This window comes from Streptomyces sp. NPDC002825 (assembly GCF_040295385.1).
Classification (GTDB): Bacteria; Actinomycetota; Actinomycetes; order Streptomycetales; family Streptomycetaceae; genus Streptomyces.
In genome coordinates this window covers 1-41,362 of the sequence record NZ_JBEOVH010000047.1, presented here as the reverse complement: position 1 = coordinate 41,362, position 41,362 = coordinate 1, and the positions used below count along the sequence as shown (strand labels likewise).

The following is a 41,362-nucleotide window of genomic DNA, read 5'->3' as shown; positions in this document are numbered from 1 at the left end:
GCCTGGACCCGCACCACCAGTGCACTGCGCACGGGGTGCGGGTCCAGGCACGTAAGCCTCTGGCGCCGGCAAGGGCGCCGTTCCGTGTGCCCACCCTCCCCCAAGCTCTCGGCTTCGCACGAGCAGGGGGGACCCCCACGCCCCGGTGGAACGCCTGCCCACAACGGGGGGGGGCACACCCCGGCGGAAGCGCGTCACCCACAACGGACGGGCGCGCGCCGCGCGGTTACAGTCCATCTATGAGCAAGCCCCGTTCCCTCGTCCTGCCGCCCCGCACCCGCGCCCGTCGGCTCGAGACCGTGCGGGGTTCGTTCGCCGTGCTCGACCTCGACGCCGTGGGGGCACGGCAGGGCACCGTGCTGTTGCTGCCCGGGTACACCGGCAGCAAGGAGGACTTCATCGAGCTCCTGCGGCCGCTGAGCGAGGCCGGCTACCGCGCCGTGGCCGTGGACGGGCGCGGGCAGAACGACACGCCGGGCCCCCGCGGCCGCGCCGCCTACCGCCGCAAGGCGCTCGCGCTCGACGCGGTGGCGCAGGCGGCGGCCCTCGGGGACGGCCCCGTGCACCTCGTCGGCCACTCGTTCGGCGGCCTGGTGGCCCGCGCGGCGGCCGCCCTCGCCCCGGCCGCCTTCCGTTCGCTCACCCTGCTCTCCTCCGGCCCCGGCCGCGTCGCCCGGCCGCAGCGGATCCGGGTGCGGGTGCTGCGCGCCGCGCTCGCGGTGCTGCCGAAGGAGCGGGTGTGGCAGGCCATGTGCTGGCTGGACAGCCGCGGCGAGGAGCCGGCGACGGGGGACACACCGGAGCTCTCGGGCTTCCTGCGGCGCCGCTGGATGCGTACCCGTATCGCCCAACTCGCGGGCGCCGGACGGCTCCTGCTGAGCCGTCAGGACGGTACGGAGGAGCTGGCCGGCCTGCCCATGCCGCTGCACTTCGCCTACGGCGCGGACGAGATGGTCTGGGCGCCGGCGGACCTCACGGTGGCGGCGGCCCGCACGGGCGCGCACCGCACGGTGATCGCGGGCGCCGGCCACTCCCCCAACGTCTCGCACCCCCGCGAGCTGACGGACCGCCTCACCGGCTTCTGGGAGCGGGCGGACGCGAAGGTCAGTACTGCGCCTTGAGGTGCTGCCAGAAACCGTCGCGCAGCGCCCTCCGCAGGGCCGCGTGGCCGCGCAGCGAGCGGCTGAGCAGGCGCTCCGCCTCGACGAGCAGTTCCTGGTCGACCGGCCCCGGCAGATAGGGCGCGCCCGGCAGGAGCTCGGCGAGCCGGTCCCGGCCCTGCTCGCCGAGCCAGGTCGCGGCGATCTGGGCGCCGACGAAGCGCACCTCCTCGCGGGAGGGCGGCGGCTCGCCCTCGTTCTCGTACGTGGTGACGGAACGGCGCGTGACGTACGGCCGGCAGAAGTCGAGCTCGAAGGTGCGCTGGCTGTCGACCTCCCAGAGCAGCGCCTCGGCCTGGTTGCGTCCCTCGGCGGCCTCGATGCCCCAGAGGTGGACGCGGGCTCCGTAGCCCTGCGCGGCCTCGACGGCCGAGACGAGGTCCTCGTCGCCGCCGACGAGGGCGGCGTCGCTGATGGCGCGGTGGCGGGCGAGGGACTCCAGGTCGCTGCGGATGAGGGAGTCGACGCCCTTCTGCTGGTTGTTGGCGTTGAGGTTGCCGAGGCGCACCTTGACGTCGGGGAGCTCGGCGATGGCCTGCTGCTCGGGGGTGTGGATCCGGCGGCGGGCCCCGTCGTACCAGTACACGCGGAGGAGCCGGCTGTCCGCGAAGATCGTGCGGGCCGTGTCGATGAAGGCCTCGATGAGGCCCTCGGCGTCGAGGTCGAAGGAGCGCCGGTCCTCGGTGCCCGCCACAAGCAACCCGGCCGCAGCATGGACGTAACCCGCGTCGACGAAGATGGCGTGTGTGGACGGGGTCTTGGCGACCTCGGCCAGCATCCGCCGCAGGAGCTCATTGGTGCGCTCCAGGCGGGCGTCCAAGGCATGCAGACGGGCTTCGGTCGTGGTCTCGGTCACCTGGGCGGTGGGGTCTGCGTCGTTCATACGGGGCTCATTGTCCGCCGCTCGGAGCCGGGCCGCCACACCCCCCTACCTGTAGGTAGTTAGCCATCCGAAAATTTTCCTTAGCGTAGGGAATGTTTGCAGGACGCAAGCCGTTGGATCCATACGTAACGCAGTTCTCCGCCCAGGAGGATCAACTCAGACGAAGGGAGAAGCCCATGCGCTTCGAAATCCTGCGACTCGACGACATCGACGGCACGCCCGTCGACTCCACCGTCGTGGACGCCGCCTCCGTCAATCGGATCGTGCAGCAGGCCGCCGCGATCGGCCAGCGCATCTGGATCCGCCCCGCCGAGACCTCGGCCTCGTAACAGGCCCGGTCCACACCACGCACCGCGCCCCCGCACGGACTTCGCAAGAGCGGAATCCGTACGGGGGCGCAGTGGTGTCCGGGGGCGTCCCGGGCGGCGGCTCAGGCGTTCTGGATCACCTGGGTGATGCCGTTGATGATCTGCTGCACCGCGATGGCGGAGAGCATCATGCCGGCGAGCCGGGTCACGAGGACGACGCCGCCGTCCTTGATGACGCGGATGATCAGCAGCGAGTACCGCATGGTCAGCCAGAGCACGACGTGCATGGCGGCGATGGCGGTCCAGACGGAGACCTGCGAGGCCACGCTGTCGGCGTTCTGCACGGCGAGGATGACGGAGACGATCGCACCGGGACCGGCGAGCAGCGGCATGCCGAGCGGGACGAGCGCGACGTTGACGTCCTTGGTCTGCTTGGGCTCGTCGGTCTTGCCGGTGAGCAGGTCGAGCGCGATGAGCAGCAGCAGGAGACCGCCCGCGATCATCAGGGCGGGGACGGAGACGTGCAGGTAGTCCAGGATCTGCTGGCCGAGCAGACCGAAGACGGTGATGACGCCGAAGGCGACGGCGACGGCCTGCCAGGCCATCCGGCGCTGCACCTTGGCGGGGCGGCCGGAGGTGAGGGCGAGGAAGATCGGGGTGATCCCGGGGGGATCCATGATGACGAAGAGGGTGAGGAACAGCGAGCCGAAGACGGCGACGTCGAACACGGTGGGGTGCCTTGCGGAGAGGTGGAACGGTGGGGTGTACCCCCGCGGTCGGAATGCAGGATTCCGCCGCCGGGGCGGGAGGAGCCGCCACGCGCACGGCGCGGAGCCGTACGCGGGCGGACCAGGAAGAGGAAGGGCCTGGGAGCGGAGACGAACCGGCCGGCACGCCCACGGGGGCGAACGGGACGCGGTGCGGCACGGACCGAGGGCGGGGGCCGACTCCGTCCGCCGGACCGGGGCGGTACGCCCGTGCCTGACGGACCGGGCCGCGCGCCCGTGCCTGGCGGACCGGGGCGGTGCGCCCGGACCGGCGGACCGGGGCGAGGCCCCCGACCGACGGACCTGGGCGGCAGACCCCTGACCGATGGACCGGGACCAGCGCCCCTGACCGACGGACCGGGCTCAGCACCCCTGACCGAAAGACCGAAGCGGCGCGCCCTGACCGGCGGACCGGAGCGGTGCACCCGGCCGAAGGACCGGACCACACACCCACCCCGACCGCCAGACCGGGTTCTGCACCCCCGACCGTCGGACCGAAGCCGCTAGGCGTGACCGGCAGACCAGGATCAGCACCCTGCCCGACCGGCCGAGATCAGCACCCCGGCCGCGGCCGGGGCCTGCGTCCCTGGCCGTCGGCCGCGAGGCGGCAACGCCCCGGCCGAGTCGTCGAGGTGGCGGGTGGCCCGCCGGGTCGGCTCCTCGAGACCGGCGTCCGGGCCGCGTGGCCCGGTCCGCCGAGTGGCCTCAGGTGGCGGGTCCGCCCGCGCCCGGGACCGGGAAGGCCCCTGCGGCGCGGCGGGTGATCTCGCCGTAGATCTCGGGGTCGGTGGTGTACTCGCCGAGCTGACAGGTCTTGCGGCTGCCGTGGTAGTCGCTGGAGCCCGTGGTCAGCAGACCGAGCTCCTTCGCGAGTCCCCGCAGCCGGGCCCGCGTCGCGTCGTCGTGGTCCATGTGGTCGACCTCGATGCCGTCGAGTCCGGCCTCGGCGAGCCGGGCTATCGAGGCCTCCGGCAGCACCTGGCCGCGCTTGACGGCGAGCGGGTGCGCGAAGACGGTGACGCCGCCGGCCGCCTTGACGAGGCGGATCGCGTCGACCGGGTCCAGCTCGTGCTTCTCGACGTACGCCCGGCCGCCGTCGGCGAGCCACTCGGGCGTGAACGCCCCGGACACGTCCGGTACGACTCCGAGCTCGACGAGCGCCTCCGCGACGTGCGGACGGCCGACGGAGCCGTCGCCGGCGATCCGGGCGACCTGGTCCCAGGTGACGGGGACGCCGAGCTCCTGGAGCTTGCCGACCATGCCGCGGGCGCGGGGCACCCGGTCGTCGCGGACGAGTTCGCGCTCGGCGAGGAGCGCCGGCTCCTCGGGGTCGAAGAGGTACGCGAGCATGTGCAGCCCGATGCCGTCCATCCGGCAGGAGAGCTCGGCCCCGGTGACGAGGGTGAGCCCCTCGGGCAGGGCGGCGATCGCCTCGGCGTGGCCGCGGGTGGTGTCGTGGTCCGTGAGCGCGACGACGTCGAGCCCGGCCGCGGCCGCGTTCCTGACGAGGTCGGCCGGGGAGTCCGTACCGTCGGAGGCCGTGGAGTGGGTGTGCAGATCGATGCGCACGACGCGGTACTCCAGGGCTCGGTAGGGAGGAAGGGACGCTCCAGCATAACGGGCGAATCGAACACGTCCGTACGGAACGTCACCAGGCGCACGACCCGAGGAGCCCCTCGGGCACGCCCGAAAAGTCCCGCCGTCCGCACGACGCCCGGCACGCGAGGCACGCCGCCCCCCGCGTACGAGCCTTCCGCCCTAGCCCAGCAGCCTCGGAGTGAGCGCGCCGCAGGGCAGCAGGTCGACCTCGGCGCCCGCTTCGCGCAGGTCCGTCAGGACCAGCTCGTCGTACATCAGGAGGCCGGACTGCTCGGGCCAGACGATCGCCCACAGCCACAGCCCGCGCGCCTCGCCCGCGAAGACCGCGCGGTCCTGGGGGGCACCGGTGACGTGCCAGAGCGGGGTGGGCCGCCCGGCGGCGAGCACCTTCGCCTGGGGCGGTTTGTCGATGGCCATGCCGGAGCCGGGGTCGAGGCCGTCGATGCCGGCGTACCGCGCGCCGAGTCCGACGCCGAGCTCCTCCGCGACCAGGAGCAGCTCGCCGATCCCTCCGAGCGGGCCGGGGCCCGAGCAGGCGACGGCCGTGGCGCGTCCGCCGCTGCGGTCGTCCCCGGCGTACGCGACTCCGGTGAAGAGCCAGCCGACGGGCAGGGGCCACGGCATCCACACCGGGACGTGGGACCGGTGCACCACGACCCCGAGGCCCTCGACGCTGGGCGGGATCACGGGCTGGAGCGGGTGCACGGAGCCGTGCACATCACACTGCCAGGAGTCGGCGAAGAGACCGGGCGCCCTGACCCTGCCACCGCACTTCGGACAACTGGGTTCGCCCCTCATAGGGCTCAACGGTCCTAGCTCTTCCGCTCCGCGTCAAGGAGGGCCGCACACGATCACCCGTCCGGCCGGGACGGTTCACCTGGGGCGCCCGACGCGGTCCCGGCGCCCCGCCCACTGATAGATGTATCTTACATTCATTAGTACGCCTAACTTATTCTGTGTATATCGCAACCATCTCCACGCGAAGGAGCGGTACACATGCAGGACGAACCCGGCGGCAGCATCCTGCGCCAGCCCCCGGCCGTCTGGGCCACCGCGGGCGCCTCCGTCGTGGCCTTCATGGGCATCGGACTCGTCGACCCGATCCTGCCCTCGATCGCCCAGGGCCTGCGGGCGACACCCAGCCAGGTGTCGCTGCTCTTCACCTCGTACTTCCTCATCACCGCCGTCGCGATGCTGGTGACCGGCTTCGTCTCCAGCCGCATCGGCGGCCGCAGGACTCTCCTCGCCGGCCTCGCGCTCGTCGTCGTCTTCGCCGCCCTCGCCGGCACGTCCGACACGGTCGGACAGCTCGTCGGCTTCCGGGCCGGCTGGGGCCTGGGCAACGCGCTCTTCGTCTCGACCTCGCTCGCCGTCATCGTCGGCGCCGCGGCCGGCGGCAGCGCGGCGGCGATCCTGCTGTACGAGTCGGCGCTCGGCCTCGGCATGGCCTGCGGGCCGCTCCTCGGCGCCGCCCTCGGCAACGCCAGCTGGCGCTACCCCTTCTTCGGCACGGCCGCGCTGATGGCGATCGGCTTCCTCTGCATCACGGTCTTCCTCGGGGAACAGCCGAAGCCGGCGCGGAAGACCTCACTGCTCGACCCGATCCGGGCGCTGGGCCACGGCGGCCTGGCCTCGGCCGCGGCCGCCGCGTTCTTCTACAACTACGCGTTCTTCACCGTGCTCGCCTTCACCCCGTTCGTGCTGAACACGACGCCGTACAAGTCCGGCGCGGTGTTCTTCGCCTGGGGCGTGCTGCTCGCCGTCTTCTCGGTGCTCGTCGCACCCCGCCTCCAGCGGCGCTTCGGCTCGCTCACGGTGCTCGGCGGCTCGCTGGTGCTGCTCGCGGCGGACGTGGTGGTGCTCGGCTACGGGAGCCACACCACGGCGGTCGTCTGCACGGTCCTGTCGGGCGCGTTCATCGGCGTCGACAACACCGTCTTCACCGAGCTGGCCCTGGGCGTCTCGGACGCCCCGCGCCCGGTCGCGAGCGCGGGCTACAACTTCGTCCGCTGGTTCGCCGCGGCCGCCGCCCCGTACCTCGCCCCGAAGATCGAGGAGTGGAGCGACGTCCACATGCCCTTCGCGGTGGCCGGCGCGGCCGCCGTCATCGGCGCCCTGATCGTCCGGGTCCGCCGCGCCTCCCTCACCCACGAGGTCCGGGAACTCGCCCCGAAGCACGCCACGGAGGACGGCGTCGGCGTCTTCGCGAGCTGAGCGCCGAAGGCCTCAGTCCAGATTCACGGACCTGCGCAGCGGATCGCGCAGGTCCGTCCCCTGCGCCAGCCAGCGCTCCTCCAGGGCCTGCGCCCCGTGCACCCGCTTCCACGCCGCCTCGTTCGAGGTCATCGGAAGCAGGGGCAGGAAGCGGACCGGGTCCATGGGCTCGTCGAGCTCCAGGTCCTCCACCAGACCGCCCGACTCGGCGACCAGCACCGAGCTGAACGGGGCGCCGGGCCAGAGCGGGTCGCCGACGTCCAGCGAGGCGCCAGGGGCCACGACCACGCCCTCGACCTGCGGGGTCGCCGCGAGGACCGCGAGCGGGCGCAGCACCTTGTCGGTGTCGGCGAGACCGCCCCGTACCGTCAGGACGAGCTCGGCGCGCGGGCCCTTCACCGGGTCGGCGAGCGCGGAGGTCGGATCGGCCATCGGCTGCGCGGACATCCCGAGGGTCGCGTACCGCACGAGGTCGCCGTCGACGAAGCGCAGCACCTCGATCCGGTCCGTGCCGAGGAAGGTCACCGCGGCCCGCGCGTCCGGTTCGCCGAGCGCCGTCCGCAGCCGGGCCTCGACCAGTGCAAGAACTTCTCCCATGCGGGGAGCATAGATCGCGTATGGAACGGGCAAAGGAAGGGATTGACCCTCTGTCGGCTGATAGTGTTGGCCACTGGTCGGGATTCCCGACTGCTCGTCACACGTCATCCCCGACAGGGGACCGGCCGGAGGAGGTGGGACTGCGATGGACCGAAGTCGATCGGGCAGTACCAGCCGCTCTTCCGCCGCTCCGCACCCCCGCCAGGTGCGCTTCCACCGGTGACGTCCGGGTCCGGCACGGATCCGCCCCTCCGGCATCTCGCACGACGGAAGAGCAATTTTCGCCTTTTTCCTGTCTGTAGCGACCGCCGTCTCCGCGCTCCTTCGGTGCCGCCCGCTTTGTGGACGACGTACCTCTCCGTCCCCATTCCGGGCTGTGCCATGCTCCGCGCCGACGGCCGATCCGTGAAGGAGCACAGCCGTGTCGATGATCCGTGACCTCACCGCCGCCGTCCGCCCGAGCTTCCGCCACAGCCTGCGCAAGACCCCGACGACGTACACCTCGTACGACCCCACCCGCGACCACTCGGCCTCCAGCGCCGTGGTCGACTGCGCCGTCTACCGCGACGGGCGCCGGATCGACGACCGCGAGTGCCTCACGCCGCGCGGCGCGATGCGCCAGGTACGGGAGAGCGGCGGCTTCGCCTGGATCGGGCTGCACGAGCCGACCGAGGCCGAATTCGCCGGTATCGCCGCCGAGTTCGGGCTGCACCCGCTCGCCGTCGAGGACGCCGTCCACGCCCACCAGCGGCCCAAGCTGGAGCGGTACGACGACACGCTCTTCACCGTCTTCAAGACCATCCACTACGTCGAGCACGCCGAACTCACCGCGACCAGCGAGGTCGTCGAGACCGGCGAGGTCATGTGCTTCACCGGCCCGGACTTCGTCATCACCGTCCGGCACGGCGGCCAGGGCTCCCTGCGCAACCTCCGCCACCGCCTCCAGGGCGAGCCGGAGCTCCTCGCCAAGGGCCCCTCGGCCGTCCTGCACGCCATCGCCGACCACGTCGTCGACGGCTACATCGCGGTCGCCGACGCCGTCGAACTGGACATCGACCAGCTGGAGATCGACGTCTTCTCGCCGGCCGCGAAGGGCTCCACGCGCGGCACGGACACCGGCCGGATCTACCAGCTCAAGCGCGAGGTACTGGAGTTCAAGCGGGCCGTCACGCCGCTGCTCCGCCCGATGCAGCTGCTGTCCGAGCGGCCTATGCGGCTCGTCGACCCCGACATCCAGAAGTACTTCCGGGACGTCGCCGACCACCTCGCCCGCGTCCAGGAGCAGGTCGTCGGCTTCGACGAGCTCCTCAACTCGATCCTCCAGGCGAACCTGGCGCAGGCGACCGTCGCGCAGAACGAGGACATGCGCAAGATCACCTCGTGGGCGGCGATCGTCGCCGTCCCCACGGCGGTCTGCGGCGTGTACGGCATGAACTTCACGTACATGCCGGAGCTGGAGTGGAAGTACGGCTACCCGATGGTGCTCGTGGGCATCGCCGCCATCTGCTTCACCATCCACCGCACCCTCAAGCGCAACGGCTGGCTCTAGAAAGCCGCCCGCTAGGCTTCGGGCCATGACAGAAGAGCTGCTCGGGTCCGCCCTCGTCGAGGAGGCCACCAAGAAGTCCGGCCTCGTGTGGGTGCGCGGCAGCGGACCCGCCCGCGCGCTCTGGCACGTCTGGCACGACGGCGCCGCGCACGTCGTCGGCGACGGCCCCGGCGAGCAGCCGCTGCCGGGCCTGGTCGACGGCGGTACGGCCGAGGTGACCGTCCGCAGCAAGGACAAGGGCGGCCGGCTCGTCGCCTGGACCGCCGCCGTCAGTGAACTCTCCCCCGGCACGGAGGAGTGGGAGGCGGCCGTCGCCGAGCTGAAGGGCAAGCGGCTCAACGCCCCCGACGGCGAGGCCATGCCCGCCCGCTGGGCGCGCGAATGCCGGGTCGTACGGCTCGACCCCCGGTCCTCGACCACGGAGCTCCCGGACGGCTCCCTGGCCGCCGTACCGCTGCCGACGGGGGCGAACACCCGCCGGCCGATCCCGGCGGGTCTGCCGAAGCTGCTCTTCCGGAAGAAGAGGCGTTAGGTACGGGGCAGCTGCTTGCCGTAGTCGAGGGTCTCCCCCTTCGACGGCGCGGCGAGCGGGAAGTCCTTGTTCCACTCGGAGAGCACCACGACGCCCCCTCCGCCGCCCCGCGCGAACTGCACGGGGTAGGGCTCGCCGTCCAGGGACACGTCGAGCGTCCCGCCCTCGCCGTCGGCGCCGCCCTTGACCTTGACCGTGCGGACCCCGCCGATCTGGTCCCGGTCGCCCTTGACGATCTCGCCGTGCAGGCCGATCAGACCGTCGAGGAGCGGCCCCATGTCGGTGAAGCCGCGCAGCTGCTTGTACGAGGGGTCGCCCTGCGGGACCTTCACGTACTTGTCGTCGAGCTTGTCGGCGGCCTCGGAGTCCGCCTCCGACGGCGTCTCGCCCTCCTTGCCGTCATGGGCCCAGAAGCCCGCGTCGGCCTTCAGGTAGAGCGCGTCGCCGACCCGCAGCAGCTCGAAGGTGCTGTTCTTCGTCGTCACGGAGCCGGTCGCGCCGTCCTGCTTGAGGCGCATGTTCAGCTTGAAGGTGCCGCCCTTGCTGACGAGGGTGCCGGACAGCCGCACGGCCTTCGCCGCGTCCGCCGCCGACTGCGCCTTCTGCTCGATCTCGGGCGGGGAGAGTCTCCCCACGCCGTTCGTCCCCTCGTCCGGATCGGCGGCGCAGGCCGTGAGTCCCACCGTCAGTCCGGCGCAGAGCGCCAGGGGCGTGACGGCCCTGCGGATACGCGATGACGGGGTACGAACGGTCATCTGCGCTGCCTCTCGTGTCGTGGGGGGGCGACGGCACGGCCCGTACGGGATGCCGGGGACGGTCGCGTCCCGGCCGGGCGGAAGGGCCGGGTCCGGTGCGCGGGGCCGATGGGGGGGGAACGGCAGACCGCAGCGTACCCGGGCCAGGTGACGGGCCCCGCAGGCAGCCGTACGGAGTCTCTGCCGGGGCGGGGCGGAACGGCACGGGCTAGCCTGAACCCGGCAAAGCTCTGCAATCACCGGCAAAGCTCTACGACGACTCACATCGACGACTCGAATCGTGCGGCACCGAGGAGGCGCGTGGCATGGCGGCAGGCGCCCCCCGGATCTTCGTCTCCCATCTCGCCGGAGTACCCGTCTTCGACCCCGTCGGCGACCAGGTCGGCCGCGTCAGCGACCTCGTCGCCATGCTCCGCGTCGGCCGCCGGCCGCCCCGGCTGCTCGGCATGGTCGTGGAGGTGCTCAGCCGGCGCCGGGTCTTCGTCCCCATGACCCGGATCAGCGGGCTCGCCTCCGGCCAGGTCATCACCACCGGCGTCGTCAACATGCGGCGCTTCGAACGGCGCCCCACCGAGCGGCTCGTCCTCGGCGAGCTCCTCGACCGGCGGGTCACGCTGGTGGAGTCGGGCGAGGAGGTCACCGTCCTCGACGTCTCCATCCAGCAGCTGCCCGCCCGCCGCGACTGGGAGATCGACCGGGTCTTCGTCCGCAAGGGGAAGGGCGGGGTGCTGAGCCGCAAGGGCGAGACGCTGACCGTCGAGTGGTCGGCCGTCACCGGCTTCTCCCTGGAGGAGCACGGCCAGGGCGCCGAGAACCTGCTCGCCACCTTCGAGAAGCTGCGTCCCGCGGACCTCGCCAACGCCCTGCACCACCTCTCCCCCAAGCGGCGCGCCGAGGTCGCCGCAGCCCTCGACGACGACCGGCTCGCCGACGTCCTCGAAGAGCTGCCGGAGGACGACCAGATCGAGATCATCGGCAAGCTGAAGGAGGAGCGGGCCGCCGACGTCCTGGAGGCCATGGACCCGGACGACGCCGCCGACCTGCTGTCCGAGCTCCCCGAGGAGGACCAGGAGCGGCTCCTCACCCTGATGCAGCCCGACGACGCGGCCGACGTCCGCCGGCTCCTGGCGTACGAGGAGCGCACGGCGGGCGGTCTGATGACGACCGAGCCGATCGTGCTGCGCCCGGACGCCACCGTCGCGGACGCCCTGGCCCGGGTCCGCCAGCAGGACCTGTCGCCGGCGCTCGCCGCGCAGGTGTACGTGTGCCGGCCGCCGGACGAGACGCCGACCGGCAAGTACCTGGGCACGGTGCACTTCCAGCGGCTGCTGCGCGACCCGCCGTTCACGCTGGTCAGCTCGCTCGTGGACAGCGATCTCCCGCCGCTCGGCCCGGACACCCCGCTGCCGGCCGTGACCAGCTACCTCGCCGCGTACAACATGGTCGCCGCGCCCGTGGTCGACGAGAGCGGCTCGCTGCTCGGCGCGGTCACCGTCGACGACGTGCTCGACCACCTGCTGCCGGACGACTGGCGGGAGACCGAGTTCCACGAGGAGGGGGCCGGGGATGGCCGCTGAGCGCACGCAGGACCGGGAGCGGGAGCGGTCCGTGCCCCGCATCCGGCTCGACCTGCCGCGCGAGCGGCGGTCCCGGCTGCTGCCGGAGTACGACCCCGAGGCCTTCGGGCGGCTCTCGGAGCGGATCGCCCGCTTCCTGGGGACGGGCCGCTTCCTGGTCTGGATGACCCTGACGATCGTCGTCTGGGTGCTGTGGAACATCTTCGCGCCGGGCTCGCTGAAGTTCGACGAGTACCCCTTCATCTTCCTGACGCTCGCGCTGTCCCTGCAGGCCTCGTACGCGGCGCCGCTGATCCTGCTCGCCCAGAACCGTCAGGACGACCGGGACCGGGTCAACCTCGAACAGGACCGGAAGCAGAACGAGCGGTCGATCGCGGACACCGAGTACCTGACCCGGGAGATCGCGGCGCTGCGGATGGGCCTCGGCGAGGTCGCGACCCGCGACTGGATCCGCTCGGAGCTCCAGGACCTGATCAAGGAGATGGAGGAGCGCCGGGATCTATTCCCGTCCGGCGACGACCGCGGAAGTGACGTACCCGACCGTTGACAGCCCTTTCACCGGCCCGTGGTCGGCGCCGTACCATCGTCGGTATGGCTACGGAAGACGCGGTGCTCGAAGCACTGGCGACGGTGAACGACCCTGAGATCAACAAGCCGATCACTGAGCTCGGCATGGTCAAGTCGGTGGAGATCGGTGAAGACGGCAGGGTCGCTGTCACGGTGTACCTCACCGTCTCCGGCTGCCCGATGCGCGAGACGATCACCCAGCGCGTGACGGACGCCGTCTCCCGCGTCGAGGGCGTCACCTCGGTCGACGTCTCGCTGGACGTGATGAGCGACGAGCAGCGCAAGGAGCTGGCGGCGGCGCTGCGCGGCACGAGTGCCGAGCGCGAGGTCCCCTTCGCGAAGCCGGGCTCGCTGACCCGGGTGTACGCGGTGGCGTCCGGCAAGGGCGGCGTCGGCAAGTCCTCCGTGACCGTGAACCTGGCGGCGGCGATGGCCGCCGACGGTCTGAAGGTCGGTGTCGTCGACGCCGACATCTACGGCCACAGCGTGCCGCGGATGCTGGGCGCGGACGGCCGTCCGACCCAGGTCGAGAACATGATCATGCCGCCGTCGGCGAACGGTGTGAAGGTCATCTCGATCGGCATGTTCACCCCGGGCAACGCGCCGGTGGTGTGGCGCGGCCCGATGCTGCACCGCGCGCTCCAGCAGTTCCTCGCGGACGTGTACTGGGGCGACCTGGACGTCCTGCTGCTCGACCTGCCCCCGGGCACCGGCGACATCGCGATCTCGGTCGCGCAGCTCGTCCCGAACGCGGAGATCCTGGTCGTGACGACGCCTCAGCAGGCGGCGGCCGAGGTCGCCGAGCGGGCCGGCTCGATCGCCGTGCAGACCCACCAGAAGATCGTCGGCGTCGTCGAGAACATGGCGGGCCTGCCGTGTCCGCACTGCGACGAGATGGTCGACGTGTTCGGCACGGGCGGCGGCCAGAAGGTCGCGGACGGCCTGACGCAGACCACGGGCGCGACGGTCCCGGTCCTCGGCTCGATCCCGATCGACGTGCGCCTGCGCGAGGGCGGCGACGACGGCAAGCCGGTCGTCCTCTCCGACCCCGACTCCCCGGCGGGCGCGGCCCTCCGCGCGATCGCCGGCAAGCTGGGCGGCCGCCAGCGCGGCCTGTCGGGCATGAGCCTGGGCATCACGCCGCGGAACAAGTTCTGAGCCATGACGAAGGGCGCCCCCGGTGGGGGCGCCCTTCGTCGTTTCCAGGTCTTGCTACGCGCCGTACGTACTGAGGTCCTTCACCTGCGAGAACCCGAGCCCGTACGCGCTCATCCCGCGCCCGTACGCCCCGATGTGCACATCGCCCGCCGAGCCCGCGAGGACCCAGCCGAACTCGGTCTCCCGGTAGTGGAACGGCACCGGCACCCCGTCCACCGGCAGCGACAGCGTCGACCACGCCGGGCCGTCCAGGTCGTCGGCGAGCTCGAAGGCCGTCTCCGTCTGCTGGTCCAGCCAGTGGTCCCGCAGCGCGTGGTCGAGCGAGGCGGGCCAGGTGTGGGCGAGGAGCCCGGAGCCGGCCAGCCAGGCGGCCGAGGAGACGGTGGTGGCGTCGAGGACGCCCGTGCCGTCCCCGGTGCGGCGCACGGGGTTCGCCGCGACCGTCACGACGACGGCGAAGCGCTCCTTCTCCGCGCTGCCGGCCTCGGACTTTATCGACGGCTCGTCACCGTGGCCCATCGAGCCGTGCTGGACGGTGCCGTCCGCCGCCGTGCCGATCTGCATCAGCCGGCGCGGGCCGGTGAACGCCTCGTCGAGCCCGTACCAGGCGAAGGGTGCGCGCAGAAAGCCATCGGCTTCCACCCGACTCGTCGTCTTCATTCCGGCCGCCTCCTCGTTGCGTCAACAGAGGGAGGATAGCCACCGCTGAGCAGCGGGTCGGTGACAGGCCGTCGTCAGGTGGCGTCGGAGTCGTACGGAGGACGCTCCGCAGCGCCCTGATCGTCCCGCTTGTCCTGCTTCTTCAGCAGGTCCGGGGAGCCGTTGACCGCCGCAGGGGCGGCCGCGGGCGTGGCCTCCCGGCCGTGGACGGCGTCGGCGACCTCGTTCATCTCCTTCTTGAAGTCGAACGTGCCGCGCAGGTCCTTGAGCTCCTTGAGGTCCTCGTTGCTCTCCAGCTGCTTGCGGAGGAACGTCTTGGGGTTGAGGTCCTCGAACTCGAAGTCCTTGAACTCCGGGCCCAGCTCGCTGCGGATGTCCTGCTTCGCGCTGTCGGAGAACTCGCGGACCTTCCGGATGAAGCGCGAGACGTCCTGGATCACCTTCGGAAGCTTCTCCGGCCCGAAGACGAGCACGGCGAGGACCACGAGCGTCACCAGCTCGAGTGCGCCTATGTCGCTGAACACCTAGTAGCTCCTTCACGCCGGTCCAGGGCCCGGTCCACGGTACCCGCCGAAACTGTCCGACGGGTACCTCGCGGCGTCCGCCACATGGCGCTCAGGTGCCCTGCGAGGATCCGAGCGTCAACGTCTTTGTCAGCTCTTTGCCGTTCCGGGTCAGAGTGAGCTCCAGCTCGTCGCCGGGGCGGTGGGCGCGGATCTTCACGATGAGCTCCTCGCCGTTGTGCACGCGCTGGCCGTCGACCTTGGTGATGACGTCCCCGGGCCGGAGCCCCGCCTTGGCGGCCGGGCCGCCGGCGGTGACGGAGGCGGAGCCGTCCTTGCCCTTCTCGCCGACGCGGGCGCCGTCGCCCTGGAACTGCATGTCGAGGCTCACACCGATGACCGGGTGGGTGGCCTTGCCGGTGTTGATGAGCTCCTCGGCGACGCGCTTGCCCTGGTTGATCGGTATGGCGAAGCCGAGACCGATGGATCCGGCCTGGCCGCCGCTGCCGCTCTCGCCGTCGCTCGCCGCGCGGATGGCGCTGTTGATGCCGATGACGCGGGCCTTGGAGTCGAGCAGCGGGCCGCCGGAGTTGCCGGGGTTGATGGGCGCGTCGGTCTGGAGCGCGTCGACGTAGCTGATGTCGCTGCCGTCGCCCTTCTCGCCGCCTGCGGTGATCGGGCGCTCCTTGGCGCTGATGATGCCGGAGGTGACGGTGTTGGAGAGGTCGAAGGGGGCGCCGATGGCGACGACGGGGTCGCCGACGCGGACGTTGTCGGAGTTGCCGAGCGGCAGCGCCTTGAGGCCGGAGACGCCGGTGACCTGGACGACGGCCAGGTCGTAGCCGGTGTCCTTGCCGATGAGCCTGGCGCGGGCCGTCTCGCCGCTGGAGAAGGTCACCGAGATGTCCTCGGAGGACGCGGCGCCGTCGACGACGTGGTTGTTGGTGAGGATGTGGCCCTTGGTGTCGAGCACGAAGCCGGTGCCGGTGCCGGAGGATCCGTTGCCCTTGACGTGCAGGGTGACCACGCCGGGCAGGGCGCTGGCGGCGATCCCGGCGACGCTGTCGGGGGCGCGGCCGGTGTCCCCGGCCTCGGCCTGCGGCAGCTCGACGGCGGTGAGCCCGCCGTTCCGCTCGACGTACGCGCCGATGCCGCCGCCGATGACGCCGGTGACGAGGGCGAAGGCGAGCGCGCCGGCGACCGCGAGCCCCTTGCGGGACTTCTTGACGGGCTGCGGCGGGACGCCGGCCCCGGCGGCCCCGGCTGCCGCCCAGGGGTCGTACTGCACCCAGGGGGTCGGCTGGGGATGGGGCTGGGCGTGGTGATGCGCCTGCGGCGGTACGGAGGCGGGCGGCCGCTGCACGGGCGGCGCGGGCGCCCAGGGCCCCGGCTCACCGTAGGGCGGCGTCCGGTACTCGTCGGGCACGTGCAGCGGCTGCCGGGAAGCGGGCTCCGCCGGGGGTACGGGGGTGGGGACCGGCTCCGTCACGAGTGCGGGCTCGGGCCCGGCGACGGCCTCCGGCGCGGGGGCGGACTTCGTCAGCTCCACGGCCGGCGCGGACGCGGACTCCGTCACGAGGGGCTCGGCGGGTGCCGCAGACGCGGGCGCCGAGGCGGGCCCGTCCGCGGGCGCGGGCGCCTGTCCGGGCTCCGCCGCCAGGGGCGGGGCCACCTGGCCGTGCGGGGCCTGGGACTCGCCCGTCGGCCCGGGCGCGACCGCCGACGCCGGCACGGGCTCGGCCACCGGCACGGCGGCATGCGCCGCCTGCGGCTCAAGGACCTCGCAGGCCGCCGGCGCGGGCACGCCCTGCGCGGGTGCGGCCTGCGCCGCCGGCTCCTGGTTCGGGGTCGGATGAGGTGCGGGCAGGGGGAAGTCGCCGTCGGCTTCGTCCGCCGGCGGCGTGGGTATCCGTGCCGCCTCCGGTGTGGTCGAAGGCCGGCTCCACCAGTTCGGCTTCCCGTTGTTCATGCTCTCCCCGCAACCGCTGACCCGTCCGCGCCCCTGGGTCGGGCGCCCTGCCCCCTGGATTCAACCAGGTCGCGGGTCAGCGGTGGGAGCCGAGAGGTTCCGTCGTCGGGCTGGCCATCGGGCTGGGCCCGGGGGCGAAGGCCAGCTGGAGGGCCGGAGCCGTCGTCGGACGTATGAACGGCGAGAGGGCGAGGAGCGACTGCGGGGCCGGGTTCCGGAGCCGTACGGCCACCAGCGGCGTGGCGGGCGAGCGCACCGCGTCCGGCGGGACGGCGCCCGACGGAACGGTGCCCTGGCCCGCGGCCACGACCGGCCCTTGCGGGAACCCGGCCGGAGAGCCCACGGCGAGCGGCTCGGCGGCGTCGACGGACCGGGCGCCCGCACGCTCGCCGGAGCGCGTGCCCCGGCCGGCCGCCGTGCCCGTGGCGCCGCCGCCGGTCGCGGTGGCCCGCAGCGGGGTGACGGCGCTGCCGGTGCCCTGCCCGCCGCGCGCGCTGGCGCTCGCGCTCACGGAGGCCTCCAGGGGCAGCGTGCCCCCGAGGGCGATCGCCGCGAACGAGACGGCACCGGCCGCCGCGAAGGCGAAGCGCCGGCCCCGCCCGGAGGTTCCGGAGCGGCGGTAGCCGACCTCGTGGATGCGGAAACCGGCCCCGGGGGTGACGACGGCGGCGGTGGCGAAGCCGTCGGACTTCACGCCGCCCGCGCCGAGGAGCTCTTCGAGGGGGCCGCGGGGCGAGCCGGGCCCTCCCGGCTCACCGGGTCCCCCGGGCAGTCCCTGGAGACGTGCGAGGAGGCCCTCGGAGGGCGGTGGCGGAGCCGCCGAGGCGAAGACGCTCTTCAACGTGCGCTGGGCGTCGGCCTCGGCCTTGCAGCGGGCGCAGGTCGCGAGGTGGGCGAGGACCCGCTCGCGGGCGTCGTGGCCGAGTTCGCCGTCGACGAGCGCGGCCAGCCGGTCCCCGAGGTGGTGCTCCGCGGGGGTCGGCGACGTCGGACGTGTGCCGCTCACGCTGTCCCTGCCTCCCATCCGACGGAGGCGAGGGCACGCTCCGCCCGGGCCTCGGGCGAGCGGTGCTTGAGCGCCTTGCGCAGGTGGGAGCGGCCGCGGTGGATGCGGCTGCGGACGGTGCCGAGCTTCACTCCGAGGGTCGCGGCGATCTCCTCGTACGAGAGGCCTTCGATGTCGCAGAGGACGACGGCCGCGCGGAACTCGGGCGCGAGGGTGTCGAGTGCCTGCTGCACGTCGGCGTCGAAGTGCGTGTCGTTGAACGCCTGCTGCGGCGAGGGCTCACGGCTGGGGAGCCGCTCGGCAGCGTCGTCGGCGAGCGCGTCGAAACGGATGCGCTGCTTGCGGCGGACCATGTCGAGGAAGAGGTTGGTGGTGATGCGGTGCAGCCAGCCCTCGAAGGTGCCCGGGGTGTACGTGGACAGCGAGCGGAAGACGCGGACGAAGACCTCCTGGGTCAGGTCCTCGGCGTCGTGCTGGTTGCCCGTCAGGCGGTAGGCGAGGCGGTAGACCCGGCCACTGTGCGTGCTGACGATCTCCTCCCAGGTGGGAGGGGTCCACGCCTGCGATTCCGCATCCGATGCGAAGGTCGCGGTGGTGGGAGCGGAGTCGGTGGTGCGGAAACGGTCAGCGGTGTCGGTCACGGATTTCGGCTCACCCGCCGACCTGAGAAGACGCCGAAGCACTCCTCCCCGATCCACAGGCGCAGCCGCACCTCCCCTGTCGGCTCTGGTGGTGTCCAGTGGAGCCCCTACCATAGCCACCTCGCCCGTTAGCTCCGGATAAGAATCTTTACGCGAATTTGGAACCGGCTCGCCCGGCTGCCTCGGTCGCGTCCTTCCCCTGGTGAACGCCCGGTCCCATCTGCGGGTTCCCACGGACAGCGGATACAGTCACCGTTGCGTCAACTACGGGGACAGGAGAGGGCCATTACCGCCAACCAGCAGCCGAGCTGGTCGTTCGCCGACGCCTTCGTCGCCGAGGACGAGGCTCTGCGCTGGGCCCGTGAGCGGGCCCGGGAGGCAGGGCTGCCCTCGGTGTCCCCGGGCACCGGTGGGGCGCTGCGCCTGCTCGCCGCGACGGCGGACGCCAAGGCGGTGGCGGAGATCGGCACCGGCACGGGCGTGTCGGGCATCTACCTGCTGCTCGGGATGCGGCCGGACGGCGTCCTGACGACGGTGGACCTCCAGCCGGAGCGGCAGCAGCTGGCGAAGACGGCGTTCCGGGCGGCGGGCTTCGCGGGCAACCGGGCGCGCTTCATCCCGGGCCGCGCCCTGGACGTGCTGCCCCGGCTCGCGGACGGCGGGTACGACCTCGTGTTCTGCGACGGCGACCGGGTCGAGTACCTGGACTATCTCGCTGAATCGTTGCGCCTGCTGCGACCGGGGGGTCTTGTCTGCTTCGAGGGGGTCTTCGCGGACGGCCGCACCGTCGATTCGGGGGCCCAGCCGGCGGAGGTCCAGCGGATCCGGGAGCTGCTGCGCGCGGTGCGGGAGAGCCAGGAGCTCGTCCCCTCGCTGCTGCCGGTCGGTGACGGGCTGCTGTGCGCGGTACGACGGGGCTGACGGGCTCGCCCCGGGCCTCCGGTCCTGGAGACACCGCTGCCCCGGGACGGCGGACCGTACCGGGGCAGCGCTGGAAATCGTGGAGAAGAGGGTCAGCCGACGACCTTCTTGAGGGCGTCGCCCAGCGCCTCGGCCTCGTCCGGGGTCAGCTCGACGACAAGCCGACCGCCGCCTTCGAGCGGAACGCGCATGACGATGCCCCGCCCCTCCTTGGTCACCTCGAGCGGGCCGTCACCCGTCCGCGGCTTCATGGCCGCCATGCTTGTTCCCCTTCCTGAAACCAGCTCATCGTCAGCCGGGCAGCTCCTTGATGTGGAGCACGCGTCACCGGCTTCGAACACATTGCTTCCAGGTCATTATCCCGCATGGCAGGACCCGATGACCAACATCGATCGGCATCGCTTGCGCAACGCGCTCCCGCAAAACCCCACATTTCGGGGATCGGCCTGCGATACTTCGCCGCTCGACGTCGGACGGACCCCCTCCAAATCTTTGACGCAGCTCACATGGGCGGCACGGGTGATCTCCGCCATGCTGGGCTGGTCAACGACGCAATGAGGCGAAGGGAACCCGATGGCCGACACGGTGCTGTACGAGGTGAGCGACGGACTCGCCACCATCACGCTCAACCGGCCCGAGGCCATGAACGCGATGAACGTGGCGGCGAAAGTCGCCCTCCGGGACGCTGCGGAGACCGCCGCGGCCGATCCGGCCGTACGGGCGGTGCTGCTCACGGCCGCCGGCGACCGGGCGTTCTGCGTGGGCCAGGACCTGAAGGAGCACGTCGGGCTGCTCATGTCGGACAAGGAGTCCGGCACGAGCGAGACCATGAACACGGTCCGTGACCACTACAACCCGATCGTGCGGGCGCTCACCGGCATGCGCAAGCCGGTCGTCGCGGGCGTGAACGGCGTCGCCGCCGGGGCCGGCTTCGGCTTCGCGCTCGCCGCGGACTACCGGGTGGTCGCGGACACCGCGTCCTTCAACACCTCGTTCGCGGGGGTCGCGCTCACCGCCGACTCGGGCGTGTCGTGGACGCTCCCCCGGCTGATCGGCGCGAGCCGGGCCTCCGACCTGCTGCTCTTCCCGCGCTCGATCGGCGCCCAGGAGGCGTACGAGCTCGGCATCGTGAACCGTCTGGTCCCGGCCGCGGACCTGGCCGCCGAGGCGGAGAAGGTGGCCCGCACCCTCGCCGCGGGCCCGACGGTGGCGTACGCGGCCCTGAAGGAGTCCCTGGCCTACGGCGCCGACCACTCCCTCACCGAGGCCCTCGGCAAGGAGGAGGAGCTGCAGACGCTCGCGGGCGCCTCGGAGGACCACACGATCGCGGTCCGCGCGTTCATCGCGAAGGAGAAGCCGCAGTACCTGGGCCGCTGACGCCGGTCGGAACCCGTTCGTACGGGTGGTGGGCGGGTCTATAGGATCCGCTCACCATTCGTACGCACATACCTGGGGGGTTCCGTGCGTCCTTCTCCTTCCGCGCGCCTTCTTCGCGGCGCGCTCACGGCGGGTGCGGCTCTGGGCCTGTCCGCCACGGCCCTGACCACGCCGGCGCAGGCGGCCGACGGCTGGGACCGTTGTCCCACCGGCGCCGTCTGCGGCTTCAGCCAGCCGCTGTACCAGGGCGACATGATCGTGATCCGGAAGCCGACGGGGTCCCTCGGCACCTGGGACAACCGCATCCGGTCCTTCATCGTCAAGACCTCCGGTTACGACGCGGTCTGCTTCTACCCGAAGCCGGGTCTCGCCCCCGAGGGCTCCGTCCACTTCTACACCTCGGAGTCCTTCGACGAGAGCGCCTATCCCGGGCTCGACAAGGCCGTCAGCTCCGTGGACGTCGGTCCCGACGCGGACGACTTCTGCGGCGCCGAGAGCCGCTTCCCGATGCTGAACGAGGCCGTGAAGCACAGGCCGGCGACCCTGCCCGCCGACGGGCACTTCGGCGACATCGACCGGGACGGGTACGCCGACGTCCTCGGGCGCAACCTGATCGGCCAGCTGTGGACGGGCCACGCCTGGAACAGCCCCGGCAGTCCGCTGCTCGTGGGCGGCGGCTGGGACGGCATGACCAAGCTGGTCCGGCACGGGGACTACGACGGCGACGGCAACGAGGACGTCTACGCCCGCGACAAGGCCGGTGTCCTCTGGTTCTACCCGGGCAACGGCCGGGGGTGGTTCAAGCCCCGCCTGAAGGTCGGCGCCGGCTGGAACACCATGCGCGACCTGGCGGCCGCCGGGGACCTGACCGGCGACGGCAGGGGTGACCTCCTCGCCTCCGACGGCGACGGCGTCCTGTGGACGTACCCGGGCAACGGCCGCGGCTGGTTCGGCGCCCGGCAGAAGGTCGGCGGCGGCTGGAAGGCCATGAACGAGCTCGTCGGCGCCGGCGACATGAACTCCGACAAGAAGGCCGACCTGGTCGCCCGCGACACGACGGGCAGGCTCTGGCTCTACCCCGGCAACGGCCGCGGCTGGTTCTCCACCCGCAAGCTCATCGGCACCGGCGGCTGGAACGGGCACCACGAGCTCATCGGCCTCGGCGACGTCACCGGCGACGGCCGCCCCGACCTGGGCGCGCACGCCAAGGGCGCCGAGTCCTGGGAGGGCCACGTCCGGCTCCTGGTCTACCCCGGCCTCGCCGACGGACGCCTCCAGGCCCCCCGCGACCTCGGGCACGTCCGCTCCACCTCCTTCGTCTTCTGACCCTCTTCCGTGAACGGATTCCGCATCATGATCCGCACTGTCCGGGGCCGCCGCGCCCTGGCCGCCGCCGTCACCACGGCGGCCTCCCTGGCGACGCTGATGACGGCCGCCCCGCCCGCCGCGGCGGGCTCGGAGCGCTGCCCCGCAGGCCGCATCTGCCTCTTCCAGTACCGCGAGTACCAGGGCGAGATGAAGATCATCACGTCCAGTCAGTCCACCCTGGGGACCTGGAACGACAAGACGTCGTCCATGGTCAACAACTCCGACCTGTACGCCGTCCTGTGGACCGACCCCGGATTCACCGGCAGCGACTCCCTGCACACGGACCCGCACAACGGCGCCATCAGCTTCGACGGGTCCGTGATGGGCCAGCTCGACAACAGGATCAGCTCCATCCGCGTGGCCACCACCCGGTACGAGGCGACCCAGGGCGTGCCGTGGATCGACTGGTCGACGGAGAAGCGTCCGACCGGCCTGCCGGCCGCCGCGAAGTTCGGCGACCTCAACAACGACAACCGCCCGGACCTCCTGGAGCGGGCCGAGGACGGCCGGCTGTGGTTCCTCAACGGCGTACGGGACGCCAACTGGAACACCAAGGGCCTGCTGGTCGGCGGCGGCTGGAACGCCATGACCACGCTCGTCCGGCACGGCGACTACAACGGCGACGGCAAGGAGGACGTCTTCGCCCGCGACCGGTCCGGCGTGCTCTGGTTCTACCCCGGCAACGGCTACGGCTGGTTCAAGCCCCGCCTGAAGGTCGGCGCCGGCTGGAACACCATGAAGGAGATCGAGGCGGTCGGCGACCTCACCGGCGACGGCCGCGGCGACCTGGTCGCCCGGGACACGGCCGGAGTCCTCTGGACGTACCCGGGCAACGGCCGCGGCTGGTTCGGCACCCGGAAGAAGGTCGGCGGCGGCTGGAACACCATGAACGCGCTCGCCGCCCCCGGCGACATGACCGGCGACGGCAAGGCCGACCTCGTCGCGCGCGACGGCGGACGGGGGCTCTGGCTGTACCCCGGCAACGGCCGCGGCTGGTTCGGCACCCGCACCAAGCTGCCGTACGCCTGGCCGCTGAACGAGCCGATCATCGCCGTCGGCGACGTGACCGGGGACGGCAAGTCCGACCTCATGCGGACGATCAACTTCTGGGACCTGAGCGTCTACCCGGGCAACGGCCGCGGGAGCGTCGGCGCCCCGCAGTACGTCACCATGTACGACCCCGCGGACCACGTCCACGTGTTCTGACGGGTGCCCGGCCCGGGGTCAGTTGCCGCCCCGGGCCACGCACCCCGCCAGATGGTCGTCCACCAGGCCGCACGCCTGCATCAGGGCGTAGGCCGTGGTGGGGCCGATGAAGCGCAGGCCGCGCTTCTTGAGCGCCTTGGAGAGCGCCGTCGACTCGTCGGTGACCGCCGGGACCTCGGCGAGCGTGCGCGGGGCCGGGCGGGTCGCCGGGTCCGGGGCGTGGGACCAGATCAGCGCGTCGAGCTCGCCCGGCCGCCAGTCGGCGAGCAGCTTCGCGTTGGCCAGGGTCGCGTCGACCTTGGCGCGGTTGCGGATGATGCCCTCGTCGGCGAGGAGCCGCTCGCGGTCGGCCTCGGTGAAGAGGGCCACGTCGGCGATCCGGAAGCCGGAGAACGCCTTCCGGAAGCCCTCCCGGCGGCGCAGGATCGTGATCCACGACAGGCCCGACTGGAAGGCCTCCAGGCAGAGCCGCTCGAACAGCGCGTCGTCGCCGTGGACCGGGCGGCCCCACTCCTCGTCGTGGTACGCGACGTAGTCCTCGGTCGACAGGCCCCAGGGGCAGCGCGGCCGCCCGTCGGGCCCGGGGATCGCCTCGCCCGTCACTGCTCGCCGCCCTCCGTGCCGGCCTCGCCCGCGGGGCCCGCGAGCGCCGCCTCCAGCTCGGCGATCCGCGCGTCGCGCTCCGCGAGCTCGGCGCCCAGGCGGACGAGGACGTCGTCCACGTCGGCCATCCGGTAGCCGCGGGCGGCGACGGGGAGGCGGAGCGCCTCGACGTCGGCGCGGTCCACCGGGCGCGCGACCGGAAGCGGGTCGACGAGCTGCTCGGGCGCCACCTCGGGCAGCACCTCGCTGTCGCCGCCGCCGACCACGGCGAGGGTCACCGCGGCCACGACCACGACCATCGTGATGAGCAGAAACCAGAACACTGCGCGCCTCTCCCCGGAGTGGAAAACGTCCCGTGCCGATCGTGCCATGCGCCACCGACGGTTAGGGTCGCAGGCGAACGGACGCGAGGGAGGACAAAAGGGATGCTGCGCTTGGGACGGCGTGAATTCGGGCCGCACGAGCCGGTGATCATGGCGATCGTGAACCGGACCCCGGACTCCTTCTACGACCAGGGCGCGACCTTCCGGGACGAGCCCGCGCTCGCCCGGGTCGAGCAGGCCGTGGCGGAGGGGGCGGCCATCATCGACATCGGCGGGGTGAAGGCGGGCCCCGGCGAGGAGGTGACGGCCGAGGAGGAGGCGCGGCGCACGGTCGGGTTCGTCGCCGAGGTCCGGCGGCGCCATCCCGACGTGGTGATCAGCGTCGACACCTGGCGGGCGGACGTCGGCGAGGCGGTCTGCGAGGCCGGGGCGGACGTCCTGAACGACGCGTGGGGCGGGGTCGACCCGCGGCTCGCCGAGGTCGCCGCGAAGTACGGGGCGGGGCTCGTCTGCACCCACGCGGGCGGCGCGGAGCCGCGGACGCGGCCGCACCGGGTGGAGTACGAGGACGTGATGGCCGACATCCTGCGGGTCACGGTGGGGCTCGCGGAGCGCGCGGTCTCGCTCGGGGTGCGGCGGGACGGGATCATGATCGATCCCGGTCATGACTTCGGGAAGAACACGCGGCACAGCCTTGAGGCGACGCGGCGGCTCGGCGAGATGGCGGCGACCGGGTGGCCGGTGCTGGTGTCCCTGTCGAACAAGGACTTCGTCGGGGAGACGCTCGACCGGCCGGTCAAGGAGCGGGTCCTCGGGACCCTGGCCACGACGGCCGTGTCGGCGTGGCTGGGGGCGCAGGTGTACCGGGTGCACGAGGTGGCGGAGACGAAGCAGGTCCTGGACATGGTGGCGTCCATCGCCGGACACCGCGCGCCCGCGGTGGCCCGGCGCGGGCTGGCGTAGCCGGGCCACCGCGTGGGCCTTACCGGCCGACCTCCTTGGTGACGAGCGCGACCGCTTCCTCCACGTCGTCCGTGACGTGGAAGAGGAGGAGGTCGCGTTCCGAGGCCTTGCCGCCCGCCACGACCGAGTCGCGGAGCCACTCGACGAGGCCCTTCCAGTACGCGGTGCCGAAGAGGACGATCGGGAAGCGGGTGACCTTGCGGGTCTGGACCAGGGTCAGGGCCTCGAAGAGCTCGTCGAGGGTGCCGAGGCCGCCGGGCAGGACGACGAAGCCCTGCGCGTACTTCACGAACATCGTCTTGCGGACGAAGAAGTAGCGGAAGTTCACGCCGATGTCGACGTGCGGGTTGAGCCCCTGCTCGAAGGGGAGCTCGATGCCGAGGCCCACCGAGACGCCCTTGGCCTCCCTGGCCCCCTTGTTGGCCGCCTCCATGGCGCCCGGGCCGCCGCCCGTGATGACCGCGAAGCCGGCCTCCACGAGCGCCCGGCCGATCCGTACGCCCGCCTCGTACTCCGGGGAGTCCGGGTGCGTGCGGGCCGAGCCGAAGACGCTGATCGCGCTCGGCAGTTCGGCGAGGGCGCCGAAGCCCTCGACGAACTCGGACTGGATGCGCATGACCCGCCAGGGGTCGGTGTGCACCCATTCCGAGTCGCCCTCGGTGTCGAGCAGCCTCTGGTCCGTGGTGCCCGGCTGGACCTGGTCCCTGCGCCTGAGCACCGGTCCCAGCCGCTGCTCCTCCGGCTTCGTCTCCCCTTCGGGGATACCCATGGCCTGCTCCCTCCGTCGAACCGACGATCTTCTGGTGGGGTCAGGGTAGGTCCACAGAGGTGACGAAATCCGAAATTACGGGAGACGGGCGGTCAGCCAGTCGCGGAGCCGCGCCTCACAGTGGTGCACGCGGTCGACGTGGACGTGCTCGTCGCGCTTGTGCGCGTACAGCGGGTCACCGGGTCCGTAGTTCACCGCGGGGACGCCGAGGGCGCTGAAGCGGGCGACGTCGGTCCAGCCGAACTTGGGCTGGGCGCTGCCGCCGACGGCCTTCATGAAGGCCTCGGCCGCCGGGTGGGAGAGGCCGGGCAGGGCGCCGGGGCTCTCGTCGTCGACGACGAACTCGGCGATGTCGATGCCGTCGAAGAACGCGCGGACGTACGCCAGGGCCTCGGCCGGGGAGCGGTCCGGGGCGTAGCGGTAGTTGACGGTGACGGAGCAGGCGTCGGGGATGACGTTGGTGGCGACGCCGCCCTCGATCTTCACGGCGTTGAGGCCCTCGTGGTACTGGAGGCCGTCGATGACGGGCTTGCGCGGCTCGTAGGCGGCGAGGCGGGCGAGGATCGGGGCGGCGGTGTGGATGGCGTTGGAGCCCATCCACGCGCGCGCGGAGTGGGCGCGCTCGCCCGCGGTGTGCAGAATGACGCGCAGGGTGCCCTGGCAGCCGCCCTCGACCTGGCCGTCGGAGGGTTCGAGGAGGACGGCGAAGTCGCCCTCCAGCCAGTCGGGGTGCGCGGCGGCGACCTTGCCGAGGCCGTTGAGGTCGGCGGCGACCTCCTCGTTGTCGTAGAAGACGAAGGTGAGGTCGCGGTTGGGCTCGGCGACGGTGGCGGCGATCCGCAGCTGGACGGCGACCCCGGACTTCATGTCGGAGGTGCCGCAGCCCCAGAGGATGCCGTCCTCGTCGAGGCGCGAAGGCACGTTGTCGGCGATCGGCACGGTGTCGATGTGGCCGGCGAGGACGACCCGCTCGGCGCGGCCGAGGTTCGTACGGGCCACGACGTTGTTGCCGAGGCGGTCGACGGTGAGGTGCGGCAGGGCGCGCAGGGCCGCCTCGATCGCGTCGGCGAGCGGCTGCTCGGTCCCGCTGACGGACGGGAAGTCGACGAGGGCGGCGGTGAGCGCGGCCCCGTCCAGGGAGAGGTCGAGGGAGCCGTCGAGCGGGGTGATGTCTGCCATGTGCCGACCCTAACGCGGCCTCCAGTACGGTGGGCCCCGTGTCCGAGCCCACCCGCCCCCGCCGTCGCGGCCGCCTCGCCCGTTCCGCGGCCGCCTTCGCCGTGCTCCTCGGCCTCGCGTCGTACGTGGCCGTCCACCAGCTGACGGGGAGCACGGGTGCGCCCCGGTGCAGTGTGGGCAGTGGGGACAACCGGTACGAGTTCACTCCGGAGCAGGCGTCCAACGCGGCGACCATCTCGGCGGTGGGCACGACGCGGGGGCTTCCGGAGCGGGCGGTGACGATCGCGCTCGCGACCGCGCTGCAGGAGTCGGCGCTGCGGAACATCGAGCACGGCGACCGGGACTCGCTCGGCCTCTTCCAGCAGCGGCCCTCGCAGGGCTGGGGGACGGCGGAGCAGATCATGGACCCGGTGTACTCGGCGGGGAAGTTCTACGCGGGTCTGGAGAAGGTCCCGGGGTACTCGCGGATGCCGCTGACGGTGGCGGCGCAGAAGGTGCAGCGGAGCGGTTTCCCGCAGGCGTACGCGAAGCACGAGCCGGACGCGGCGCTGCTGTCGGCGGCGCTGACGGGCCGGTCGCCGGCGGCGCTGACCTGCACGACGAGCGAGGTGAAGGGCCGGCCGGGCGATCCGGAGCAGGTCCGCCGGGAGCTGGTGCGGGCCTTCGGCGCGAAGGCGGCGCCGGAGGTGGTGACGGGCGGTCCGAGCGCGGGCCGTTCGGCCGCGGAGCCGCCGGTGCTCGTGGTCCCGGTCCGGGCGGCGACGGGCGCGGGCAGCGCGCCGGGGGCCGGTTCGGACGAGCGGCGCGGCTGGGAGCTGGCGCAGTGGGCGGTGGCCCGGGCGGACGAGCTCCGCATCACGGAGGTGTCGTTCGGCGGCCGGGTCTGGCGCGCGGGCGAGGCGGCCGGCGGCTGGTCGAAGTCCACGACCACCGGCACCGCCACCTCGGTCCGGGTACGACTGGCCCAGTAGCCGGGGCGTGGATTCGGTCCGGGTGCGGCTGGGCCGGTAGCCCGGACCCCGGAATCGGTCCGCGCACGACCTGCCCAGTAGCCGCGGCGGGAATCGGTTCGGGCACGACCGGCCCGACAGTCGGGTCGGGGATTCGGTCCCGTACGACCGGCCCGGCAGTCGGTCCCCGGAATCGGTCCGCGTGCGACACGCCCAGTAGCCGCGGCGGGGAATCGGTCCGGGCACGACCGGCCCGACAGTCGGGTCGGGGATTCGGTCCCGTACGACCGGCCCGGCAGTCGGTCCCCGGAATCGGTCCGCGTGCGGCTCGTCCAGTGGCCGGGTCCCCCGAATCGGCGCACGCGCGGCGCGCACCGCGGCTCGTCCCGGGGCCCGGGGCGCTGAATCCCTCCGCACACGGCCCGCCCCGCGGTCGCGCAGGCGTGCGGTCGTTCACTCGGGCGTGGCATCGGGCGGGGTCGGCGGCGAGGAAATTCGCGCCGTCCCCGCGCCGCTTTCCCCAGGCGTCACCCCTCCCCCTCGCATCCCTTGCGGCACAAGGGAAGTGACGGTTCGCCAGGGCCTCTCGCAATGACGCGTTCGTCCGTTTTCCTCCCCACCCGACAATACGACGCATTGCCAACTCTTTACCTTCGGCCGCCGCAACCTCCCCCTCCCCAGGGCCGGTTGTCACCGCGTAATCGTCCTCTCCGTCGAAGGAGCACCATGTCCCTCTCCCTGACCCGCCGGATCGCCCGTGCCGCCCTCATCGTCGCGGCCGGAGCAGCCCCCGTGGTCGGTGCGGCCGGCTCCGCGAGCGCTCTGGACCAGGGCCTCGCGCCGACCGGGGCCCTCGGCGGCGTGACCGCCCTGGACGCCGCCGGCGCGGGGACCGCCGTCGACGCCGCCTCGCAGACCGCGACCGGCGTGGTCGGCGAGACCGGCAGCAAGGCCGTCGGCACCGCCGTCCCGGCCGCCGGCAAGACCGTCGGCACGGCCGGCAAGACCGCCACCCCCGCCGCGCAGGAGGTCGTCGGCAAGACGGCCGGCAGCACGGGCGAGGTCGTCGGCCAGACCGCCGGCGCCGCGGCCGAGAGCACCGAGGCCCCCACCGGCGGCGCCCTGGGCGGCGGCCTGGGCGGCCTGCCGACCGGCCAGACCCTGGGCGGCCTGCCCATCGGCGGCTGACCCGCACCGCGACGCGCCGGAGGGCCCGGGGAGCACACGCTCCCCGGGCCCTCCGGCGTTCCACGGGCTCAGCCCAGGCGCTTGACCGCGGCCTCGACCCGCTCGTCCGTCGCCGTGAACGCCACCCGCACGAACCGCTCCCCGGCCTCGCCGTAGAAGTCGCCGGGCGCCACGAGGATGCCCTTCTCCGCCAGGTACGCCACGGTCTCCCAGCACGGCTCGTCGCGCGTCGCCCACAGGTAGAGGCTCGCCTCGCTGTGCTCGATGCGGAAGCCGTGCGACTCCAGGGCCGCCCGCAGCGCCGCCCGGCGGGCCGCGTACCGCTCCCGCTGCTCGGCCACGTGCGCGTCGTCGCCGAGCGCCGCGACCGTCGCCGCCTGCACCGGCGCGGCGGTCATCATGCCGCCGTGCTTGCGGATCTGGAGCAGCTCGCCCAGGACGGCCGCGTCGCCCGCGATGAACGCCGCCCGGTAGCCGGCCAGGTTGGAGCGCTTGGACAGCGAGTGGACCGCGACGATCCCCTCGTACGAACCGCCGCAGACGTCCGGGTGCAGGACGGAGACCGGGTCGGCCTCCCAGCCCAGCTCCAGGTAGCACTCGTCGGAGAAGACGAGGATCCCGTGCTCGCGCGCCCAGGCGACGATCCGGATCAGCTCGTCCTTCGCGAGGACCTTGCCGGTCGGGTTGGACGGCGAGTTGAGCCACAGCAGCCTGACCGCGGCCGGGTCGAGGTCGGCGACCGGGTCGTCGTAGACGACGGGCGTCGCGCCGCAGAGCCGCGCCCCCACCTCGTACGTCGGGTAGGCCAGCCGCGGGTAGGCCACCGCGTCACCGGCGCCGAGCCCCAGCTGCGTCGGCAGCCAGGCCACGAGCTCCTTGGAGCCGACCACCGGCAGCACGTTCTCGTGGGCGAAGCCGACCGCGCCCAGGCGCCGCTCGCACCAGCGGGTGAGCGCGTCCCGCAGCTCCTTCGTCCCCCACACCGTGGGATAGCCCGGCGAGTCCGCGGCCGCGACCAGGGCCTCCTGGATCAGCGCGGGGACCGGGTCGACGGGCGTGCCGACGGACAGGTCCACGATTCCGTCCGGGTGCGCCACGGCCGTCTTCTTGTACGGCTCCAGCTTGTCCCAGGGGAAGACGGGCAGGCGCGAAGAGACTGCGCTCACGGGTTGGCTCACTTCCTCAGTGCGTACGGAAAACGCTTCGGTCCCGTACAGCGGCGAGGCCGTACGGGACCGAGGGCGAACGAATCAGCCGTTCTGCGGCGGCAGGGCGGCGATGAAGGGGTGGTCGCGCTCGATCTCGCCGAGCTTGGAGGCACCACCGGGCGAACCGAGCTCGTCGAAGAACTCGACGTTCGCCTTGTAGTAGTCCTTCCACTCCTCCGGGGTGTCGTCCTCGTAGAAGATCGCCTCTACCGGACAGACCGGCTCACAGGCCCCGCAGTCGACGCACTCGTCCGGGTGGATGTACAAGGACCGCTTGCCCTCGTAGATGCAGTCGACGGGGCACTCCTCGATGCACGCCTTGTCCTTGACGTCGACACAAGGCTGCGCGATGACGTAGGTCACGCTGTCGTTCCTCCTCGATAGGGCTGGTCTGCGCGGGAGCGCGGCGTCGTCGATGCCCGCACCTAGTATCTCCGTTCTTGAGGGCGATCCGAACAGGAGGGGCGGAGAAGCTGTGGAAATCACCGGCGGAGGGCGCCTTGAAGTGCGAATTACCAGCGCTGACGTGGGAAAACGTGTCTCCGTTCGGTACGTGACGGACTCGGCGGAACCCGGCGGGAAGTTCACCGACGCGGTCGGGGTTCTCACATCATGGGACGCCGGTGTGCTGCTGATCACACGAAAGAGCGGTGACAGCGTCCGGATCGCGGAATCCGCGCTGGCCGCGGGGAAGGTCGTGCCGGCCGCCCCGGCCCGCCGCCGGGGCCCCTCGGCGACCTTCCCGGAGCTCGCCCGGGCCACCGCGCGCGCGTGGCAGCCGGTCGAGAGCGAGGCCCTGGGCGAGTGGACGCTGCGGGCCGCCGACGGATTCACCCGGCGGGCCAACTCCGTCCTGCCGCTCGGTGATCCCGGGCTGCCGGTCGCCGAGGCCCTCACGCACGTGCGCGCGTGGTACGCGGCCCGGAAGCTGCCCGCGTACGTCCAGACCGCGACCGGCGCCGAGGGCACCCAGGAGCTGCTGTGCGCCGCCCTCGACCGGCACGGCTGGCGGCGGGAGGTCTCCGCCGAGGTGCGGATCGCGGCGCTCGCCCCGATCGGCGACCTGGACGCCGACGTCTCCGCCGTGCGCCTCTCCCGGACGGTCGACGAGCCGTGGCTGCGCCGCTACCAGCGCTTCTCCGGCGACGAGGAGCCGAGCCCGGCCGTCCGGTCCGTGCTCGCGTCCGGCCCGAGTGTGTGGTTCGCGTCCGTCGCGGGCACGGGGGAGGTACCGGCGGCGATCGGACGCTGTGTGGTCGACGGCCGCTGGGCCGGCTTCATGGCGGTCGAGGTCGACCCCGAGCAGCGGCGCCGGGGCCTGGCGACGTCCGTCATGACGGCGCTCGCCCGGCAGGCGCTCGACGAGGGCGCGTCGGCGGCCTGGCTCCAGGTGGAGTCGGACAACGGCGGCGCGCGGGCGCTGTACGACGGCATGGGCTTCGCGCCCCACCACCACTACCACCACTACCGATGGGCGGAGGCGTGAGCGAGGACGAACCACCGGTCGAGGCGTCCGACTGGCGGCGGGAGTTCGCCGAGGAGGCGCGGTCCGAGCGCCCCGACCTGGCGCGGCTCTGTCTGCTGATCGGCGCCGTGGCCGACCCCTCGGTCACCCGGCGCGAGATCGACGAGGCCGAGATCGAACTCGACCGGCTCGCCGGGCTCGTCCCGTACGCGACCCGGATCACCGGCGACTGGGCGGCCGAGCTCGCCGCGCTGCTCGGCCGTCACGAGGGCTTCGAGGGCGTGCCCGCGGACTACGAGCGTCTGGAGTCCTCGCTGCTGCACGAGGTGCTGCGGCGGCGCCGGGGGCTGCCCATCCTGCTCTCCGTCGTCTGGATGGAGGTCGCCCGCCGGGCCGGCGCGCCGGTGTACGGGCTCGGGCTGCCCGGTCATTTCGTCGTCGGCTTCGGCGACCCGGCCGACCTGAACCTTGCCGATCCGTTCGCGGGCGGGCGGGCCATGACGGGCGCGGACGCCGAGCTCCTGGTGGCGAGCGCGACGGGCGAGGCGCTCGACCGCTCGATGCTGCGGCCCGCGGAGCCGGGGGCGATCGTCCTGCGGATCCTCAACAACATCCGCGCCTGGGCCGCACCCCGTCCCGAGCGCTCCGACGTGGCCCTGTGGGCGGTGGAGCTCGCGCTGCTGCTCCCCTCGCACCCGGCGAGGCTGCGCTACGAGCGGGCGGAGGTGCTCGTCCAGCGCGGGGAGTTCCTGACGGGTGCGGTGGAGATGGAGGCGTACGCGCAGGTGATGGACGCGGTGGACCCGGAGTCGGCGACGGCGATCCGGCGGCGGGCGCAGGCGGCCCGGGCGATGCTCAACTGAGACGCGGTCGGCCGGTGAAGGCCGGCGGAGGGGGCGGGGCGGCCGGATTCGAACCGGCGTCCTCCGAGATGCTGTCGCGGCGCACTACCTCTGTGCTACGGCCCCGCCCTTGCGAGGAACCCTAGGGGACGGCCGGCCGGGACGGCGAACCGTTTTCGGCGTCCCCGTCGAAGAGGAGGCCGAGCGCCACGTCCCGGTAGTGGCGGATGTGCCGGAGCGAGCAGTCGGCCGCCGCGTCGGCGTCGCCCGCGGCGATCGCCTCGTACAGCGTGCGGTGCTCCTCCCAGAGGGGGCCGGGGTCGTCGATCTGCTGGAAGAGCCAGCGCAGCCGGCCCTCCAGGGAGCCGAGGGCCGAGGCGAGCATGTCGTTGCCCGCGAGTTCCACGATGTGGTGGTGGAAGGCGGCGTTGGCGTGCGAGACGCGCTCCGGCCTGCCGGCCGGGGTCACCTTGCGCGCCTCCTCCAACAGGGCGCGCAACTCTTCGAGTTGCGTCTCGGTGCGGCGCTCCGCGGCCCGGCGCGCGGCCAGCACCTCAAGGGCCTCGCGCAGGTCGAAGAGGTTCTCCACGTCCTGCCAGGAGAGCTCCCGGACCACGATCCGGCGCGGCGAGAGCGCGTGCAGGAAGCCCTCGCCGATGAGGATGCGGATGGCCTCGCGCACGGGGACGCGGGAGACGCCGAACTCCTCGGCGACGTCGCGCTCGACGAGCCGGTCCCCCGGTCGCAGCCGTCCGTCGATGATGCGGTCCCGCAGCCCCTCGCACACCTGGTCGCGGAGCCATCCCCCGCCGTTCGCGGGTGTGACGGCGGGTTCGGTCTCGGTCATTCGCCCTCCCCGTATCGATGCGGTCACGGTATACCAAACGCTTGACGCCCTCCCAGTGCGCTGCTTTGGTATACCGAAACGCGGCTCGGGGCCCCGCCGCGCTTCGACGTCTCACCCTGTGCGATCTGCGAATCGAGGGTTTGCCCGTGAGTACCCAACCGGTCCCCGAGACCGTCCCCCAGGCGACGGCCGCCACCCCCTCCGGTGGCCGTCCCAGCCGGGTCCGCTGGAAGATGTTCGTCCTGCTTCTCGGCGTCGTCGCGCTCAACTACATCGACCGGGGCTCCGTCTCCGTCGCCCTGCCCCTGATCACCGAGGACCTGGGGCTGTCGAAGGAGACCACCGGCTTCGTCCTCAGCGCCTTCTTCTGGACGTACGCGCTGATGCAGATCCCCGCCGGCTGGCTCGCCGACCGCTTCGGCCCCCGCCGGATGGTCTCCGGCGCCTGCGTCGGCTGGGGCGTGGCCCAGGCCGTCACCGCCGCCGCCACCGGCGCCGGCTCCCTGCTCGGCTACCGGCTGCTCCTCGGCGCCGTCGAGGCGCCCGTCATGCCCGCGGGCGGCAAGCTCAACGCCCAGTGGCTGCCCGCGAAGGAACGCGGCCGCGGCGCCGTGCTCCTCGACGGCGGCGCCCCGCTCGGCGCCGCCCTCGGCGGCGTCATCATCTCCGCGCTGATCGCCTGGACGGGCAGCTGGCGGATCAGCTTCGTCGTCGCCGGTCTGCTCACCGTGGTCATCGGCCTGTTCGCCGCCTGGTACATCCGGAACACCCCGCGCGAGCACCCCGGCGTCGACGAGGCCGAGGCCTCGTACATCGAGCGCGCCCACGCCGAGGAGGACGCGGCCGGCCCCGCCGACGAGCGCACGGGCCTGCGCCCGTACCTCAGGCACCGCTCGTTCTGGGCGATGTGCCTGGGCTGGATGGGCTTCAACGGCGTCTTCTACGGACTGCTCACCTGGGGCCCGCTCTACCTCTCCGAGACCAAGGGCTTCGACATCAAGACCATCGGCTGGTCGACCCTGGTGATCTTCGGCGCGGGCTTCGTCGGCGAGCTCACCGGCGGCTGGATCTCCGACCGGCGCAAGGCCACCGGCGCGGGCGCCAACACCGTGATGCGCACGATGATGGGCGTCGCGGGCGCGGCCGTCGTCGCCGGACTGCTCGGCGTGGTCCTCGTACCGGACCCGATCACCGCCGTCACCCTGCTCTCCGTCGTCATGTTCTTCCTGCGCTGGGCCGGCCTCTACTGGTCGCTGCCGTCGATCCTGGCCGGCCGGTCCAACGCGGGAGTCGTCGGCGGCGCCATGAACCTCTCCGGGAACATCGCCGGCATCGTCACCCCGATCGCGGTCGGCTACATCGTCGGCGGCACCGGCTCGTACACCTGGGCGCTGCTCTACTTCGTCGGCGCGGGCGTCCTCTTCACCGTCTCGTCCCTCGTCATCGACTACAGCAGGAGGCTGGCCGTCCGATGATCCGTATCGGCATGCTCACCCCGTCCTCCAACACCTGTCTGGAGCCGGTCACCTACCGCCTCCTCGCCGGTGCCGGGGACCTCGCGAGCGCCCACTTCGCCCGCGTCCCCGTCACCCGGATCGCCCTCGACGGCGGCTCCGACGCCCAGTTCGCCCCCGAGCCGATGCTCGCCGCCGCGCGGCAGCTCGCCGACGCGCGCGTCGACGTCATCGCCTGGAACGGCACCTCGGGCTCCTGGCTGGGCGTCGACCACGACCGGCGGCTCGCCGCCGCGATCACCGCGGAGACCGGCGTCCCTGCCACCACCTCCACGCTCGCGCTGCTCGACGCCTGCGCCGCGTACGGCGTGACCCGGCTCGGGCTGGCCGTCCCCTACACCCGGGACGTCGCCGAGCGGATCGTCACCACGTACGCCGCCGAGGGCCTGGACTGCTCGCTCGCCGAGCCGTTCGGGGTCCATGACAACGAGGCCTTCGCCCGGATCCCCGAGCCGGAGGTGGCCCGGCAGATCGAGCAGGCCGGCGCCGGGGACGCGCACGCCGTCGCCGTCGTGTGCACCAACGTGTACGGCGCGGGGGCGGCCGCCGGACTCGAAGCCGTCCTGGGCATACCGGTCTTCGACAGCGTCACCGCCACCCTGTGGAAGGCGCTCGACCTGGCCGGCGCGCACCCGGTCCTCGAAGGCCACGGCGATCTGCTGCGCTCCGGCGCTCTGCGGGCCGGCTTCCAGCGGGCGCTCACCGGGCTGCGGACGGCCATCGGCGCCGACCGCACCACCCTCCGGCTCGACGTGCCCGGACACGGTCTGCACGTGGACCTCACCGCGGGCGAGGCGCTCGGCCCGGGCGTGCGGTCCATCCGACGCGACGCGGGCCTCGACCAACGCCGGCTCAACACGGTCGAGTGGCTGGAGGAGCACCGCCTCCCGCTCGTCCAGCCGCACTTCCGGGACGACCCGAAGCCGCCGCAGGCGCTGATCGACGTCTACGGCGTGCGTGCCCAGATGCTCGCGCCGGTCGTCCGCGACACCGACATGACCGGGTGGATCTCCGCCCACAGCCTCGCGGAGCGGGAGTGGGACGCGGCCGACCGGGCCGTCATGGCCGCCGCGATCGCCGAGGTGCACCAGCTGCTCGACACGTACGGAAAGGCTCACGCCGCATGACCACCAAGGACATCAGGATCGCCCTGGGCGTCGACGTCGACGCCGTGGCCGGCTGGCTCGGCAGCTACGGCGGCGAGGACTCCCCCAACGACATCCAGCGCGGTGTCTTCGCGGGCGAGGTCGGCACCCCGCGCCTGCTCAAGCTGTTCGAGCGGTACGGGATACGGACCAGCTGGTTCATCCCCGGCCACTCCATCGAGACCTTCCCCGAGCAGACCCGGATGGTCGTGGAGGCGGGCCACGAGGTCGGCGCGCACGGCTACTCGCACGAGAACCCGATCGCGATGAGCCCCCAGCAGGAGGAGGACGTCCTCGCCCGCTCGGTCGAGCTGATCGAGGAGTACACGGGCCGCAGGCCCCGCGGCTACGTGGCGCCCTGGTGGGAGATGTCCCCGCACACGGCGGCCCTCCTGCACAAGTACGGCTTCTCGTACGACCACAGCCAGAACTACCGCGACTTCACGCCCTTCTACGCCCGCGTCGGCGACAGCTGGACGAAGATCGACTACTCGAAGGAGGCCAGGGACTGGATGAAGCCGCTGGTCCACGGCCACGAGGTCGACCTGGTGGAGTTCTGCGGCAACTGGTACGTCGACGACCTGCCGCCGATGATGTTCAACAAGCACGCCCACAACAGCCACGGCTACGTCAGCCCCCGGGCCCTGGAGCAGGACTGGCGCGACCAGTTCGACTGGGTGCACCGCGAGCTGGACTACGCGGTGATCCCCGTGACCCTCCACCCGGACGTGAGCGGCCGGCCGCAGGTGCTGCTGATGCTGGAACGGTTCATCGAGTACGTGTCGGGGCACGCCGGCGTCAGCTTCTGCACCCTGGAGGACGCCGCCGACGACTTCCGGCGCCGCTTCCCCTTCGAGGGCACGGCCCGCCCCGCCGACATGCGCTGACGCCCCCGGAGCACGCGCGAGCCCCCCGTCCCTCACCAGGGACGGGGGGCTCGGCCGCGAGGCCCCGGGGCTTTCTAGCCCTCGCCGCTGAGGTCGATCGTCTTCGTGCGCTCCGCGAGGGTCTTGCCCCTCAGGGCGTCGCGCATCACATAGGCCACGTCGTCGGCGGAGACCTGGTGCTTCGTGCCGTCGCCCTTGGTGATCATGACGCCGTCGAAGGCGCCGTCGAGGAGCCGGTCGATCGCCTTCTTGTCGTAGACCTCGATCAGGCGGCCGTCGACCGCCTTCATCGACAGGATCTGCGGCAGCGAACGCGCCGGACCGAAGTCGATCTGCTTGCCGCCCGCCTTGATCCTGATCAGGCCGGACATCGCGGGCGTCGCGAACTCCTTCATCGCCCGGTCCAGCTCGGCCTTGGTGATCGTCGGCTGCCGCATGGTGACCGGCAGCTCGACCAGCTTGTTCTGGCCCGTCTCGACCTGGGCGCGGAAGGCGTCCCGTACCGAGATCATCGAGCGCTGGACGTCCAGGCCCTTGCCGGGCTTGCCCTCGACCGGGGTCACCTTGTTCGGGGCGAAGAGGATCGTGCCCTCCGTCGCCGACGCGGACGTGCCCGCCAGGTCGGTGAGCGCGACCGCGAGCTTCTCCTCGTCGACCGGGAAGACCGGCTTCGCGACCCGCTCGCCGCCGAAGAGGGAGCCGATCACCGAGACCGGGTTGTAGTCGCTGCCGGCCGCCGCGCGGACCGTCTCCTGGCTGTCGAGCGCCAGGCCCGCCTTGTCCGGGGCCAGCTGGACCTTCTTGCCGCCGACGCTGAGCTGGAGCGGGGCGGTGGCCCGCTTGCCGAGCGCCGCGTCCAGCTTGTTGACGGCCTCCTCCTTCGTGCCGCCGCCGATGTCCACGCCCAGCACCGTGGTGCCCTTCGGGACGTCGGAGTGGTTGAGGAGCAGTCCGGCGCCGTACGCGACGCCGGCGAGGCCGACGACTCCGGCCGCGACGAGGACCAGCTTGGAGCGGCCCTTCTTCGCCGGGGCCCGGTTCGCCGGGGGTGCCTGGCGCGGCGCCGGCGCGGGCGCCGGGGTCGCGAGCTCCTCGATCCGCGGGGTCAGGTTCGGGCGGGCCGCCGTCGGCGGGACCACGGGGATGCCGCTGGTCAGCGTGTCCCCGGAGATGTGCGCGCCGTTGTCGGCCTGGCCGGGGCCGGACTGCGGCGCCGGTGCCGGCTGCTGCGGCGTCAGGACCGCCGTGTCGTCGGACATGCGGGGCGCGCCGCCGCCGGGGGTGGCGAACGGGGAGCCCGCCGCGCCCGGGCCGCCGCCGAAGGGCGGCCGGGGGGCGGTCTTGGCGCCGCCGAAGGTGGCGGTGCCGGTGACCGGGCCCGTGGTGGGGCCGGTCGGCGCCGCCGGACCGCCCTGGGCGCCCGGACCGCGGTACGCGGGCGTGCCGGCGGCCGGGGTGCCGTCGTACATGGGGGTACCGGCCGCGGGGGTCCCGTCGTACATCGGGGTACCGGCCGCGGGGGTCCCGTCGTACATCGGGGTACCGGCCGCGGGGGTCCCGTCGTACATGGGGGTTCCGCCCGCAGGAGTTCCCTCGTACATCGGGGTTCCGCCCGCAGGCGTCCCGCTCTCGTACAGCGGATTGCCCGGCGGCGTCTGCGCGGTCGCGGTGACCGGACGGCTCGACGGGGTGGTGCCGACCGTCGGGACGCCCGAGGTCGCCGAGCCCGCGAAGCCCGTGCCCGGGGCGTCCGGTCCGGTGGGCGCCGGGGCCGGCTTGGCGGCGGGCGCGGGTGCCGGAGCGGGGGCGGGTGCGGGCGCCGGGGCCGCCGCCTTGCGCGGGGCGAACCAGTCGCTCGTCTCCTTCGCCTTCGGAGCCTGCGGCGCCTGGGCGGCCTCCTCGGCCGCGCGCTGCGGCTCCGGCGCGGTCACGGCCGCCGGCTCGGCCTCCGGCTCCACGGCGGGAGCGGGCTCCGGCTCGGGGTCGGGGGCGGACGCCTCGTTGACCGTCTTGCGGACCACGACCGGCGGAATCGGACGCGAACCCGGGATGTTGATCCGGATCCGGGTCGTCAGCGTCGTCTCGGTCTTGGGCTCCTCCGGCGGCGCGGACGCGCCGGGGGTCTCCTCCGGCGCGTCCTGCGTGGGGTGGAGCGACGGATACTGGCGGGATCCGTATGGCGGGGTACCCGAGGGGTAGGCGGCTCCACCGCGCCCCTGGGCGCCGGAGGACGAACTGTCAGTCTCTCGACCAGTTTCACGACTCAAAGCAGGATCTCCCGGTTGGCTCCACCGCCCGCTCTTGCTGATGCTCGTGTTGACCCGGGCGGTTCGGCGGCGCGCACCACCATACTGAACGCCGCCGACTCATACCCGACCCCCGGGTGACGGACGACGGGCAATCCGGCCGAAGTCAGGGCGTCCCCGGTCTCAAGTCCTCCTGTTCACGGGGTCGGTCGCGCCAGCCGGGGCAACGTGGCGCACATCACAGCGAGCGCCATGCCCCCGAAGAGGAAGAGCAGCTCGCCGCCGCCTCCGCCGAACACCCCGTCGCCCTCCGGGCGTCCGAGGCTGAGCAGGATGACGGTCACGAGCCAGCCGCCGCCGGCCGCGAAGACGCCGACCTGGGTGCCGGTGGCGCGGAGCCCGCCGTAGAAGAGGGCGGCGGTGGCGAGGAGCGCGAGGAGCAGGCCGAAGGGGAACCAGGCGGCTTGGACGAGGGATCCGGCGGTGCCGACGAGGGCGCCGAGGACCAGCAGGAGGGCGTACGCGACGTATCGGACGGCCGGGGAGACCGGGGTGTCGCTCACGTCGTCACCCCCGCGAAGAGGTCCGTCTCGCGCTCGCCCGCCGGGGCGCCCGAGGTGCCCTGGACGAGCTCGTAGTACTCGGTGGTGAAGATCGGCTGGCCCAGGTCGTTGGAGAGGGCGAAGAAGGGTCCGTCGACGGCGACTTGGGTGGCGTGGGCGGCCATCGCGGCGCTCTTGCGGGCCGCGTACGCGGGGTCGGCGGCGATCTCGGCGGTGATCCGGTCCTCGTCGACGACGCCCGGGACGTCGTCGATCGCGGCGATCGCCGGGAAGGCGGAGCCCTCGGCGCGGAGCCGGGCGAAGGCGGCCTCGGCGACCGGGCGCGGGACGCGGTTCCAGTAGATCTTGGCGATCGTGTGGGCCGGTCCCAGGTCGGTCCGGTAGTCCGGGTCGGCGGCGAGTTCGGCGGCGCGGGTGGCGACCCGGTGGGCCTGGATGTGGTCGGGGTGGCCGTAGCCGCCGTCGGGGTCATAGGTGATCAGGACCTGCGGGCGGGTCTCGCGGATCACCTCGACGAGGTGCGGCGCGGCGACGTCGACGTCGGTGTTCCAGAAGGCGCCTTCGCGCTTGTTCTGCTCGGCGCCCATCATCCCGGAGTCGCGGAAGCGCCCGGGGCCGCCGAGGAAGCGGTGGTCGGTGACGCCCAGCTCGGTCATCGCGGCGGCGAGTTCGCCGACGCGGTGCGGGCCGAGCCGGTCCTCCCGGTCGGGGGCCAGATGGGCGAGGTCGGGCGGGATGACCTCGCCCTCCTCGCCGAGCGTGCAGGTGACGAGCGTGACGAGGGCGCCCTCGGCCGCGTACCTGGCCATGGTGGCGCCGTTGTTGATCGACTCGTCGTCCGGGTGCGCGTGCACGAGCAGCAGACGGCGGGCGGGGAGATCGGACATGCCCCCCACCCTACGAGGTCGGGCCGCTCAGAACTTGAGGCCGCCGATCATGCCCGCCACGTTCGTGGTCAGGGTGCTGATGGACGGGGCGATGGAGGAGCTCGCCAGGTAGAAGCCCAGGAGCGCGCAGACCGCCGCATGTCCAGCCTTCAGCCCGGATTTCCGGATCAGCAGGAAGACGACGATCGCCAGCAGCACCACCACGGAGATCGAGAGTGCCACGGCGGTTCACCTCCACCTTCGGTCGGATATTCGAGCGGTTCGGTCGATCAGCATGTGCCAGAGGGCATGCCAGTCCGATGCATACCCACCTAGCGCTACGGATCATAACTATCCGTGCGGCCGCATCGATCGGCGGACGGAGGCACGAAGGGGGCGCACGGCGCTAGTTTCAGCCGCATGACCTTGTCTTCGCAGCAGCCGGCCACACCCTCGGCCGGGCTCTCCTTCCCCCGTCAGCACGCCC

Annotated in this window: 42 protein-coding genes, 1 tRNA gene and 1 pseudogene; 20 read left to right on the top strand and 24 right to left on the bottom strand. The window is 72.7% G+C overall.

Translation table 11 applies throughout. The annotated features are described in order from the left end of the window. Window positions 1-239: 239 nt before the first annotated feature. Entirely contained in the window at window positions 240-1,121 is an 882-nt protein-coding gene (locus ABT041_RS36595; protein ID WP_351192832.1) for an alpha/beta fold hydrolase, read from the top strand. Here ABT041_RS36595 and ABT041_RS36590 read toward each other — a convergent pair. Next, window positions 1,105-2,043 carry an NYN domain-containing protein gene (locus tag ABT041_RS36590; protein ID WP_351192830.1) on the bottom strand — a complete coding sequence of 313 codons (939 nt, stop codon included), beginning with the start codon at window positions 2,041-2,043 and terminating at the stop codon, window positions 1,105-1,107. The two genes, ABT041_RS36595 and ABT041_RS36590, sit on opposite strands and share 17 nt — an antisense overlap. Before the next feature lie 176 nt (window positions 2,044-2,219). Between ABT041_RS36590 and ABT041_RS36585 the strand changes: the two genes are divergently transcribed. After that, window positions 2,220-2,372, top strand: a complete 153-nt coding sequence (locus ABT041_RS36585) for a DUF8834 family protein (protein WP_099054331.1) — start codon at window positions 2,220-2,222, stop codon at window positions 2,370-2,372. A gap of 101 nt (window positions 2,373-2,473) precedes the next feature. Here ABT041_RS36585 and ABT041_RS36580 read toward each other — a convergent pair whose 3' ends face one another. The 3 genes from ABT041_RS36580 to ABT041_RS36570 form a co-directional block, all read right to left on the bottom strand. Continuing rightward, window positions 2,474-3,079, bottom strand: coding sequence for a MarC family protein (locus ABT041_RS36580; protein WP_351192827.1), 606 nt, complete (start codon window positions 3,077-3,079; stop codon window positions 2,474-2,476). A gap of 744 nt (window positions 3,080-3,823) precedes the next feature. Beyond that, complete coding sequence (locus tag ABT041_RS36575) at window positions 3,824-4,687, bottom strand: PHP domain-containing protein (RefSeq protein WP_351192825.1); 864 nt, start codon at window positions 4,685-4,687, stop codon at window positions 3,824-3,826. 189 nt (window positions 4,688-4,876) lie between these two features. Further along, a complete protein-coding gene (locus ABT041_RS36570) occupies window positions 4,877-5,515 on the bottom strand; it encodes a DUF6758 family protein (protein WP_351192822.1) in 639 nt (212 codons plus the stop codon). A 198-nt stretch (window positions 5,516-5,713) separates the two neighbouring features. Here ABT041_RS36570 and ABT041_RS36565 point away from each other — a divergent pair, with 198 nt between their 5' ends. Beyond that, window positions 5,714-6,931, top strand: a complete 1,218-nt coding sequence (locus ABT041_RS36565; protein ID WP_351192820.1) for an MFS transporter — start codon at window positions 5,714-5,716, stop codon at window positions 6,929-6,931. 12 nt (window positions 6,932-6,943) lie between these two features. Here ABT041_RS36565 and ABT041_RS36560 read toward each other — a convergent pair whose 3' ends face one another. Continuing rightward, complete coding sequence (locus tag ABT041_RS36560; RefSeq protein ID WP_351192818.1) at window positions 6,944-7,528, bottom strand: suppressor of fused domain protein; 585 nt, start codon at window positions 7,526-7,528, stop codon at window positions 6,944-6,946. Between the two features lie 421 nt (window positions 7,529-7,949). On the opposite strand from ABT041_RS36560, the gene ABT041_RS36555 reads away from it, so the two are divergent. Continuing rightward, window positions 7,950-9,077, top strand: coding sequence for a magnesium and cobalt transport protein CorA (locus tag ABT041_RS36555; RefSeq protein ID WP_351192816.1), 1,128 nt, complete (start codon window positions 7,950-7,952; stop codon window positions 9,075-9,077). Between the two features lie 25 nt (window positions 9,078-9,102). Further along, window positions 9,103-9,609 carry a hypothetical protein gene (locus ABT041_RS36550; protein ID WP_351192814.1) on the top strand — a complete coding sequence of 169 codons (507 nt, stop codon included), beginning with the start codon at window positions 9,103-9,105 and terminating at the stop codon, window positions 9,607-9,609. Here ABT041_RS36550 and ABT041_RS36545 read toward each other — a convergent pair. Continuing rightward, complete coding sequence (locus ABT041_RS36545) at window positions 9,606-10,364, bottom strand: hypothetical protein (protein ID WP_351192812.1); 759 nt, start codon at window positions 10,362-10,364, stop codon at window positions 9,606-9,608. The genes ABT041_RS36550 and ABT041_RS36545 overlap by 4 nt on opposite strands. Window positions 10,365-10,669: 305 nt before the next feature. On the opposite strand from ABT041_RS36545, the gene ABT041_RS36540 reads away from it, so the two are divergent. The 3 genes from ABT041_RS36540 to ABT041_RS36530 are packed head-to-tail and all read left to right on the top strand — an operon-like array spanning window position 10,670 to window position 13,666. Continuing rightward, window positions 10,670-11,941, top strand: coding sequence for a magnesium transporter MgtE N-terminal domain-containing protein (locus tag ABT041_RS36540; RefSeq protein ID WP_351192809.1), 1,272 nt, complete (start codon window positions 10,670-10,672; stop codon window positions 11,939-11,941). Further along, window positions 11,931-12,488, top strand: coding sequence for a DUF1003 domain-containing protein (locus tag ABT041_RS36535; protein ID WP_351192806.1), 558 nt, complete (start codon window positions 11,931-11,933; stop codon window positions 12,486-12,488). Before ABT041_RS36540 ends, ABT041_RS36535 begins: the two co-directional genes overlap by 11 nt. Window positions 12,489-12,532: 44 nt before the next feature. Beyond that, a complete protein-coding gene (locus ABT041_RS36530) occupies window positions 12,533-13,666 on the top strand; it encodes an Mrp/NBP35 family ATP-binding protein (protein ID WP_351192803.1) in 1,134 nt (377 codons plus the stop codon). A gap of 54 nt (window positions 13,667-13,720) precedes the next feature. On the opposite strand, the gene ABT041_RS36525 is transcribed toward ABT041_RS36530, so the two are convergent. The 5 genes from ABT041_RS36525 to sigE form a co-directional block, all read right to left on the bottom strand. Further along, on the bottom strand, window positions 13,721-14,326 hold the full coding sequence (locus tag ABT041_RS36525; protein ID WP_351192800.1) for a hypothetical protein: 606 nt from the start codon (window positions 14,324-14,326) through the stop codon (window positions 13,721-13,723). Between the two features lie 74 nt (window positions 14,327-14,400). Continuing rightward, window positions 14,401-14,850, bottom strand: a complete 450-nt coding sequence (locus ABT041_RS36520) for a sec-independent translocase (RefSeq protein WP_351192798.1) — start codon at window positions 14,848-14,850, stop codon at window positions 14,401-14,403. Window positions 14,851-14,941: 91 nt separating this feature from the next. Further along, entirely contained in the window at window positions 14,942-16,798 is a 1,857-nt protein-coding gene (locus ABT041_RS36515) for a S1C family serine protease (protein ID WP_351192795.1), read from the bottom strand. 76 nt (window positions 16,799-16,874) lie between these two features. After that, complete coding sequence (locus ABT041_RS36510) at window positions 16,875-17,804, bottom strand: anti-sigma factor family protein (RefSeq protein ID WP_351192792.1); 930 nt, start codon at window positions 17,802-17,804, stop codon at window positions 16,875-16,877. After that, window positions 17,801-18,559 carry an RNA polymerase sigma factor SigE gene (gene sigE, locus ABT041_RS36505; RefSeq protein ID WP_078908486.1) on the bottom strand — a complete coding sequence of 253 codons (759 nt, stop codon included), beginning with the start codon at window positions 18,557-18,559 and terminating at the stop codon, window positions 17,801-17,803. Before sigE ends, ABT041_RS36510 begins: the two co-directional genes overlap by 4 nt. A gap of 141 nt (window positions 18,560-18,700) precedes the next feature. Between sigE and ABT041_RS36500 the strand changes: the two genes are divergently transcribed. Then, window positions 18,701-19,366, top strand: coding sequence for an O-methyltransferase (locus tag ABT041_RS36500; RefSeq protein ID WP_351192789.1), 666 nt, complete (start codon window positions 18,701-18,703; stop codon window positions 19,364-19,366). Window positions 19,367-19,458: 92 nt separating this feature from the next. Here the strand turns inward: ABT041_RS36500 and ABT041_RS36495 are convergent, their stop codons facing one another. After that, window positions 19,459-19,626 carry a DUF3117 domain-containing protein gene (locus tag ABT041_RS36495; protein WP_009997451.1) on the bottom strand — a complete coding sequence of 56 codons (168 nt, stop codon included), beginning with the start codon at window positions 19,624-19,626 and terminating at the stop codon, window positions 19,459-19,461. 313 nt (window positions 19,627-19,939) lie between these two features. On the opposite strand from ABT041_RS36495, the gene chcB reads away from it, so the two are divergent. The 3 genes from chcB (at window position 19,940) to ABT041_RS36480 (ending at window position 23,317) form a co-directional block, all read left to right on the top strand. After that, window positions 19,940-20,743 (top strand): 2-cyclohexenylcarbonyl CoA isomerase, encoded by an 804-nt coding sequence (gene chcB, locus ABT041_RS36490; RefSeq protein WP_351192786.1) that lies wholly within the window; start codon window positions 19,940-19,942, stop codon window positions 20,741-20,743. Between the two features lie 84 nt (window positions 20,744-20,827). Next, window positions 20,828-22,069: an FG-GAP-like repeat-containing protein gene (locus ABT041_RS36485; RefSeq protein ID WP_351192783.1), complete on the top strand. Its 1,242-nt coding sequence runs from the start codon at window positions 20,828-20,830 to the stop codon at window positions 22,067-22,069. Window positions 22,070-22,096: 27 nt separating this feature from the next. Continuing rightward, the gene (locus ABT041_RS36480; protein WP_351192781.1) at window positions 22,097-23,317 is read left to right on the top strand and encodes an FG-GAP-like repeat-containing protein; all 1,221 of its coding nucleotides are present in this window, start codon (window positions 22,097-22,099) and stop codon (window positions 23,315-23,317) included. 18 nt (window positions 23,318-23,335) lie between these two features. Here ABT041_RS36480 and ABT041_RS36475 read toward each other — a convergent pair whose 3' ends face one another. Together ABT041_RS36475 and ABT041_RS36470 are read right to left on the bottom strand one after the other, a co-directional pair. Beyond that, window positions 23,336-23,920, bottom strand: a complete 585-nt coding sequence (locus tag ABT041_RS36475) for a DNA-3-methyladenine glycosylase I (protein WP_351192778.1) — start codon at window positions 23,918-23,920, stop codon at window positions 23,336-23,338. An 8-nt stretch (window positions 23,921-23,928) separates the two neighbouring features. Continuing rightward, window positions 23,929-24,291: pseudogene (locus tag ABT041_RS36470) on the bottom strand (cell division protein DivIVA); the annotation flags it as partial. A 54-nt stretch (window positions 24,292-24,345) separates the two neighbouring features. Here ABT041_RS36470 and folP point away from each other — a divergent pair. Next, window positions 24,346-25,206 (top strand): dihydropteroate synthase, encoded by an 861-nt coding sequence (gene folP, locus ABT041_RS36465; protein WP_351192774.1) that lies wholly within the window; start codon window positions 24,346-24,348, stop codon window positions 25,204-25,206. A gap of 19 nt (window positions 25,207-25,225) precedes the next feature. On the opposite strand, the gene ABT041_RS36460 is transcribed toward folP, so the two are convergent. Both ABT041_RS36460 and dapE read right to left on the bottom strand, forming a co-directional pair. Next, on the bottom strand, window positions 25,226-25,975 hold the full coding sequence (locus tag ABT041_RS36460) for an LOG family protein (RefSeq protein ID WP_351192772.1): 750 nt from the start codon (window positions 25,973-25,975) through the stop codon (window positions 25,226-25,228). A gap of 75 nt (window positions 25,976-26,050) precedes the next feature. Next, the gene (gene dapE, locus ABT041_RS36455) at window positions 26,051-27,154 is read right to left on the bottom strand and encodes a succinyl-diaminopimelate desuccinylase (RefSeq protein ID WP_351192769.1); all 1,104 of its coding nucleotides are present in this window, start codon (window positions 27,152-27,154) and stop codon (window positions 26,051-26,053) included. A gap of 29 nt (window positions 27,155-27,183) precedes the next feature. Between dapE and ABT041_RS36450 the strand changes: the two genes are divergently transcribed. After that, window positions 27,184-28,125 carry a VldE C-terminal domain-containing protein gene (locus tag ABT041_RS36450; RefSeq protein WP_351192767.1) on the top strand — a complete coding sequence of 314 codons (942 nt, stop codon included), beginning with the start codon at window positions 27,184-27,186 and terminating at the stop codon, window positions 28,123-28,125. A 705-nt stretch (window positions 28,126-28,830) separates the two neighbouring features. Continuing rightward, on the top strand, window positions 28,831-29,292 hold the full coding sequence (locus ABT041_RS36445) for an ATP-binding protein (RefSeq protein ID WP_351192765.1): 462 nt from the start codon (window positions 28,831-28,833) through the stop codon (window positions 29,290-29,292). A 68-nt stretch (window positions 29,293-29,360) separates the two neighbouring features. Here ABT041_RS36445 and dapC read toward each other — a convergent pair whose 3' ends face one another. Further along, window positions 29,361-30,458 (bottom strand): succinyldiaminopimelate transaminase, encoded by a 1,098-nt coding sequence (gene dapC / locus ABT041_RS36440; RefSeq protein ID WP_351192762.1) that lies wholly within the window; start codon window positions 30,456-30,458, stop codon window positions 29,361-29,363. Between the two features lie 84 nt (window positions 30,459-30,542). Further along, a complete protein-coding gene (gene fdxA / locus ABT041_RS36435) occupies window positions 30,543-30,863 on the bottom strand; it encodes a ferredoxin (protein WP_015035968.1) in 321 nt (106 codons plus the stop codon). A 112-nt stretch (window positions 30,864-30,975) separates the two neighbouring features. Here fdxA and ABT041_RS36430 point away from each other — a divergent pair, with 112 nt between their 5' ends. Next, window positions 30,976-31,986: a GNAT family N-acetyltransferase gene (locus ABT041_RS36430; protein ID WP_351192759.1), complete on the top strand. Its 1,011-nt coding sequence runs from the start codon at window positions 30,976-30,978 to the stop codon at window positions 31,984-31,986. Then, the gene (locus tag ABT041_RS36425; protein ID WP_351192756.1) at window positions 31,971-32,828 is read left to right on the top strand and encodes a transglutaminase family protein; all 858 of its coding nucleotides are present in this window, start codon (window positions 31,971-31,973) and stop codon (window positions 32,826-32,828) included. Before ABT041_RS36430 ends, ABT041_RS36425 begins: the two co-directional genes overlap by 16 nt. A gap of 32 nt (window positions 32,829-32,860) precedes the next feature. On the opposite strand, the gene ABT041_RS36420 is transcribed toward ABT041_RS36425, so the two are convergent. Further along, window positions 32,861-32,935: transfer RNA gene (locus ABT041_RS36420), tRNA-Leu, on the bottom strand. Between the two features lie 14 nt (window positions 32,936-32,949). Then, entirely contained in the window at window positions 32,950-33,654 is a 705-nt protein-coding gene (locus tag ABT041_RS36415) for a GntR family transcriptional regulator (protein ID WP_351192753.1), read from the bottom strand. 146 nt (window positions 33,655-33,800) lie between these two features. On the opposite strand from ABT041_RS36415, the gene ABT041_RS36410 reads away from it, so the two are divergent. From ABT041_RS36410 to ABT041_RS36400, 3 genes are read left to right on the top strand one after another with little or no spacing between them, the layout of a single operon-like run. Continuing rightward, window positions 33,801-35,129 (top strand): MFS transporter, encoded by a 1,329-nt coding sequence (locus ABT041_RS36410; RefSeq protein ID WP_351192750.1) that lies wholly within the window; start codon window positions 33,801-33,803, stop codon window positions 35,127-35,129. Beyond that, window positions 35,126-36,295, top strand: coding sequence for a maleate cis-trans isomerase family protein (locus ABT041_RS36405; protein WP_351192747.1), 1,170 nt, complete (start codon window positions 35,126-35,128; stop codon window positions 36,293-36,295). The genes ABT041_RS36410 and ABT041_RS36405 overlap by 4 nt, the downstream gene beginning before the upstream one ends. Continuing rightward, window positions 36,292-37,200, top strand: coding sequence for a polysaccharide deacetylase family protein (locus ABT041_RS36400; protein WP_351192744.1), 909 nt, complete (start codon window positions 36,292-36,294; stop codon window positions 37,198-37,200). Before ABT041_RS36405 ends, ABT041_RS36400 begins: the two co-directional genes overlap by 4 nt. Window positions 37,201-37,274: 74 nt before the next feature. On the opposite strand, the gene ABT041_RS36395 is transcribed toward ABT041_RS36400, so the two are convergent. From ABT041_RS36395 to ABT041_RS36380, 4 genes are all read right to left on the bottom strand, one after another. Then, window positions 37,275-39,467: a peptidoglycan binding domain-containing protein gene (locus ABT041_RS36395; protein WP_502976688.1), complete on the bottom strand. Its 2,193-nt coding sequence runs from the start codon at window positions 39,465-39,467 to the stop codon at window positions 37,275-37,277. A gap of 176 nt (window positions 39,468-39,643) precedes the next feature. Further along, a complete protein-coding gene (locus ABT041_RS36390; RefSeq protein ID WP_351192739.1) occupies window positions 39,644-40,009 on the bottom strand; it encodes a DUF6113 family protein in 366 nt (121 codons plus the stop codon). Next, the gene (gene mshB, locus ABT041_RS36385) at window positions 40,006-40,896 is read right to left on the bottom strand and encodes an N-acetyl-1-D-myo-inositol-2-amino-2-deoxy-alpha-D-glucopyranoside deacetylase (RefSeq protein WP_351192736.1); all 891 of its coding nucleotides are present in this window, start codon (window positions 40,894-40,896) and stop codon (window positions 40,006-40,008) included. The genes ABT041_RS36390 and mshB overlap by 4 nt, the downstream gene beginning before the upstream one ends. Before the next feature lie 27 nt (window positions 40,897-40,923). Next, window positions 40,924-41,118, bottom strand: a complete 195-nt coding sequence (locus ABT041_RS36380) for a hypothetical protein (RefSeq protein ID WP_015035959.1) — start codon at window positions 41,116-41,118, stop codon at window positions 40,924-40,926. Window positions 41,119-41,362 lie beyond the last annotated feature (244 nt).

Coding starts and splice junctions, on each gene's coding strand:
- ABT041_RS36595 (WP_351192832.1), top strand. CDS start 240: ATGAGCAAGCCCCGTTCCCTCGTCCTGCCGCCCCGCACCCGCGCCCGT.
- ABT041_RS36590 (WP_351192830.1), bottom strand. CDS start 2,043: ATGAACGACGCAGACCCCACCGCCCAGGTGACCGAGACCACGACCGAA.
- ABT041_RS36585 (WP_099054331.1), top strand. CDS start 2,220: ATGCGCTTCGAAATCCTGCGACTCGACGACATCGACGGCACGCCCGTC.
- ABT041_RS36570 (WP_351192822.1), bottom strand. CDS start 5,515: ATGAGGGGCGAACCCAGTTGTCCGAAGTGCGGTGGCAGGGTCAGGGCG.
- ABT041_RS36565 (WP_351192820.1), top strand. CDS start 5,714: ATGCAGGACGAACCCGGCGGCAGCATCCTGCGCCAGCCCCCGGCCGTC.
- ABT041_RS36560 (WP_351192818.1), bottom strand. CDS start 7,528: ATGGGAGAAGTTCTTGCACTGGTCGAGGCCCGGCTGCGGACGGCGCTC.
- ABT041_RS36550 (WP_351192814.1), top strand. CDS start 9,103: ATGACAGAAGAGCTGCTCGGGTCCGCCCTCGTCGAGGAGGCCACCAAG.
- ABT041_RS36545 (WP_351192812.1), bottom strand. CDS start 10,364: ATGACCGTTCGTACCCCGTCATCGCGTATCCGCAGGGCCGTCACGCCC.
- ABT041_RS36540 (WP_351192809.1), top strand. CDS start 10,670: ATGGCGGCAGGCGCCCCCCGGATCTTCGTCTCCCATCTCGCCGGAGTA.
- ABT041_RS36535 (WP_351192806.1), top strand. CDS start 11,931: ATGGCCGCTGAGCGCACGCAGGACCGGGAGCGGGAGCGGTCCGTGCCC.
- ABT041_RS36530 (WP_351192803.1), top strand. CDS start 12,533: ATGGCTACGGAAGACGCGGTGCTCGAAGCACTGGCGACGGTGAACGAC.
- ABT041_RS36525 (WP_351192800.1), bottom strand. CDS start 14,326: ATGAAGACGACGAGTCGGGTGGAAGCCGATGGCTTTCTGCGCGCACCC.
- ABT041_RS36515 (WP_351192795.1), bottom strand. CDS start 16,798: ATGAACAACGGGAAGCCGAACTGGTGGAGCCGGCCTTCGACCACACCG.
- sigE (WP_078908486.1), bottom strand. CDS start 18,559: ATGGTAGGGGCTCCACTGGACACCACCAGAGCCGACAGGGGAGGTGCG.
- ABT041_RS36495 (WP_009997451.1), bottom strand. CDS start 19,626: ATGGCGGCCATGAAGCCGCGGACGGGTGACGGCCCGCTCGAGGTGACC.
- chcB (WP_351192786.1), top strand. CDS start 19,940: ATGGCCGACACGGTGCTGTACGAGGTGAGCGACGGACTCGCCACCATC.
- ABT041_RS36480 (WP_351192781.1), top strand. CDS start 22,097: ATGATCCGCACTGTCCGGGGCCGCCGCGCCCTGGCCGCCGCCGTCACC.
- folP (WP_351192774.1), top strand. CDS start 24,346: ATGCTGCGCTTGGGACGGCGTGAATTCGGGCCGCACGAGCCGGTGATC.
- ABT041_RS36460 (WP_351192772.1), bottom strand. CDS start 25,975: ATGGGTATCCCCGAAGGGGAGACGAAGCCGGAGGAGCAGCGGCTGGGA.
- dapE (WP_351192769.1), bottom strand. CDS start 27,154: ATGGCAGACATCACCCCGCTCGACGGCTCCCTCGACCTCTCCCTGGAC.
- ABT041_RS36445 (WP_351192765.1), top strand. CDS start 28,831: ATGTCCCTCTCCCTGACCCGCCGGATCGCCCGTGCCGCCCTCATCGTC.
- ABT041_RS36425 (WP_351192756.1), top strand. CDS start 31,971: ATGGGCGGAGGCGTGAGCGAGGACGAACCACCGGTCGAGGCGTCCGAC.
- ABT041_RS36415 (WP_351192753.1), bottom strand. CDS start 33,654: ATGACCGAGACCGAACCCGCCGTCACACCCGCGAACGGCGGGGGATGG.
- ABT041_RS36405 (WP_351192747.1), top strand. CDS start 35,126: ATGATCCGTATCGGCATGCTCACCCCGTCCTCCAACACCTGTCTGGAG.
- ABT041_RS36400 (WP_351192744.1), top strand. CDS start 36,292: ATGACCACCAAGGACATCAGGATCGCCCTGGGCGTCGACGTCGACGCC.
- mshB (WP_351192736.1), bottom strand. CDS start 40,896: ATGTCCGATCTCCCCGCCCGCCGTCTGCTGCTCGTGCACGCGCACCCG.